Source organism: Pseudonocardia zijingensis (genome assembly GCF_042657305.1).
GTDB lineage: Bacteria > Actinomycetota > Actinomycetes > Mycobacteriales > Pseudonocardiaceae > Pseudonocardia > Pseudonocardia zijingensis.
Genome location: NZ_JBHSKO010000038.1, coordinates 1 through 55,168 on the forward strand (window position 1 = coordinate 1; position 55,168 = coordinate 55,168).

At 74.8% G+C, this 55,168-nt stretch carries 42 protein-coding genes; 17 read left to right on the plus strand and 25 right to left on the minus strand.

Going from position 1 to position 55,168, the window contains the following annotated elements; translation table 11 throughout:
• Positions 1-355 precede the first annotated feature (355 nt).
• A complete protein-coding gene (locus ACFPL3_RS39265; protein WP_343942676.1) occupies positions 356-1,861 on the minus strand; it encodes a GDSL-type esterase/lipase family protein in 1,506 nt (501 codons plus the stop codon).
• Between the two features lie 138 nt (positions 1,862-1,999).
• A complete protein-coding gene (locus ACFPL3_RS39270; protein ID WP_343942677.1) occupies positions 2,000-4,474 on the minus strand; it encodes a SpoIIE family protein phosphatase in 2,475 nt (824 codons plus the stop codon).
• Between ACFPL3_RS39270 and ACFPL3_RS39275 the strand changes: the two genes are divergently transcribed.
• Positions 4,358-8,902: a HAMP domain-containing protein gene (locus tag ACFPL3_RS39275; protein WP_343942678.1), complete on the plus strand. Its 4,545-nt coding sequence runs from the start codon at positions 4,358-4,360 to the stop codon at positions 8,900-8,902. The two genes, ACFPL3_RS39270 and ACFPL3_RS39275, sit on opposite strands and share 117 nt — an antisense overlap.
• On the plus strand, positions 8,899-9,441 hold the full coding sequence (locus ACFPL3_RS39280) for a response regulator (RefSeq protein WP_343942679.1): 543 nt from the start codon (positions 8,899-8,901) through the stop codon (positions 9,439-9,441). Before ACFPL3_RS39275 ends, ACFPL3_RS39280 begins: the two co-directional genes overlap by 4 nt.
• Before the next feature lie 123 nt (positions 9,442-9,564).
• Here ACFPL3_RS39280 and ACFPL3_RS39285 read toward each other — a convergent pair whose 3' ends face one another.
• A complete protein-coding gene (locus tag ACFPL3_RS39285) occupies positions 9,565-10,617 on the minus strand; it encodes an AbrB family transcriptional regulator (protein ID WP_343942680.1) in 1,053 nt (350 codons plus the stop codon).
• Between the two features lie 188 nt (positions 10,618-10,805).
• Here ACFPL3_RS39285 and ACFPL3_RS39290 point away from each other — a divergent pair, with 188 nt between their 5' ends.
• Positions 10,806-11,225, plus strand: a complete 420-nt coding sequence (locus ACFPL3_RS39290; protein WP_343942681.1) for an STAS domain-containing protein — start codon at positions 10,806-10,808, stop codon at positions 11,223-11,225.
• Here the strand turns inward: ACFPL3_RS39290 and ACFPL3_RS39295 are convergent.
• Positions 11,222-15,610: a SpoIIE family protein phosphatase gene (locus ACFPL3_RS39295; protein ID WP_379590752.1), complete on the minus strand. Its 4,389-nt coding sequence runs from the start codon at positions 15,608-15,610 to the stop codon at positions 11,222-11,224. The genes ACFPL3_RS39290 and ACFPL3_RS39295 overlap by 4 nt on opposite strands.
• A gap of 155 nt (positions 15,611-15,765) precedes the next feature.
• On the opposite strand from ACFPL3_RS39295, the gene ACFPL3_RS39300 reads away from it, so the two are divergent.
• Positions 15,766-16,941, plus strand: a complete 1,176-nt coding sequence (locus ACFPL3_RS39300) for a glycosyltransferase (protein ID WP_379590754.1) — start codon at positions 15,766-15,768, stop codon at positions 16,939-16,941.
• Positions 16,942-17,030: 89 nt separating this feature from the next.
• Here the strand turns inward: ACFPL3_RS39300 and surE are convergent, their stop codons facing one another.
• The 6 genes from surE to ACFPL3_RS39330 all read right to left on the minus strand — a co-directional run bounded on the left by surE (position 17,031) and on the right by ACFPL3_RS39330 (position 24,644).
• The gene (surE, locus tag ACFPL3_RS39305) at positions 17,031-17,813 is read right to left on the minus strand and encodes a 5'/3'-nucleotidase SurE (protein ID WP_379590756.1); all 783 of its coding nucleotides are present in this window, start codon (positions 17,811-17,813) and stop codon (positions 17,031-17,033) included.
• Positions 17,814-17,816: 3 nt separating this feature from the next.
• Complete coding sequence (locus ACFPL3_RS39310) at positions 17,817-18,773, minus strand: 1-phosphofructokinase family hexose kinase (RefSeq protein ID WP_343946038.1); 957 nt, start codon at positions 18,771-18,773, stop codon at positions 17,817-17,819.
• A 44-nt stretch (positions 18,774-18,817) separates the two neighbouring features.
• On the minus strand, positions 18,818-20,518 hold the full coding sequence (locus ACFPL3_RS39315) for a formate--tetrahydrofolate ligase (protein WP_343946039.1): 1,701 nt from the start codon (positions 20,516-20,518) through the stop codon (positions 18,818-18,820).
• Positions 20,519-20,630: 112 nt separating this feature from the next.
• Complete coding sequence (locus tag ACFPL3_RS39320) at positions 20,631-21,275, minus strand: hypothetical protein (RefSeq protein WP_343946040.1); 645 nt, start codon at positions 21,273-21,275, stop codon at positions 20,631-20,633.
• Positions 21,272-22,015 (minus strand): hypothetical protein, encoded by a 744-nt coding sequence (locus tag ACFPL3_RS39325; RefSeq protein ID WP_343946041.1) that lies wholly within the window; start codon positions 22,013-22,015, stop codon positions 21,272-21,274. The genes ACFPL3_RS39320 and ACFPL3_RS39325 overlap by 4 nt, the downstream gene beginning before the upstream one ends.
• A gap of 100 nt (positions 22,016-22,115) precedes the next feature.
• Positions 22,116-24,644 (minus strand): ATP-dependent Clp protease ATP-binding subunit, encoded by a 2,529-nt coding sequence (locus ACFPL3_RS39330; RefSeq protein ID WP_343946042.1) that lies wholly within the window; start codon positions 24,642-24,644, stop codon positions 22,116-22,118.
• Positions 24,645-24,815: 171 nt separating this feature from the next.
• Between ACFPL3_RS39330 and fabG the strand changes: the two genes are divergently transcribed.
• The 3 genes from fabG (at position 24,816) to ACFPL3_RS39345 (ending at position 28,021) form a co-directional block, all read left to right on the plus strand.
• Complete coding sequence (gene fabG / locus ACFPL3_RS39335) at positions 24,816-25,577, plus strand: 3-oxoacyl-ACP reductase FabG (RefSeq protein WP_343946043.1); 762 nt, start codon at positions 24,816-24,818, stop codon at positions 25,575-25,577.
• A 32-nt stretch (positions 25,578-25,609) separates the two neighbouring features.
• Positions 25,610-26,863: a DUF4032 domain-containing protein gene (locus ACFPL3_RS39340; RefSeq protein ID WP_343946044.1), complete on the plus strand. Its 1,254-nt coding sequence runs from the start codon at positions 25,610-25,612 to the stop codon at positions 26,861-26,863.
• Between the two features lie 306 nt (positions 26,864-27,169).
• Positions 27,170-28,021, plus strand: coding sequence for an SAM-dependent methyltransferase (locus ACFPL3_RS39345; protein WP_343946045.1), 852 nt, complete (start codon positions 27,170-27,172; stop codon positions 28,019-28,021).
• 147 nt (positions 28,022-28,168) lie between these two features.
• On the opposite strand, the gene ACFPL3_RS39350 is transcribed toward ACFPL3_RS39345, so the two are convergent.
• The 7 genes from ACFPL3_RS39350 to ACFPL3_RS39380 all read right to left on the minus strand — a co-directional run bounded on the left by ACFPL3_RS39350 (position 28,169) and on the right by ACFPL3_RS39380 (position 36,855).
• On the minus strand, positions 28,169-29,521 hold the full coding sequence (locus tag ACFPL3_RS39350; protein ID WP_343946046.1) for a hypothetical protein: 1,353 nt from the start codon (positions 29,519-29,521) through the stop codon (positions 28,169-28,171).
• Positions 29,522-29,602: 81 nt separating this feature from the next.
• The gene (gene cydC, locus ACFPL3_RS39355) at positions 29,603-31,333 is read right to left on the minus strand and encodes a thiol reductant ABC exporter subunit CydC (RefSeq protein ID WP_379590761.1); all 1,731 of its coding nucleotides are present in this window, start codon (positions 31,331-31,333) and stop codon (positions 29,603-29,605) included.
• The gene (gene cydD, locus ACFPL3_RS39360) at positions 31,326-33,020 is read right to left on the minus strand and encodes a thiol reductant ABC exporter subunit CydD (protein WP_343944448.1); all 1,695 of its coding nucleotides are present in this window, start codon (positions 33,018-33,020) and stop codon (positions 31,326-31,328) included. Before cydD ends, cydC begins: the two co-directional genes overlap by 8 nt.
• Positions 33,017-34,018: a cytochrome d ubiquinol oxidase subunit II gene (gene cydB, locus ACFPL3_RS39365; protein ID WP_379590763.1), complete on the minus strand. Its 1,002-nt coding sequence runs from the start codon at positions 34,016-34,018 to the stop codon at positions 33,017-33,019. Before cydB ends, cydD begins: the two co-directional genes overlap by 4 nt.
• Positions 34,019-34,049: 31 nt before the next feature.
• Positions 34,050-35,483, minus strand: coding sequence for a cytochrome ubiquinol oxidase subunit I (locus tag ACFPL3_RS39370; protein WP_343944446.1), 1,434 nt, complete (start codon positions 35,481-35,483; stop codon positions 34,050-34,052).
• A 110-nt stretch (positions 35,484-35,593) separates the two neighbouring features.
• A complete protein-coding gene (locus ACFPL3_RS39375; RefSeq protein WP_343944445.1) occupies positions 35,594-36,322 on the minus strand; it encodes an anti-sigma factor family protein in 729 nt (242 codons plus the stop codon).
• Positions 36,319-36,855: a sigma-70 family RNA polymerase sigma factor gene (locus ACFPL3_RS39380; protein WP_343944444.1), complete on the minus strand. Its 537-nt coding sequence runs from the start codon at positions 36,853-36,855 to the stop codon at positions 36,319-36,321. The genes ACFPL3_RS39375 and ACFPL3_RS39380 overlap by 4 nt, the downstream gene beginning before the upstream one ends.
• A gap of 195 nt (positions 36,856-37,050) precedes the next feature.
• Between ACFPL3_RS39380 and ACFPL3_RS39385 the strand changes: the two genes are divergently transcribed.
• From ACFPL3_RS39385 to ACFPL3_RS39420, 8 genes are all read left to right on the plus strand, one after another.
• Positions 37,051-37,734 carry a hypothetical protein gene (locus ACFPL3_RS39385; protein WP_343944443.1) on the plus strand — a complete coding sequence of 228 codons (684 nt, stop codon included), beginning with the start codon at positions 37,051-37,053 and terminating at the stop codon, positions 37,732-37,734.
• The gene (locus ACFPL3_RS39390) at positions 37,731-38,453 is read left to right on the plus strand and encodes a DUF6529 family protein (RefSeq protein ID WP_343944442.1); all 723 of its coding nucleotides are present in this window, start codon (positions 37,731-37,733) and stop codon (positions 38,451-38,453) included. The genes ACFPL3_RS39385 and ACFPL3_RS39390 overlap by 4 nt, the downstream gene beginning before the upstream one ends.
• Positions 38,454-38,463: 10 nt before the next feature.
• A complete protein-coding gene (locus ACFPL3_RS39395) occupies positions 38,464-38,922 on the plus strand; it encodes a Rieske (2Fe-2S) protein (protein ID WP_379590767.1) in 459 nt (152 codons plus the stop codon).
• A gap of 224 nt (positions 38,923-39,146) precedes the next feature.
• On the plus strand, positions 39,147-41,066 hold the full coding sequence (locus tag ACFPL3_RS39400) for a methylmalonyl-CoA mutase family protein (RefSeq protein WP_343943512.1): 1,920 nt from the start codon (positions 39,147-39,149) through the stop codon (positions 41,064-41,066).
• Positions 41,063-43,225, plus strand: a complete 2,163-nt coding sequence (scpA, locus tag ACFPL3_RS39405) for a methylmalonyl-CoA mutase (RefSeq protein ID WP_343943511.1) — start codon at positions 41,063-41,065, stop codon at positions 43,223-43,225. The genes ACFPL3_RS39400 and scpA overlap by 4 nt, the downstream gene beginning before the upstream one ends.
• Positions 43,222-44,220: a methylmalonyl Co-A mutase-associated GTPase MeaB gene (meaB, locus tag ACFPL3_RS39410; RefSeq protein ID WP_343943510.1), complete on the plus strand. Its 999-nt coding sequence runs from the start codon at positions 43,222-43,224 to the stop codon at positions 44,218-44,220. Before scpA ends, meaB begins: the two co-directional genes overlap by 4 nt.
• 408 nt (positions 44,221-44,628) lie before the next feature.
• Positions 44,629-45,432, plus strand: a complete 804-nt coding sequence (locus ACFPL3_RS39415; protein WP_343943509.1) for a metal-dependent hydrolase — start codon at positions 44,629-44,631, stop codon at positions 45,430-45,432.
• 33 nt (positions 45,433-45,465) lie between these two features.
• Positions 45,466-46,278 (plus strand): DUF1932 domain-containing protein, encoded by an 813-nt coding sequence (locus ACFPL3_RS39420; protein ID WP_343943508.1) that lies wholly within the window; start codon positions 45,466-45,468, stop codon positions 46,276-46,278.
• A gap of 113 nt (positions 46,279-46,391) precedes the next feature.
• Here ACFPL3_RS39420 and ACFPL3_RS39425 read toward each other — a convergent pair whose 3' ends face one another.
• Both ACFPL3_RS39425 and ACFPL3_RS39430 read right to left on the minus strand, forming a co-directional pair.
• Complete coding sequence (locus ACFPL3_RS39425; RefSeq protein WP_343943507.1) at positions 46,392-46,580, minus strand: hypothetical protein; 189 nt, start codon at positions 46,578-46,580, stop codon at positions 46,392-46,394.
• Between the two features lie 140 nt (positions 46,581-46,720).
• Positions 46,721-47,461, minus strand: a complete 741-nt coding sequence (locus tag ACFPL3_RS39430; protein ID WP_343943506.1) for a GntR family transcriptional regulator — start codon at positions 47,459-47,461, stop codon at positions 46,721-46,723.
• 118 nt (positions 47,462-47,579) lie between these two features.
• Here ACFPL3_RS39430 and ACFPL3_RS39435 point away from each other — a divergent pair, with 118 nt between their 5' ends.
• Positions 47,580-47,861 carry a DUF4326 domain-containing protein gene (locus ACFPL3_RS39435; RefSeq protein ID WP_343943505.1) on the plus strand — a complete coding sequence of 94 codons (282 nt, stop codon included), beginning with the start codon at positions 47,580-47,582 and terminating at the stop codon, positions 47,859-47,861.
• Between the two features lie 7 nt (positions 47,862-47,868).
• Here ACFPL3_RS39435 and ACFPL3_RS39440 read toward each other — a convergent pair whose 3' ends face one another.
• Genes ACFPL3_RS39440 through ACFPL3_RS39465 form a run of 6 tightly spaced genes read right to left on the minus strand, consistent with a single transcriptional unit; the run spans position 47,869 to position 53,677 of the window.
• Positions 47,869-48,594: a ferredoxin reductase gene (locus tag ACFPL3_RS39440; protein WP_343943504.1), complete on the minus strand. Its 726-nt coding sequence runs from the start codon at positions 48,592-48,594 to the stop codon at positions 47,869-47,871.
• 13 nt (positions 48,595-48,607) lie between these two features.
• The gene (locus tag ACFPL3_RS39445) at positions 48,608-49,216 is read right to left on the minus strand and encodes a sulfite oxidase-like oxidoreductase (RefSeq protein ID WP_343943503.1); all 609 of its coding nucleotides are present in this window, start codon (positions 49,214-49,216) and stop codon (positions 48,608-48,610) included.
• Positions 49,217-49,223: 7 nt separating this feature from the next.
• A complete protein-coding gene (locus ACFPL3_RS39450; protein WP_379590773.1) occupies positions 49,224-50,120 on the minus strand; it encodes a hypothetical protein in 897 nt (298 codons plus the stop codon).
• A 10-nt stretch (positions 50,121-50,130) separates the two neighbouring features.
• Positions 50,131-50,598 carry an NUDIX hydrolase gene (locus tag ACFPL3_RS39455; protein ID WP_343947149.1) on the minus strand — a complete coding sequence of 156 codons (468 nt, stop codon included), beginning with the start codon at positions 50,596-50,598 and terminating at the stop codon, positions 50,131-50,133.
• Between the two features lie 39 nt (positions 50,599-50,637).
• Positions 50,638-51,726, minus strand: coding sequence for a glycoside hydrolase family 172 protein (locus ACFPL3_RS39460; protein ID WP_343947150.1), 1,089 nt, complete (start codon positions 51,724-51,726; stop codon positions 50,638-50,640).
• A 55-nt stretch (positions 51,727-51,781) separates the two neighbouring features.
• Positions 51,782-53,677 (minus strand): FAD/NAD(P)-binding protein, encoded by a 1,896-nt coding sequence (locus ACFPL3_RS39465; RefSeq protein WP_343947151.1) that lies wholly within the window; start codon positions 53,675-53,677, stop codon positions 51,782-51,784.
• 264 nt (positions 53,678-53,941) lie between these two features.
• Between ACFPL3_RS39465 and ACFPL3_RS39470 the strand changes: the two genes are divergently transcribed.
• The gene (locus ACFPL3_RS39470) at positions 53,942-55,048 is read left to right on the plus strand and encodes an LLM class flavin-dependent oxidoreductase (protein ID WP_343947152.1); all 1,107 of its coding nucleotides are present in this window, start codon (positions 53,942-53,944) and stop codon (positions 55,046-55,048) included.
• Positions 55,049-55,168 lie beyond the last annotated feature (120 nt).

A 55,168-nucleotide genomic window follows, 5' to 3' on the forward strand; every position in this document is an offset into this window, starting at 1 on the left:
TGCCAGCTCAAACACTGGCGAGGACTGGCCACCCGCTATGACCGGCACGCCCGCAACTACCTCGGAGCGCTCCACCTCGCAGCCCTGCTCACCTGGCTTCCATGATCCACCAGACACTCCCTAGCCCTCCTGAACGAGCGATTCCGGACTCGATCGCCGCTCAGACGCTCCGTCGATGTGATTGCTGCGGGCGGCGGGCCGCGGACCGACCCATCGATCAAGGGGAAGAGGTCGCTAGATGATCTCCAAGGACGACCATTAGCCCTTGATCGGCGCTGCCGACGACCATTCGCCCTTGATCGCTGCGCGAAGCCCCGGGAGCCGCTCGCTACGGCCGGAGTTGTTCAGGACCCTTCTAGCCCTCCGAGGGCGGCGGCAGGATCTGGCGCGCCACCGAGGAGGCCATCCGCAGCGAGCCGATCCCGGTGGGGTGGAACGGGAACGGGTCGGTCATGCCCTGCAGGTCCGGCCCCAGCCCGTCGGTGCCCTTCTCGCAGAGCATGGCGAGCTTCGGGTCGGCCACGGCGAAGCCGTACTTCTGGGCGCCGGCGGTCAGCACGTCGTTGAGCTGCTTGTTCCGGTCGTTGAGCAGCTCGATCTTGACGGGGTCGAGGCCGGGGTAGCCCTCGGCGCGGGTGTCGGCGCAGTCGGCGTCGGGCGGGAAGGCGCCGTAGGAGGTCATGATGATCACCTGCGGGCTGCCGGGCAGCTCGTTGAGGTCGATGAGCAGGTCGCCGTACACGCGGTCGAACGCGGCGAGGCGGTAATCGAACTCGCCCTGGGTGAGCCGGTCGGAGCAGTCGGGGACGCCGTAGCAGTACTGCAGGAAGTCGATCCACCCCACGTCGTTGGGGCCGATCGCGACCACGACGAACCGCAGGTCCTGCACCTGCTTGAGCACACCGACCTGGGCGGGCACCGAGCGGCCCCCCGCGTCCTGGGGCCCGCGCAGCCCGCTGGTGATCGTGGCGCTCGGGCAGGCCAGGTTGAGCACCCGCGCCGGCAGCAGGTGGCCGATCTCGGCGGCGAGCGAGTCGGTGCTGCGCTGGCAGGCCACGTCGTCGGGGGTGCCGTCGGGCACGGGCGGGCCGCCGAGGCGCGCCGCCCGCGAGTCGCCGATGACGGCACCGTCGTAGCCGGTGATCTCCGGGCCGACCGCGTCGGGCGTGAGGTGGTAGGCGCCCACGAGCTGGGCGAGGGAGGTGACCCCGCGCAGGCCCTGCAGGGTGCCGCTGACGGCGAGCGCTCCCGAGCCCAGCCAGGCGAGGACGGACGTGACGAGGGCGATCACGGTCATCCGGCGGGCGGCGCGCACGCAGTAGGTGAAGATCTCGTGCAGCGGGGCGTGCTCGCCGTGGGCGCGGCTCTGGCGGCGCAGCACCACGAGGGTGCGGATGCCCGCGGCGCCACCCGCGGCGGCGAGGGTGAACGCGAGCAGGCCGAGCCCGCCCAGGACGTACCAGGTGAGGAACCCGCCGGTGACGGCCTTGAGCGCGGCGTCCTGGGCCTGGGGGCCCTCCACGGGGTCGAAAACGGCGGCGGCGGCCGCGTTGCGCTGCACCGGGCCCATCGTGAGCTCGGGGCGCAGCGGCCCGTAGATGTGCAGCTGGTCGACGTCGAGGGCGGTGTTCCCGACCTGGACGAGCCGGGCGGGCCCCGCCACGGACAGGTCCGGCGGGCGGGCGCCGACGGAGACGTGCTGGCCGAACACGACGAGGTCCTGTGCGGGGGTGAGGGCGACCGTGACCGGGATCCCGACGCCCAGGCAGAACAGGACGAGCACGATCGTCGGCCAGGAACGCAGCTCCCCGAGTACTGTCCGCCGGCTGCGCTGCGCGTCCAGTGCTCCACCTCCGTACACGAGCTGCGGTTCCCCGGGCGCATCCTCGAGCCGCTTCCACTATGCGTCGGCTCGGTCGCCGAGGGTACGACCGACCGGCGGATCCGGTGGGACTTCCGGCGTAGAGGGCGCGTACCGGGCGTGGTGTGCGGGGCGGTCTCAGGGAGCGGCGCGCACCGCGAGCAGGGCCACGTCGTCGTCGAGGGGTTCAGCGGAGAACCGCTCCACGGCGTCGCGCACGGCGCCCACGATCTGCACGGCCGGGCGGCCCGCCGCGCGGGCGGCCACCGTGAGCAGCCGTTCGGCGCCGAACTGCTCGCGGCCCCTGCGGCGCTCGGTGACGCCGTCGGTGTAGACCAGCAGCGTGTCGCCGGGCGCCACGCGGTGCTCGGTGCAGGTGAGGCGCACGGTGGGCACCAGCCCCACGGCCGTGCCGAACGTGCCGATGAGCTCGGCGGTGCCGTCGGCGCGCACGAGCACCGGCTGCACGTGTCCCGCGAGCACGAGCTGGACGTCGAGCCCCCCACGCCCGCCGCGGCGGTTGCGGCTCACCATCGCGGCGGCGAGCGTGCAGAACTGGAGCGGGTCGGCCGCCTCGATCATGACGTCGTTGAGCCGCTCGACGGCGCGGGGGAGCGAGCGGTCCTGGCGCACGAGCACGCGCAGCACGTCGCGCACCAGGCCGGTGCGGGCGGCGGCGCGCGCACCCTTGCCGCACACGTCGCCGATGGAGACGAGCCAGCTGGAGGGGTCGACGGTGAGCACGTCGTAGAAGTCGCCGCCGACGTCGCTGCCGGTGCTGGCGGGCAGGTACTCGGCGGCGAACTCGACGCCGGGCACCACCGGCAGCGCGCGGGGCAGCAGCGCCTGCTGCAGCGCCTGGGACACCGCGACGTGCGCGCCGGTGCTCTGGGCGTTGTGGATCGCCAGGGCGGCGCGGCGGGCGACGTCGCCCGCGAGCACGACGTCCTCGGGGCTGTGGGGCCGGTTGGCGGGCCTGCCGACCAGCAGCGTGCCCAGCGCGCGGCCGCGGGCCCGCAGCGGCAGCGCGATGCCGTCGGTCGGCACGGCGAACCGCACGGCCGACGACCCGTCGCGCACCACCTCGGCCAGCCGGGCGCGCAGCTCGGATGGCGGGCCGGGCTGCCCGTCGGGGTCGAGCACGGCGCGCAGCTCCGGCAGGGCGTCCTCGTCGGCGTGGGTGAGCGCGGCCAGACGCAGCCCCCCGGACGGCTCGACGAGGTGCACCGCGCACCAGCGGCCCAGCCGCGGCACCACGACCTGGGGCACGACGGCCACCGCGAGGTCGACGTCGAGCGACTGGCCGAGCAGCTCGCTGGTCTCGGCGAGGTAGGTCATCCAGGACCGCCTGCGCTGGTCCACGGCGCGCAGCCACTGCGACTCGACCGCCATGGCCACCCGGTAGGCGATCAGCTCGGTGAGGTCGCGGGTGCGTTCGGGGTCGGCGCCGCCGCCCGCGCGGTGGGTGACGCGCAGGACCCCGCGCAGGGGCGCCGTGGTGGGCAGCCGCACCTCGACGCGGCGGTCCGGGCCCGGTCCGACCCCGGAGATGATCTCGCTGCCGGTGGAGAGACCCGGGTCCGGGCTGCCGTCGCGGGTGATCTCCTTGGCGCCGGTGCCGTCGCCCTCGTCGACCTCGACGCTCACCGACTCGGCGTCGAGGAGCTCGCGCAGCCGCCGCACGAGCTCGGCCACCAGCTCGGCGGGCTCGAGCCGGTCGACCAGCCCCGGCGGCACGTGCAGCAGCCACCGGGCCTGCTCGGCGGTGGTCCAGACCCGCTCGGCGTCGGGCGGGGCGGGCGGCGCGGGCGTGGCCGCGGGCTGCTCGGCCCGGGCGAGCGAGAACCAGATGACGTGCCGGCCGTCGGCCTCGTGCCGGGTGCCCCACGTGGTGGACAGGCGCTGCACGAGCGCGAGACCGCGCCCGTGGCTCGCGGCGCGGCCGTAGCGCTGGCGCGGCTGGGCGAGGTGCAGCTCGAGCGGGCCCGGGCCCCGGTCGGTGACGGCCACCGTGAGCGCGGTGTCGGTGACGGTGAGGGCCACCTCGAACTCGGTGCCGGCGTGCATCACCGCGTTCTCGCAGAGCTCGCTGGCGAGCAGGATCGCGGTGTCGGCCATGTCGGGGTCGACACCTTTGCCTTCGTCCGGGGAGCCGTCGGGTACCTCCAGCTCGCGTAACGCTTCCTGGAGCATCCGTCGCGCTCGCCCTGCGGATCGCGGGTCCGGCGGCAACCTGGTCCGCCGCTCGAGCTGAACGGGCACGGCGTGCAGTCTGCCCTCTCGCCCTGCCGGCCGCCCACCGCACCGGTCGCACCGGCGGGTCCCGCGCGTCGCGCGGGTGCGCTCCGACCGGCCGGGTGCACCGGGGCGGGGTCGGATCGGGTCCGGATCCACTACTGTCGAGGGCTGCGGCGGCCGCGCCGGTGCCCCGACCCCAGTGGATACGGCGCGCGCCCGTGTCCGGTCGCCGGCCCGAGCAGTGGAGGGACGGCGGAGATGACCAGGACCCCGCGCCAGAGCACCGAGCCGGCGGGCGTTGCCCCGGCCGGTCGTGCGCAGGCGGCGGCCCAGGAGACCACCCCGGGGGCGGATCAGGAATCCGTTCTCCTGCACGAGATCGCCGACGTCCTGCACCAGGTGCGGCGCGGTCGTTTCGACGTGCGGCTACCGCGGCGCGACGGGTCCCCCGGCGAGCTGGTCGATCAGGTGAACGAGCTCGTGGCGCTCATGGAGCGCCGCAACCGCGACATCCTGCGGATCAGCCGCACGGTCGGGCGTGAGGGCCGGATGTCCGAGCGGCTCAACGAGGAGGCCTACGACGGCGGCTGGGCCCACGGCGTGCAGGCGGTCAACACGCTGATCGACGACCTGGTCACGCCCACGGCCGAGATCGCCCGCGTGATCGAGGCGGTTGCCGAGGGCGACCTGTCCCAGCACATGGCCCTCGAGATCGAGGGCAGGCCGCTGCGCGGTGAGTTCCGCCGGATCGGCCGCACGGTGAACACGATGGTCGACCAGCTGTCGAGCTTCGCCGACGAGGTCACGCGCGTGGCGCGCGAGGTGGGCACCGAGGGCATGCTGGGCGGGCAGGCCGACGTCCGCGGGGTCGCGGGCACGTGGCGCGCGCTCACCGACTCGGTGAACACGATGGCGAGCAACCTGACCAACCAGGTGCGCTCGATCTCCACGGCCGCCACGGCCATCGCGCAGGGCGACCTGTCGCGCAAGATCACGGTGAGCGCCCGGGGCGAGGTGGCCGAGCTCGCCGAGACGATCAACTCGCTCACCGACACGCTGCGCCTGTTCGCCGACGAGGTCACCCGCGTGGCGGTGGAGGTGGGCACCGAGGGCCGCCTCGGCGGCCAGGCGGCGGTGCCCAACGTCGCGGGCACGTGGAAGAACCTCACCGACGCCGTGAACCTGATGGCGGCCAACCTCACCGACCAGGTGCGCGGGATCGCCCAGGTGGCCACGGCGGTGGCGCAGGGCGACCTGAGCCAGAAGATCGCGGTCGACGCGCGGGGCGAGATCCTGGAGCTCAAGTCGACGGTGAACACGATGGTGGACCAGCTGTCGAGCTTCGCCGACGAGGTCACGCGTGTGGCGCGTGAGGTGGGCATCGAGGGCAAGCTGGGCGGCCAGGCGGCGGTGCCCAACGTGTCGGGCACCTGGCGCCACCTCACCGAGAACGTCAACGAGCTGGCGGGCAACCTCACCGCGCAGGTGCGCAACATCGCCCAGGTCACCACTGCGGTGGCGCGCGGTGACCTGAGCCAGAAGATCACGGTCGACGCGCGGGGCGAGATCCTGGAGCTCAAGTCGACGGTGAACACGATGGTGGACCAGCTCTCGTCGTTCGCCGACGAGGTCACTCGTGTGGCGCGTGAGGTGGGCACCGAGGGCAAGCTGGGTGGCCAGGCCACGGTGAAGGGCGTTGCCGGCACCTGGCGCGACCTCACCGACAACGTCAACTACATGGCCTCGAACCTCACCGGCCAGGTGCGCAACATCGCCCAGGTCACCACCGCCGTGGCGCGCGGCGACCTGTCGCAGAAGATCACCGTCGACGCGCAGGGCGAGATCCTCGAGCTCAAGTCGACGGTCAACACGATGGTCGACCAGCTCTCGTCGTTCGCCGACGAGGTCACGCGCGTGGCGCGCGAGGTGGGCACCGAGGGCAAGCTCGGTGGCCAGGCCGAGGTCAAGGGCGTCGCGGGCACGTGGCGCGACCTCACCGAGAACGTGAACCAGCTGGCGGGCAACCTCACCGCGCAGGTGCGCAACATCGCCCAGGTCACCACCGCCGTGGCCCAGGGCGACCTGAGCCAGAAGATCACGGTCGACGCGCGGGGCGAGATCCTGGAGCTCAAGTCGACGGTGAACACGATGGTGGACCAGCTCTCGTCGTTCGCCGACGAGGTCACTCGTGTGGCGCGCGAGGTGGGCACCGAGGGCAAGCTGGGTGGCCAGGCCACGGTGAAGGGCGTCGCGGGCACGTGGCGCGACCTCACCGAGAACGTGAACCAGCTGGCGGGCAACCTCACCGCGCAGGTGCGCAACATCGCCCAGGTCACCACGGCGGTGGCGCGCGGTGACCTGAGCCAGAAGATCACCGTGGACGCCCGCGGCGAGATCCTCGACCTCAAGCTCACCGTCAACACCATGGTCGACCAGCTCTCGTCGTTCGCCGACGAGGTGTCGCGCGTGGCCCGCGACGTGGGCACGGAGGGCAAGCTCGGCGTGCTGGCGCAGGTCCGGGGCGTGTCGGGCACGTGGCGCGACCTCACGGAGAACGTGAACCAGCTGGCCGCCACCCTCACCACCCAGCTGCGCGCGATCTCGGCCGTCTCCACCGCGGTGGCGAGCGGCGACCTCACGCAGCAGATCACGGTGGCGGCCCGCGGGGAGATCGCGGACCTCAAGGACACGATCAACCAGATGATCGCCACCTTGCGCGAGACCACCCAGCAGAACGCCGAGCAGGGCTGGCTCGACTCCAACCTGGTGCGCATCGGTGGGCTGCTGCAGGGCCAGCGCGACCTCAACGAGGTCTGCCAGATGATCATGAACGAGGTCGCGCCGCTGGTGAACGCCCAGGTCGGGGCGTTCTTCCTGGCGGCCGAGCCGTCGATCATCTCCGGTGGCGACCCGGACCGCTGGGTGATGACCGGGGGCTACGCCATGACGGCGGGCGACCCGCCGCTGTCGTTCGGGCCGGGGGAGGGGCTGGTCGGGCAGGCGGCCGCCACCCGCCAGGTCGTGCTCGTCGAGGGCGTGCCCGCCGACTACCTGCCGATCCGCTCGGCGGTCGGCTCCGCATCTCCGCGCACCGTCGTGGTGCTGCCGGTGCAGTTCGAGGACGAGTGCCTCGGCGTGATCGAGCTGGGCTCGGTGTCGACGTTCACCCCGCTGCACCTCACGTTCCTGGAGCGGCTCGTCGCCACGATCGGCGTCGCGATCACCACGATCCGGGCCAACCGGCGCACCGAGGAGCTGCTGTCGCAGTCCCAGGTGCTCGCCATGGAGCTGCAGGACCAGTCCGCCGAGCTGCAGCGGGCCAACTCGGAGCTGGAGGAGAAGGCCGAGCAGCTCTCGCAGCAGAACCGCAACGTCGAGATCAAGAACATGGAGATCGACGCCGCGCGGCGCGGGGTGGAGGAGAAGGCGCAGCAGCTGGCGCTGGCCAGCCAGTACAAGTCGGAGTTCCTGGCCAACATGAGCCACGAGCTGCGCACCCCGCTCAACTCGCTGCTGCTGCTGGCCCGGCTGCTGGCCGACAACCCGAACAACAACCTCACCGAGAAGCAGATCGAGTTCGCCAGCACGATCCACAGCGCGGGCTCGGACCTGCTGCGGCTGATCGACGACATCCTCGACCTGTCCAAGATCGAGGCGGGCCGGGTCGACGTCGACCCGGCGCCGGTGAACCTGTCGCAGGTGCTCTCGTCGGTGGAGCAGGCGTTCCGCCCGCAGGCCGAGGAGAAGGGCCTCGAGATGCGGGTCGACACGGGCGACGAGCTGCCGGACTCGATCGTCACCGACGACCAGCGGCTGCAGCAGGTGCTGCGCAACCTCCTGGCCAACGCCGTGAAGTTCACCGACTCCGGCCACGTCAGCCTCGGCGTCTCCGTGGTGCCCTCCGGCACGTTGCACGGGGTGCCCGCCCTCGACTCGGCGCGCACCGTGATCGCGTTCTCGGTCGGGGACACCGGGATCGGCATCCCGCAGGAGAAGCTGGAGATGATCTTCGAGGCGTTCCAGCAGGCCGACGGCACCACGAGCCGCAAGTACGGCGGCACCGGCCTGGGCCTGTCGATCTCCAAGGAGCTCGCGCGCATGCTGGGCGGCAAGATCGAGGTCAGCTCGCGGCCCGGCGAGGGCTCGGTGTTCACGCTCCTGCTGCCCGACGAGCTGCCCCCGGTCACGGCCGCGGCCGCCCGGATGACGCCCCGCCCGCCGATCCCCGCGCTCGCCCTCCCGGAGCCCACGCTCGAGCCACCGCGCCCGGCCGCGTCGGCCAACCCGATCCTGCGCACGGGCCCGGGCGGCCCCACCGGGGCGCGCCCCGCCCCGGAACTGGCGGGGGTCACCGTGCTGATCGTCGACGACGACGTGCGGAACGTCTTCGCGCTCACCAGCGCGCTCGAGTTGCACGGGCTCACGGTGATCTACGCCGACAACGGGGCGGAGGGGATCCGCCTGCTCACCGAGCACCCCGAGGTGGACGTGGTGCTGATGGACGCGATGATGCCCGACCTGGACGGCAACGAGACCACGCGGCGCATCCGCCAGCTGCCCCAGGGCCGCGACCTGCCGGTCGTGTTCCTCACCGCCAAGGCCATGCCGGGCGACCGCGAGTCGAGCCTCGCCGCCGGGGCCACCGACTACGTCACCAAACCCGTGGACCTCGACGAGCTGCTCGCGCTGATGGCCTCGTGGATCACCCCGCGCCGCGGCCGCGCGAGCACGTCGGGGGTGGCCGTCGGCGGCTTCGGCAACGGCGTCGGTGGCGGCATCCGGGCAGTCGGTGGTGGGCGGTGACCCGCCAGACACCGCGGGTGCTCGCGGTCGACGACCGGCGGGAGAACCTGCTCGCCCTGCAGGCCATCCTGGAGGGGCTGCCGATCGAGCTGGTGGCCGTCACGAGCGGCGAGGACGCGCTCAAGCGGCTGCTCGTCGAGGACTACGCGGTGATCCTGCTCGACGCGCACATGCCGGGCATGGACGGGTTCGAGACCGCGGGGCACGTCAAGCAGCGCGAACGCACCCGCCACATCCCGATCCTGTTCCTCACCGCGGTCGACTACGACCCGCACCTGGCCTTCCGCGGCTACCAGGCCGGGGCCGTGGACTACATCACCAAGCCGTTCGACCCCTGGGTGCTGCGGTCCAAGGTGGCCGTGTTCGTCGACCTGTGGAGCACCCACACCCAGCTCGCCGACCGGGCGGGGGAGGTGCTGGTGCTGCGGGGTGCCATCGACGAGGCGCTGGAGCTCCTCGACGGCGGCGATCCCGCCGACGTGGCGCGGGCACGTGCCCGGCTGGCCGCCGTGCGCGGCGCGCGGCTCGGCGCGGGCTGACCGGAACCCGGGGAATTGGCCGGGCCCCGGCCGGTCGGGGGGCGACCGGGGCCCGCGCTCGGATACCCGGCACCCGCCGCCGCACGCCGGGTCCCGCCGATCGGGTGATCCGATCTCGGGTGCTCAGCCGTCGGGCCGGGGCGCGAGCCGGGCGAGCGCCGGGGTCACGAGCAGCATGATGATCACCCGGAGCACCTGCACCGCCATCACGAAGGTGACGTCGGTGCCGGCCGAGACGGCGGTGGCCAGCACGGCGTAGACCCCGCCCGGGGTGGTGGCGAGGTAGCCCTCCAGCGCCGTGGCGCCGGTGAGGGCCGACAGCAGCAGCCCCAGACCGGCGCAGGTGAGGATGACCCCCGCGATGAGGGCGGCGGCCGGGAGGAGCGCGCCGAGCACGGTGCGCAGGCTCTCGCGGGTGAACCGGGCCCCGGCCTGCCAGCCGATCACCGCGTAGGCGAGCTCCACCAGGGGCGCGGGCGGCACGGCGCCGAACGACCAGCCGGCGAGGGTGAGGGCGATGGCCGCGGTCATCGGGCCGAGCAGCGCACCGGCGGGCACCCGCGCGGCGCGGGCCAGCGCGGTGCCTGCCACGGCGCAGACGACGAGGTGCACGAGGTCCACGGTGAGGGGCGCGGGCGCGGCCGCCTCGGGGCCGGAGCCCGCGGCCGCGCCGAACCCGACGGCGGCGACCACCGGCATCGTGGCCGTGACCATCCCGACGCGCAGGTACTGCACGACCGCCACCACGCGGTCGTCGCCGCCGAGGTCGCGGCTGACGGCCACCAGCCCGGACGCCCCGCCCGCGGTGAGCGCGAGCATGCCGGTGAGGGCCGAGACCCCGCGGCGCAGTCCGAGCAGGAGGCCCGCGGCCATGCTCACCGCGAGCGTCGCCACCGACACGAGCACCACCGGCACCCACTGCGTCGCCAGCCCGGCGAACGCGCCCGGCTGGGCCAGCACGCCGATCACCACGCCGATGACGGACTGGGCCGCCGTGTTGAGCGGCCGCGGCACGTCCACCCCGCACCCGCCCAGCGCGAGGGCCGTGGCCACGAGGAGCCCGGCGAAGAGCGCGGGAGAGGGAACGCCGAGCGGCGTCAGCGCCGCGGTGCCCCCGGCGGTGAGCGCGACCAGCAGGGACCAGCGCGCCCATCCGGGCGATCTCGGCGATCTCATCGCCCCCGATTCTCGGGCATGCGCCTGCGGTCACCCGCTGCCGGTGGATCCGGCCGAGCTCGACCCGTCCGGGTGCACAAGAGCCACTTGCGGGCCGGTCTGCACCGGTGCAGTGTGGACGGAGCGGGGCGGCCCCCGGGCACCCGCCCGGCCCCGCACCGCACCGGACCGAGTCGGAACGGAACGCGATGAGCAACGGAACCGAGCTCCCCGGCCGCCACGGCGACCCGCCGGGCGCGCCGCGCCCGGAGCTGCTGCGTGTCGAGGTCCACGAGTCGCGGCCCGGGGTCGTGGTCGTCTCACCCTTCGGTGAGGTCGACGTCTCCAGCGCCGACCTCCTGCGCGACGCCACCCACGAGGCCCTCACCACCGCAGGCCGGGGCGTGGTCGTCGACCTCGGCGGGGTCACCTTCTGCGGTTCCACCGGCCTGGTGGTGCTGATCGACGCGCAGCAGCGGGCCGACGAGGCGGGCGTGCGGTTCCGCACCGCCGCCGGCCCCCCGATCGTGCGGCGGGTCCTGGACATCACCCGGCTCGGGCCGGTGCTGCACCACAGCGACACGGTGGCCGAGGCCCTCGACGACCTCGTGACCGGCTCGAGCGTCTAGCGCGGCCGGTCGCCGGTGTCGCCTGCGTCGCCCGTGTCGACCACGTCGATCAGGGTGTCCACGCCGCTCAGGGCGAGGGCGCGGCGTACGACGTGGCCCGAGCGCACGCGTACCCGCAGGCGCCCGCCCGCGGCGCGGACGCGCCGGTCGGCCTCCACCAGCAGGGCCACGCCCGCGCTCGCGAGGTAGGTGGTCGCCCGCAGGTCCACCGTGACGATGCCGCCGGCGTCGGCGGACGCCAGCACCTCCTCGCGCACGCCCTGCACACCGGCGAGGTCGAGCTCCCCGCGGATCTCCACCGTGCCGCCCGCGACCCGCACGTCGGCCGGGCCCGGGGGCGGCGGCACGGCCGGGCGGCCACCCACCGGGCCGGTGGGGGCGGGTGCGCCCGTCGCGGGCAGCGTGAACCGCACGTCGGTGCCGTCGGGTCCGTGGTGCAGCCGCATCCGGCTGCTGACGTCGCGGATCAGCTCCAGGCCCCGGCCTCGGTAGCCCTTGTCCTCCGGGGCGGGGCGCCAGCTGCCCTCGTCGCGGACGTGCGCCTCGACGCCGCCGTCGGGGCCCTGCTCGAGCTCGACGGACATGGTGCCCGGCGCGCGGTCGCGGTAGGCGTGCTCCACGGCGTTGGCGGCGGCCTCCCCGACGGCGAGCTGCAGGTCGTAGACCGCGTCCTCGCCCACACCGCCCGCCTCCGCCCACGCGAGCACCGCGGCCCGCAGCTCGCGGAGCACGGGCGCCTGCGCGGGCAGCACCAGCCGCAACGGGGGCGGCACCAGCCGGGCCACGATGAGGGCGACGTCGTCGGCCGGGTCGGGCCCGCCGTTGCTGGGGCTCCCGGCCAGCGCCCCGGTGAGCAGGGCGTCGGTCAGGGTGTCGGGGGCGAGCCCGTGCCGATCGGCGGCGATGCCGGCGAGCCGCTCGATGCCGTCGTCGACGAGCTCGCCGCGCCGCTCCACGAGGCCGTCGGTGTAGAGCACGATGCTGTCGCCCGGCCGGATCGTGGCGCTGCCCGCCGTGAAGGGCGGCCGGGCGCGCACGCCCAGCACGGTGCCGGTGGCGTCGTCGAGGCGGCGGCAGCCGGTGGGCCCGGCCACGAGCGGTGGCGGGTGGCCTGCGCGGGCCCACACGAGGTCGCCGGTGCCCGGGTCGAGCACGAGGCAGGCCACTGTGCTGCCGGTGGCGCCGGGCACGCGGCCGGCGAACCGGTCGAGCCGTTCGAGGGCCTGCACCGGGCCGTGGCCCTCGAGCAGGTAGCCCGAGAGGGCGCTGCGCAGCTGGCCCATGATCGCGGCGGCGCGCGCGCCCTGGCCCACCACGTCGCCGACGGCGATCGCGACCCGCCCCTCGTCGAGCGGCAGCACGTCGTACCAGTCGCCGCCCGCCTGGCTCCCGCGGGCGCCGGGCAGGTAGCGGGAGGCCAGCAGGATCCGGTCCAGGTGCGGGAGCGTGGGTGGCAGGAGGCTCTTCTGGAGCGTCTCGGCGATCACCCGGCGCTCGTCGGCCGCGGCCGCCCGTTCGAACGCCGGCGCCGCCTGCGCGACGAGGGCGAGCACGAAGTCGCGTTCCTCGGCCGGGAAGCCGCGCTCGGTGGGGAAGGACAGGCCGATCGCCCCGACCACCCGGCCCACGGCGGCGAGCGGCAGCGCCGCGGCCGCGTGCCGGTCGGCGGCGCTCGCGCGGGCCGCCAGCTCCGGCCAGTCGCGCGCCCACTCCACCCGGTCGCGGATCCACACCGGTTCGCCGGTGCGCGCGGCGGCGGTGATCGGCACCGGGTCGTCGAGGCGCGCCGGTGCTGCCCCGCCGTTGTGCCCGCCGTTGTCCACCGGGTCGTAGCCCACCGCGTGCACCAGCCGCAGGCCCCGCTCGGGGTCGGCGAGGTAGACGCTCACCCCCGAGGCGCCGACGAAGTCGGGCAGGCGCCCGACGAGCAGCCGCGCGGCCTCCAGGACGCTGCCCGCGGACGCGAGGTCGGAGCTCACCTGCTGCAGCCGGCGTTCCCGCGTGCGCCCGCGGTCGGAGGTGAGCATCATCGACGCCCGCCTGCCCAGCTCGGCGGCCAGGTCGAGCTCGGTGCCGTCGTAGTAGCGGCCGGCGCCGAAGTTCACGAACGCGAGCACGCCCGCGAGCTCCCCGCCGACGACGAGCGGCACCACCAGCGCATTGCGCGCCCGGTGGGCGATCCGGGCCGTGGCGTCGGCCTCGCCGGCCAGCGCCACCCGCAGCAGCTCGTCGGTGACCGGGACGACCACGGGCACACCCGGTGCGAGTGCCTCGGCCACCGACGGGGGCAGGCGGACCCCGGGGGTGCGCAGCGCCCGGGCGACGGCGGCGTGGACGCGGTGCACCCCGGCGTCCACCGCCGCGCCGTGCAGCAGGCCGTCGTGCCCCACCAGCGCCACGACGCCCGCGTCGCCGAGGTCGTGCACCACGAGCCGCGCGAGGTCGCCCAGCCGGTCCTCGACGCTGCCGTCCTGCGTGACGAGCCGCCCCGTCTCGGCGAGGAGCGCCGCCGAGCGCTCGGCCCGCTTCTGCTCGGTGACGTCCACGGTGAGGCCCTGCGCGGCCACCGGTGTGCCGTCCGCGCCGGTGACCACGTGCACCACCTGGTGCAGCCACAGCACCCGGCCGTCGGTCGCAACGGCGCGATAGGTGAGGTCGTGGTCGACGCCCGCCGCGGTGCGGTCGCCGGTGAAGGCCAGCGCCTCGTCGCGGTCCTCGGGGTGGATCATCGCGGGCCAGAAGTCCGGGTCGTCGCGCCAGCGTGACGCCGGATGGCCGAGCAGCTCCTCGGCGCGGTCGGACACGAAGGTGAACCGCAGCCCGGTGGCGCCCGTGCCGTCGCCCGGCCGCCAGTCGGCCTCCCACACGATCGCCGCGAGCCCCTGCACCATGGCGCGCAGCCGCGCCGCCGCCGCCTCCGAGGCCTTCCGCGCGGCGTGCTCGGTGGCCACGTCGCGGCGGATCTGCTCGGCGCGCCGCTCCTCGGTGATGTCGGCGGTGGTGGCGAGGAAGCCGGTGACCGCGCCCGCCGGGTCGCGCAGCGGCCGCGCCGACGTGCGGACCTCGCGGACCGTGCCGTCGGCCGCGACGATGCGGTACGTGGAGTCCCAGACCGTGCCGTGGCGCACCGCGGCGGCCCACCCCGCCGCGGCGGCCTCCCGGTCGTCGGGGTGCACCTGGTCGGCCCAGCCCGCACCGGTGAGCTCGGCCGCGGGGCGGCCCCACAGCTGGGCGATCTGGTCGTTGACGAACGTGGTGGTGCCCCGCCGGTCGGCCACCCAGATCCCCACCGGCGCCTGGGTCACCAGCGTGCGGTAGCGCTCGCGTTCCTGGAACAGCGCGGTGCTGAGCGCGTCGTCGGACGTGGCGCGCCCGTCGCGGCGGGCGGTGTCGAGCACGTCGTCGAGCGCGCCCGCGTCGGCCAGGACCGTGGACACGTGGTTCTCGACGGCCCCGAGGAACGCGAGCTGGTCGTCGTCGAGCGGCCGGTACGGGTTGGTGCCGAGCACGAGCGCGCGCGCACCCAGCGGCACCACGACGGCGGCGTCCGGGGTGAGCGGTCCCAGCGGGTGGGCCGCGGCGAGGGCATCCGGCGCGCGCTCGCGCAGCCCGCGCACGACCACCCGCTCGCCGGTGCGCCACGCCTGCTCCGGTGCCGAGGCCCCACCGTCGGTCGCGGGCAACGGCGGCAGGCCGTCCTGGAGGCCGTACGCGGCCACCACCTCCAGCTCCCGCGCGTCGGCGCGGGCCGGCCGGCAGACGGCGGCGAACGGGATGTCGCGGGGGTTGCGGGCCAGCACGTCGAGGGCCGCCACGGTGACGTGCTCCACCGCATGGCCCGCCGGCGCGATCCGCACCGGCGACAGGTCACCGAGCGCGCGCAGCGTCTCCCTCCGCCGCTCGCCGATCACGCGCGCGGTGGTCTCGCTGGTGATCGTGAGCACGGCGAGCACCTCGCCGCCCTCGCCGCGGACGGGGGAGTGCCGCAGGTCCCAGTGCGTCTCCTCCGCGCCCTCCCCCCGGGCCAGGACCAGCGGCTGGGCGTCCACCGACACGCCCGTGCCGGTGGCGAGCACCTCGTCGAGTGCGGGGCCCACCACCGGCCACGCGGCGGAGAACGCGCGCGCACCGGGACGGCCCAGCGCGGCCGGGTGGGCGCGGCCTGCGAGCCGGGCGAAGGCGTCGTTGTAGAGCACGACGAGCTCGGGCCCGATCCAGAGCAGCATCGGCTGCGGCGACTCGAGCACGATGCCGGCGGTGGCCCGCACCGGGCCCGGCCACTGCGACGGCGGCCCGAGCGGGCCGCCGGACCACTCGTAGGCACCGATCAGCCTGCTCAGCTCGCCGTCCGCGGCGGGGAACGGCAGCGCGCTGGCGGCGGTCACCCGGGGATTCTAGGGTCCGCGCACGCGCCGCCGCCGGGCGAGCGATCGGCACGCCCGGGGGACCGATGCGTGGGGGCGCACGTTTCGATCGCGGCCGTTTCGCCGAATCAATGCGCATGGATGTCGTCAACCCCACGAGCAGGAGCTGATCCACGGTGCGCATCGCGATGGTGTCCGAGCACGCGAACCCACTCGTCGGATCGGGTGGTCAGGACGTGCACGTGGTCGAGCTGAGCAACGCGCTCGCCACCGCGGGGCACGAGGTCACGGTGTGGACCCGGCGTGACGAGGCCGAGCTGCGCGCCATGGTGCCCGTGGGCGCGGGCGTCGTCGTGCGCTGGATCGCGGGCGGGCAGGCGGGGGCGGGGGACGATCTCGTCACGCAGCTCCCCGCGCTCTCGAAGGCGCTCGACGAGGCCTGGACCGCCGAGCCGCCCGACGTCGTGCACGCCCACTTCTGGCTGTCCGGCATGGCCGCGCTCGCGGCCTCGGGCGGGCGGTTCCCGGTGGTGCAGACCTTCCACGCGCTGGGCAGCGTGCAGCGCAGGCACGAGGGCGCCGACGACCCGAGTCCGGCCGGGCGCGCCCGCGCCGAGCTCGCCGTGGCCCGCCAGGCCGACCGCGTGCTCGCCACCAGCACCGACGAGGCGTTCGAGCTCGCCCGCATGGGTGCGCCGCGGCGGCGGATGACCGTGGTCGCGCGGGGCGTCGACACGGTGCGGTTCGCGCCCGACGGCCCCGTCGCCCCCCGCGGCGGGCGGCCCCGCGTGGTGGCGCCCGCCGGCACGGGGCGCCGCACCGGCGTGGACGAGCTCGTCGAGGCGATGCGGCGGGTGCCCGCCGCGGAGCTCGTGGTGGTCGGCGGCGCCGACCCCGACGACGCGGACGCGGCCCGGGTGCGGGAGTGCGCCGCCCGCTGCGGCGTGGCCGACCGCGTCCACCTGACCGGCCCGGCCGACCGCGACGACGTGGCCGCCCTGCTGCGCTCGGCCGACGTCGTGGCCTGCGTGCCCTGGTACGAGGCGTGCGACGGCGTGGCGCTCGAGGCGATGGCGTGCGGGCGCCCGGTGGTGGGCAGCGACGTCGGCGGGATGCGCGACACCGTGGTCGACCAGGTCACCGGCGTGCTGGTGCCCCCGCGGCGGCCCGACGCCCTCGCCACGGCCCTGCGCGAGCTGCTCGGCTCCACCACGCTGGCCGCGGCGTACGGGATCGCGGGCCGCGATCGGGTGCTCGCCCGCTACGGCTGGGACCAGGTCGGCCCCGCCACCGAGCGGGTCTACACCGAGGTGGTGGCCGCCCGGTCCCGAGTCGCCACCGCCAATCCCTGACCCGACCCGGGAGTTCAGGAAAGCCACATTCAGGGCCGGAGAGGCCCTGAATGTGGCTTTCCTGCCCCGGCCGGCAGCCCGCATCCCGGTCAGGCCCGGCGGCGCTCCGACCGCGCCAGCCACTCCGGCACCAGGCGGTCCTCGGCCTCGGTGACGGGGCGCAGCGCCGTCAGCGTGGGGTGACCGGCGGCCAGGAGCGCGCCGTCGGTGCCCTCCTCCGGCCGGGTCCCCACCTCGATCTCGCCCAGGCGCAGCCCGCCGTCGCCCACCTCGTCGACGCGCGCCTGCACGGAGCCGAACGCGGCGAGGCGCGCGTGGCGCAGCTCCCGCTGCTCCGACGGCGGGCGGTCGGGAACGTTCAGCGAGAGCGCCGTGCCCGCCGGTGCGTCGAGCAGGAGCTCCAGCAAACGCGGGAAGAGCGCGTCGGCGGCGTCCCAGTGGCGCTCGCCCGTGGGGTGCAGGGCGACGTCGAGGCTGACCGCGAGCCCGCGCACGTCGTGCACGGCGGCGGTGAGCACGGCCCCCACCGTGCCCGAGTGCAGCACCGCGCGCCCCACGTTGGCGCCCCGGTTGACCCCCGAGAGCACGAGGTCGGGGGCCGGGTCCAGCCAGCCGGTGAGCGCGGCGACGACGATGTGCCCCGGCTGCGCCCGCACGGCCCAGGCCTGCACGCCGTCGAAGCCGGGCAGGTCCCTGCGTTCCACGAGCGTGCGCCCCTCGTCGCGCACGGCGGTGATCGCCGCGCTCGCCCCGCTCGACTGTTCCGCGGGCGCCGCCACCACGACGTCGAGCCCGGCCCCCGCGGCGAGGCGCGTGAGCGCGGCGAGGCCGGCGGAGTCGATGCCGTCGTCGTTGGTCACCAGCGCGCGCACCGCTCAGCCCTTCCACTCCACCAGCTCGACCCGCTCGGCGAGAGCCCGGATGGCCGCCTCGCCACCCGTGCCGAGCCCGCGGCGCACGACGTTGAGCGCGCCGCACGCCGCGCCGGTGCGCAGCGCCTCGCGGATCGGGTCGCCGCGCACGAGCGATGCGACCACCCCGGCCGTCATCGAGTCGCCCGCACCGCGGGTCTCCGCGGGCTCCAGCGGCGGGACGTGCAGCTCCAGGACCGCACCGTCGTCACCCGGCTCGGCGTCCGCGGGGAGCGCGAGCGCCGGTTCGGCCGCCCGGGAGACGATCACGGTGCCGGCCCCCTCCTCCCGCAGCCGCGTCATCGCGGCCACCAGGGTGGCCGGGTCGTCGCTGTCGGCCCGCTCGTCGGCGATGAGCTCCTCGTGGCTCACCTTCAGCACCGCGGGGCAGCCGGCGAGCACCGCGTCGAGCCGCTCCCCGGACAGGTCCGCGGCCACCCGGCACCCGTTCGCGCCCAGGTCGGTGGCCAGACGCCGGTACAGCGACGCCGGGATCACCTGGTCGGCGTTCGGCCCGGCGAGGATCGCGGTGCCGTGGCGCAGCCCCTCCTGCAGCACGAGCTCGTAGAGCTCGTCCTGCTCGTGACGGTCCAGGGGCCCGCCCGGCGCCTCCGCGACCGACTCGCGCTCCCCGTCGCGCCGGTCGTGCACGTAGCCGCCGTTGCGGGTCTGCACGCGCACGGTGCGCAGGTCGACGCCCTCGCCCTCCAGGAGGTGCCCGAGCACGTCACCCGGTTCGCCCCCGAGCGCGGCGCACAGCACCACGGGAACGCCGAGCGTCGAGATCATCCGGGTCTGCCACACCCCCTGCCCGCCTGCGTGGACGTGGATGTCGGGCCGGCCCGCCCGGTCCTCGATCGTGACGGTGAGCAGGGGCGAGGGGGCGAAGACGACGACGGCTGGGGTGTCAGCGGGGGACATGTCCGGTTCGTACCCGGTGCGGCCGTGAGTACGCCCGATCAGTGTCAGGAGAGGTTGACGATCTCCCCGTTGGCGTCCAGGTCGATGCGGTGGGCCGCCGGGCTGGCGCCGAGCCCCGGCATGGTGCGCATGTCGCCGCAGATCGGGTAGATGAACCCGGCGCCGACCGAGGCGCGCACCTCCCGCACCGGAAGGCGCCACCCGGTGGGCGCGCCCTTCAGCGAGGCGTCCGACGAGATCGACAGGTGGGTCTTCGCGATGCAGACCGGCAGGTTGCCGAACCCGTTGCGCTCGTAGGAGTCGAGCTGGCGCGCCGCGGCGAGGTCGTAGTCGACGCCGTCCGCGCCGTAGACCCGCCGGGCCACCGTCTCGATCTTCTCCCGCAGCGGGGCGTCGTCCGGGTAGAGGAACCGGAAGTCCGACGGCTCCTGCGCGGCCTCCGCCACCGCGTGCGCCAGGTCGACCGCCCCGCGCCCGCCGTCGGCGAAGTGCGTGCACACGGCCGAGCGGGCGCCGACCGACTCGGCGATCTCCGCGATCGCGGCGTGCTCGGAGGGGTGGTCGTCGGGGAACGCGTTGATGGCGACCACCGGCGACACCCCGTGCAGCCGGATGTTCTCGATCTGCTTGCGCAGGTTCGCCGCGCCCGCGTGCACGTCGTCGGGGTTCTCGGCCAGCAGCTCCGGGGGCAGCGGCTTGCCCGCGATGATCCGGAACCGTCCGGAGTGGGCCTTCAGCGCCCGCACGGTGGCCACCACGACGGCCGCGTCCGGGCGCAGCCCCGACGCCCGGCACTTGATGTTGAAGAACCGCTCGGCACCCATGTCGGCGCCGAACCCTGCCTCCGTGATGAGGAAGTCGCCCCCGTGGATGCCGATGAGGTCGGCCACCACCGACGAGTTGCCGTGCGCGATGTTGCCGAACGGGCCCGCGTGCACGAGCACCGGCGTGCCCTCCAGCGTCTGGAGCAGGTTGGGGCGCAGGGCGTCACGCATGATCACGGCCATCGTGCCGGCACCGCCGATGTCCTCGGCCGTGACCGGCTTGCCCGCGCCCGTGTACGCCACCACGATCCGGCCGAGCCGTTCCCGCAGCTCCGGCACCGACCGCGCGAGCGCGAAGATCGCCATCACCTCGGACGCCGCCGTGATGTCGAACCCGGTCTGGCGCGGCAGGCCGTCGCCCTTCGACCCGAGCCCCACCACGATGTTGCGCAGCACCCGGTCGTTCACGTCGAGCACCCGCCGCCAGGTGATGTTGTGCAGGTCGATGCCGAGCGCGTTGCCCTGGTGCAGGTGGTTGTCGAGGATCGCCGAGAGCATGTTGTGGGCGGCGGTGACGGCGTGGAAGTCGCCCGTGAGGTGCAGGTTGAGCGTCTCCATCGGCACCACCTGCGAGTAGCCCCCGCCTGCCGCGCCGCCCTTGATGCCGAACGTCGGGCCCATCGAGGGCTGGCGGACCGCGACCGTGGCCGTGCGGCCGATGTGGCGCATCGCCTGGCCCAGGCCCACGGTGGTGGTGGTCTTCCCCTCGCCGAGCGGGGTGGGGGTGACGGCGGAGACCAGCACGTACTTGGCGCGGGGACGGTCGGCGAGCTCGTCGATCGCGTCCAGTTCGACCTTGGCGACCTGCCTGCCGTACGGGGTGATCAGGTGCTCCCCGATCCCCATCTCGGCCGCCACGTCGACCAGCGGCCGCAGCGCGGCGCCCTTCGCGATCTCCAGATCCGACGGGAATGCCCCCATCGCGCCCCCTCACCCTCGTGGCCCCCGTGATCGGGGCCGCCGGCACACCGTGGCTCACGGTAACCGGCGAGTGGCCCCGATCACAGGGGGGAGAGTGGGGGTGGGGCTGGACTCAGAGCGCGAGCAGCCGGTCGAAGAAGCTGCGGTAGCGGCGCAGGGCCAGACGCAGGTCCTCCGTGGACGTCTCGTCGGCGTCCAGGCCCTGCTCGATGCTGCGACGCTGCTCGCGGAACAGCGTCTCCAGCTCGTCCAGCAGCTCGCCCACCAGCGCGTCGGCCTGGGCAACGGCGCCGCGCGGCTCGTCGACGAACGCGCCCTTCACCTCGTTCCACCGCGACTGGTACGACGCCGCGTGGTCGGCGGGGACGAGGCGCTCCGTGGCACCGTCGCCCGAGCCGGCGCCGGTGTGCGCCTGCGGCGTTCGCGGCCCGGGGCTCGGGTCCCCGCTCGGCGTCGGCTGCTCCGCCGCTGTGCCCTGGCGCGCCGGCGTCTGCTGCTGCCCAGGTGGCTGCTGCTGCCCCGGGGGCCGCTGCTCGACCGGTGAACGCTGCTCCGCGGGTGTGCGCTGCTCGGGCGGAGTGCTCGGCTGCTGCGGCGACTCCCACGGCCGGCCCCGCTCCTGCTGGATCCGCTCCTGCGGAGCCCCGGCGTGCCGGGCCCCGTCGAACTGGTCGGGTTGCTGCGGTCCGGGCCCGCGCTGGGTGGGTGCCGCGTGTTCCGGTGCCGCGTGGTCCGGCGCTGCCTGGTCGGGCCTCATCGGGTGGGCTCCTCGCTCGTCACGTGCTGGTCACCGCGGTGCGTGCCGTCGTACTGCCCGTGGTCGTGCTGCCCGTCTGCGTGGTGCCCGTCGGTGCGGTACCCGTCCACGGGCTGGTCGGCGTGCTGGTCGGTGTGGCGCTGCTCGGGGATCTGGTCGGTGTGGTGCTCAGCGGATCGCGACGAGGTGAGCAGGGCCTCCACGAGCGATCGGTAGGAGGTCACCGCGTGGCGCTGCTGCTCGGTGTCGACGTCGCCGCGGGCGGTGGCGTCGCGCACGGCGCGGGCGTCGCGGTAGCGCTGCACGATCTCCGGGTGCTCGACGGAGATGTCGGCGGCGCGGCGGTCGAAGTCGCTGTCGGTGTCGCCGTCGGTGTCGCCGACGGGGTAGCCGCGCGTGCGCATGATGTCGACGACCAGCAGGTCGGCGTCGTGCACGGCGCGGCGGGGGTCGTCGACGAACTCGCGCTGGATGCCCTCCCACGAGGCCGCGAACCGGTCGCGCTCCTCGGGGCGCAGGTCGCGGATGTCGAGCTTGCGGTGCCGCTTCTCGCGCTCGGCGAGGTCGGCCTCTGCGGCGCGCTTGTCGCCCGCGCGGTCGATGCTGCGGTCGTACTCGGGGCCGAAGCGCTCCTGGAGGCGCTCGCTGCGGCGGCGCCGCGCCAGGAGCATTCCGGCGGCGATGAGCGCCACCACCAGTACCGCGATGACGACGACGAGGACGATCACGGTGCTGTCCACCGCATCCACCTCCTCCGTTCGGGGTGAAGGGCCACTCGATCGAGTGACGTTGCCCGACGACTACCTCGAGAGGCGGCCCACAAACATCTGAGCTGCGGATTCAGCGCAGGGCGGCGGAGGTCTCGATTTCCAGCCGGCCGTCCACGTCGTCGACGTGCACCCGGGTGCCCGGCGGGAGTTCGCCTGCGAGCAGGAGGCCGGAGAGCTGGTTGTCGACCTCCCGCTGGATCGTGCGGCGCAGCGGGCGGGCGCCGAACTCCGGCTGGTGGCCGAGCTCGGCGATGCGGCGCACGGCGGCGGGGGTGAACTCGACGGTGACGTCCTGGGCGGCCAGTCGGCTGCGGGTGTCCTCGAGCAGCAGGTCGGTGATGGTGGCGAGCTGGTCGGTGTCGAGCCTGCGGAAGACGATGATCTCGTCGATGCGGTTGAGGAACTCCGGGCGGAACACCTCGCGCAGCCGCGGCATGATCTTGTCGCGCAGCTCGGCGGAGTCGGCGTCGGCGTCGGCGTCGCGGTTGCTGCCGAACCCGAGCGTGGTGCCCCGGTTGGCGATCAGCTCCGACCCGACGTTGCTGGTCATGATCACGACGGTGTTGCGGAAGTCGACCGTGCGGCCCTGGCCGTCGGTGAGGCGGCCGTCGTCGAGCACCTGCAGCAGCACGTTGAACACGTCCGGGTGGGCCTTCTCGATCTCGTCGAGCAGCAGCACCGAGTACGGGCGCCTGCGCACGGCCTCGGTGAGCTGCCCCGCCTCGCCGTAGCCGACGTAGCCGGGGGGCGCGCCGACCATGCGGGCCACGGTGTGCCGCTCGCCGTACTCGCTCATGTCGAGGCGCACCATGCGGTCCTCGTCGCCGAACAGCGCCACCGCGAGCGCGCGGGCCAGCTCGGTCTTGCCCACGCCGGTCGGGCCGAGGAACAGGAAGCTGCCCACCGGGCGGTCCTCGTCGCCGAGACCGGCCCGCGAGCGGCGGATCGCCTCGGCCACCGCGGACACCGCCTCGTCCTGGCCGACGACCCGCTGGTGCAGCTCCTCCTCGAGGCGCAGCAGCCGGTCGCGTTCGGCCTCGGTGAGCTGGGCGACGGGCACGCCGGTGGAGCGCGAGACCACGTCGGCGATGTCGGCCACCCCGACCTCGGGCACGCCACCGTCGCCCGGTCCGGTCTCGGAGAGCTTGCGGCGCAGGTCCGCCATCTCGTCGCGCAGTTCGGAGGCGCGCTCGTACTGCTCGTCGGCGACGGCCTGGTCCTTGTCGCGTGCGAGCTGGTCGAACCGCTGCTCGAGCCCGCGCCGGTCGGTGGAGGGGGTGCGGGTGCGCAGCCGCACCCGCGCGCCCGCCTGGTCCACCAGGTCGATGGCCTTGTCGGGCAGGAACCGGTCGGTGATGTAGCGGTCGGAGAGCTCCACGGCGGCCCGCAGCGCGTCCTCGGTGTAGCGCACCTGGTGGTGGGCCTCGTAGCGGTCGCGCAGGCCGTGCAGGATCTCGACGGCGTCCTCGCACGAGGGCTCGGGCACCAGCACCGGCTGGAACCGGCGCGCGAGCGCGGCGTCGGACTCGATGTGCCTGCGGTACTCGTCCAGCGTGGTCGCGCCGATCACGTGCAGCTCGCCGCGGGCGAGGGCGGGCTTGAGCATGTTGCCGGCGTCCATCGCGCCGCCGCCGGTGTCGCCGCCACCGCCGCCGCCCGCGCCGACCATGGTGTGCAGCTCGTCGATGAACACGATCAGCTGGTCGCGGTTGGTGCGGATCTCCTCGATGAGCGTGCGCAGCCGCTCCTCGAAGTCGCCGCGGTAGCGCGTGCCGGCCACCACGCCGGACAGCTGCAGCTCCACGACCCGGCGCCCGGCGAGCGTGTCGGGCACGTCGCCGTCGACGATCCGCTGCGCGATCCCCTCGACGATCGCGGTCTTGCCGACACCGGCCTCCCCGATGAGCACGGGGTTGTTCTTGGTGCGCCGCGAGAGCACCTCGATCGTCTGCTCGATCTCGTCGGCCCGCCCGACCACCGGGTCGAGGCGGCCCTCGCGCGCTGCGGCCGTGAGGTCCTGCCCGAACTGGTCCAGCGTCGGGGTCGCGACGGCCGCCCCGGAAGCGCCGGGCGCCGCCGGTCCGCGCCCGCCCGGGCGGGCCGGGCTCTGGGCGCCGGGGCCGAAACTGGCCTCCGCCAGCAGGCGCCCCGCCGCCGACTCCTCGTTCGCGGCGATCGCGAGCAGCACGTGCTCGGGTCCGATGTAGGTCGATCCCAGCGAGCGCGACACCTGGTGGCCGTCCAGCAGCGCCCGCTTCGCGGCCGGGGTGAGCGCCGGGGCGCGGCCGGTCGGCTCGGACCGCGTGAGCCGCTCGTCGAGCATGCGGGCGATGCGGTCGGGGTCGGCGCCCGCCCGCTCGAGCCAGTGCCGCGTGGGCTCGAGCCGGGTGGAGGCCAGCAGCAGGTGCTGGGCGTCGAGGTCGGGGTCGCCGCGGTCGATGGCCAGCTGCGCGGCCGTCGCGACGAGCTCGCGCGCACCGGCGCTCATCAGCCGGGTCAGGTCGATCCGCCGGGCCGGGCCGCGCGCGCCGGGCCCGAAGAACCGGGCCAGGAAGTCGTCGAACGAGCCGGGGTCACCCGACCCGAGGAAGCCGGTCATGAGCACATCTCCTCGAGGCGTTCCGATCGGGGGGTCCTGGGGGCGTTCCCGGGGCACCGGATCCGAAACGGGCGGCACGCGACGTCGATCACTCGCCGGTTGGCGCGACCGCGCGCCGTGACCGAGACTCGCGGGGGTCGACGACGACCCCGGACGGACGGAGAGCACGACATGACCGAGAGCCCGCAGCGCGTGGCGATCGTGACGGGAGCGGCACGCGGGATCGGTGCCGCCACCGCCCGGCGGCTGGCCGCCGACGGCCTCGCCGTGGCGGTCGTCGACCTCGAGGAGTCGGCGGCGAAGGGCACGGTCGAGGCCATCGAGTCCGCCGGTGGGCGGGCGATGGCCGTCGGCGCGGACGTCGCCGACTCGGCGCGGGTCGAGGACGCCGTGGGCCGCGTGGCCGCCGAGCTGGGCCCGCCGGTCGTGCTGGTGAACAACGCCGGCGTCACCCGTGACAACCTGCTGTTCAAGATGTCCGAGCTCGACTGGGACACGGTGATGGGCGTGCACCTGCGCGGCTCGTTCCTCATGACGCGCGCCGTGCAGAAGTACATGGTCGAGCACCGGTTCGGGCGCATCGTCAACCTCTCCAGCACCTCGGCGCTGGGCAACCGCGGGCAGGCCAACTACTCCACGGCCAAGGCCGGGTTGCAGGGCTTCACCAAGACCCTCGCGATCGAGCTGGGCAAGTTCGGGATCACCGCCAACTGCATCGCGCCCGGGTTCATCGTGAGCGACATGACGAAGGCCACCGCGGAGCGCATCGGGCAGGACTGGGACACCTACGTCGCCGCCCGGGCCGCGGAGATCCCGGTGGCGCGGGCCGGGGAGCCCGACGACATCGCGAACGCCGTGTCGTTCTTCGTGAGCGGGAGCTCCGGGTTCGTCAACGGGCAGGTGCTCTACGTCGCGGGCGGCCCGAAGTCCTGACCGGCGCCGCGGGAGATCCGCATACTGGGTGCGTGCGCTTCATCTTCCGACCGCCGGCCGAGCACGCCGCCGGGCTGCTGTCGCTGCCGTGGGAGAAGCCGCTCGAGGAGTGGGACGACGAGCGGCTCCTCGAGGTGGCCCACCGCGGCATCTCCCGGCACGTCGTGCGCTTCGTCGAGGCCGACGGCCACGTCTACGCGCTGAAGGAGATCGACGAGCGCCTCGCCCGCCGCGAGTACCGGCTGCTGGGCCGGCTGGAGTCGATGGGCATGCCCGCGGTGTCGGTGCTCGGCGTGTGCGTCGAGCGGCCCCCGGCCGCCGGGGACACGGCGGACACCCCGCAGGACGCCGTGCTGGTCACCCGGTTCCTGGACTACTCGATGTCCTACCGGTACGTGTTCTCCCACGGCCACACCCAGCGCCCCACCCTGCAGCTGATCGACGCGATGGTGGAGCTGCTGGTGCGGCTGCACCTCGCGGGGCTGTTCTGGGGTGACTGCTCGCTGTCCAACACCCTGTTCCGTCCCGACGCGGGCAGCATCGCCGCCTACCTGGTGGACGCCGAGACCGCGGAGCTGCACCCCACGCTCTCGCCGGGGCAGCGCAGCTTCGACATCGACTACGCCGCCGAGCGCGTCGGCGGGGAGCTGTTCGACCTGCAGGCGGGCGGCCTGCTGCCCGACGACGTCGACCCGGTCGAGATCGCCGCCGAGCTGCCGCGCCGCTACCACGCCCTGTGGGACGAGCTCACCCGCGAGGAGCTGCTGCGCCCCGACGAGCAGCGCTACCGCGTGGCCGCCCGGGTGGACCGGATCAACGAGCTCGGCTTCGACGTCGACGAGATCGAGCTGACCACCACCGACGCCGGTGTCCGGTTGCGCGTGCGCACCCAGGTCGCCGAGACCGGCAGGCACCGCAACAAGCTCTACGCCCTCACCGGGCTGGAGGTCACCGAGAACCAGGCGCGCAGGCTGCTCAACGACCTCACCAGCTACCGCGGCTACCTCGAGCAGAAGGAGGGGCGCGCCGTCCCCGAGACCGTGGCCGGGCACCGGTGGCGCGCCGAGGTCTACGACCGCGTGATGGCCCGCATCCCCGAGGAGCTCGCCGACCGCATGGCGCCCGCGGAGGTGTTCCACGAGATCCTGGAGCACCGCTGGTTCCTGTCCGAGCGGGCGGGCAAGGACGTCGGCACCACCGCGGCGGCCAAGTCGTACATCGACGCGATCCTGCGGCACACCCCGAGCACCCTCACCCTGCCCGGCGGCGACCCGCTCCCGCGGTAGCTGCCGGCACACCTGTCGTCGGCATGGCCCTTCGGGGCCTGCCTGGCACACCGGTCGTGGTGCCGGCACACCGACTGCAGTCGGTGTGCGGGCAACGGAGGTGGTGTGCGAGCCGGTGTCGGCCCGGGGGAGGCTCGGTCCGACACCGGCACACCGGTGCACCCGGGTGGAGACCGCTGCCGGTGTGCGAGACCACCGGCGGGAGGAGGCCCAGGTGGCGGCCGGGACGCGGTCGGCGCGGTCACCGAGGCCCGCTTCCGCAGGTGGGGATGACCGCGCTCACCCGCGACCGCTACGGTACGGGGCGTGACGTCCGGCACCCCTTTCGATCCCGACGAGCCGCCCGTGCCGCCGTCGCGGCGGATCGACACCGTGGAGCCGAACCTCGCGCGCGTCTACGACGCCTTCCTCGCGGGCAAGGACAACTACGCCGCCGACCGCGCCGTCGTCGACGAGATCCGGTCGCTCACGCCCGAGTTCACCCGGGTGGTGCAGGAGGAGCGGGCGTGGCTGGGCCGGGTCACCCGGTTCCTGGTGAAGTCGGCGCACGTCGAGCAGATCCTGCACGTCGGGGCCGGCCTGCCCACGGTGGACAACACCCACGAGGCCGCCCAGCGGTTCAACTCCGACACGCGCGTCATCTACGTCGCCGACGACCCGGTGGTGCTCGCGCACGGCCGCGCGATCCTGGAGGAGAACGACCTCACGCACCTGGTCGACGCCCGCTTCGACCGCCCGGAGGAGGTGCTCGGCCACGAGACGGTCACCAAGTACCTCGATCCGGACGGGCCGGTGGCGCTGATCCACAGCCGCACGCTGCACCACGTTCCCGGTGAGCAGGGTCCGCACGAGCTGGTGCGCCGCTACCTCGACCTGCTCCCGTCCGGCTCCTACCTGGTGGTCTCGCACTTCTGCGACCCGGAGGACGAGGGTCAGGGCAGCCAGCTCGCCCGGCTGGTGGAGGGCGTGTTCGGCCGCAGCGGCCTCGGGCCGGTGGCGTTCCGCCCGCGCAGCGAGATCGAGGCGTTCTTCGAGGGGCTCGACCTCGTCGAGCCGGGCGTCACCCGGCTGCGCGACTGGTGGCCCGACGGGCCGCTGATGGCCTCGGCCGGCAGGGAGGACGGGATGATCGTCGGCGGGGTGGCCCGCAAGCCCTGAGCATGAACGTCGCGAGATCGTCCTGATCGCCCCCGCCGGGGCACCCCGCCGCATCTCGGATGGATCTCCCGCTCCGAGATCGGCGTTTCCGCCCTGCGAAGGGCGGTGCGGCGGATCTCGGAACGATCTCGGCCGCGGTGCGCCCGCTCAGGACGCGCGCGGCACCACGGTGATCGACCAGGGCCCGATCGGCTCGGCGCCCGAGCCCACGTCGACGGCGTCGCCGCTCGCGTTGACGACCACCGCGCCGTCGGGTGCGCGCAGGACGATGATCGGGGACTCGGGGGAGCGCCCGATCTCGACGTCCCCCTTCGCCAGCCGCGGCACGAGCCACTGCCAGGCCTCGGTGAGCGGGGTGGGGCGGCCGCCGTCGTCCTGGGAGCTGTCGGTCCACAGCGACGCGTAGTGCAGGCTGGGGTCGCCCTGCGGTCCCCACAGCAGCGCACCGGACACGCCGGAGCGCGCGTACGCCGCCACCGCCGCGAGCGTCGCGGTGGCGCTCGCCGGGCTCTCCGCGCCGGGCTGCGCGTCCTCCGGGACGTCGGGGTAGAACTCGGCCCACCAGATGGGCAGGTCGCTGCGCTGTCGCAACCAGGCGTCCAGGTCGGCGAACTTCTGGGCGCCGTCGACGACGGGCGGGATCGTGTCGTTCCTGGTCTTGGTGGAGGCGTCGACCGCGAGGAAGTCGGCGCCGACGTTGTGCTGCAGCCAGTGGTCGACCACGTCGAGGCTGCGCTGGTCCGCCGCCCCCCACGGCCCGCGGACCTCGGTGGACGCGTCGGTGCTGCCCTCGTCGAGGCTGATGAGCACCACGTAGGGGCCGCCGACCTGGACGTCGGGGCGCACGGCCTTCACCGCGGTGTAGACCTGGTTGTAGAACTCGGTGTAGCCCTCGTAGTCCCAGCGGTTCGCCGCGCTGTTGTAGAAGCCCTTGAGCTCGTTCCACACCAGCACGCGCTCCACCTGGGGGTAGCGCTTCACCGCCTCGGCGGCGAGGTTCGCGTAGTCGCCGAAGTGCTCGGGCAGCGGCTCGTCCTCGAGGGTGGACCAGTCGGTCTCGCCCTCCTCGCCGCCCTTCATCCAGTCGGGGGCGCAGCACAGGGTGAGCATCGCCTTACCACCGGTCTCCTCGGTGAGCTCCATGCGCTCGTCGAGCGAGTCCCAGTCGTACTCGCCGGGTTCGGGCTCCGGGTTGTCGGTGCCGAAGCCCATGAGGTGGTGGTTCTGCCAGATCGCGCTGCCGTCCTCGAGGATCTCCGTGCCCCGCTCGGTGGCCTCGTCGGGGTGGTGGGAGTCCAGGCTGTTCTGGGTGTGGGTCACCCCGAGCTCCAGCGGCGCCTGCTGCTGCTCCCAGGTGAAACCGGGGTCGGCCTCGATCGCCTGCAGCGCCTGCTCCGACACCGACGTCGGGCCGGACGGGCCGGTGCTGCAGGCCGCCAGCCCCAGGATCGCGGCGAGCGCTGCGCCGAGCACCGGGACGCGGGGACGGGGAGAACGCACGTCGGGGAACCTCGCTGTCGACGATCGTTGTCAGCAACCGGTGGGAACGCGCCGCACCCTACCGCCGGGCCGCGATCGGGCTCAGGCGGCGCCGGTCGCGCTCCGCAACCAGCCCGGACGCTCCCGCAGCTGCGCGGGCGTGCCCCGCTGCGCGACCCGGCCGTCCACCAGCACCACCACCTCGTCCATCCGGTCGAGGGCGGCCAGGTCGTGGGTGATGAGCACCAGCGACCGGCCCTCCGTCGCGCGCAGCAGGTCGTCGAGCACCGCGTCGCGGGTGTCCGGGTCGAGGTGGGTGGTCGGCTCGTCGAGCACGAGCAGCGTGCCGGTGCGCCCGGTCGCGGGCACCAGCAGCGCACGGGCGAGCGCGAGCCGCTGGCGCATCCCGCCCGACAGGCGCGCCCCGTGGGTGCCCACCTCGGTGTCGAGCAGCGCGGGGTCGAGGCCGACCCGCGCCAGCACGGCCCGCAGCTGCGCGTCGTCGGCGTCGGGGCGGGCCAGGAGCAGGTTGGCCCGCACGGTGCCGGTGAACAGGTGCGGGTCCTGGGGCATCCCGGTCACGCGGGTGCGCACGGTGTCGGCGGGCAGGGCCGTGACGTCGTCCCCGTCGAGGTGCACGGTGCCCGCGTCGGGGTCGCGGAAGCGGAAGAGGACGGCGGCGAGCGTGGTCTTGCCCGACCCGCTGGGGCCCACCACCGCGACCCGCCTTCCCGGCGGCACGTCGAGGTCGACGCCGTCGAGCGCCCACGGCTCGCCGGGGCCGTAGCGCACCCGCAGCCCGCGGACGCGCAGCCCGTCCGGCGCCGGGGCCGGTGCGGCCGTGGACCGGCGGATGAGCGCGGGCGGGGTGTCGAGCACGTCGAACAGCCGGGCGCCCGCCGCGCGCACCGCGCCGAGGCGGGCGGCGGCCCCGGGCAGCGGCGCGACGATCTCGAAAGCGGCGAGCGCGGTGAGCACCAGCACCGCGAGGGGCACGGGCGCGAGCTCACCGTCGTGCACCGCGGCCACGCCGCAGAGCAGGGTGGCCCACAGGGTGAGGCCCGCCACCAGCGCGGACGCGCCCGCGCCGAGACCCGACAGCGCCGCGTCGCGCCGCTCCGCCGCGGTGAGCTCGGTGTCGGCCGCCTCGACCCGGGCGAGCGCGGCGGGCATGGCGCCGTAGGCGACCAGGTCGGGCGCGCCGTGCAGGGCGTCGACCAGCGCCGTGGACAGGGCCGCGCGGCCCGTGGCGCGCCGCCTACCCGGGCCGCGTCCGGCGGCCGCGGCGGCGAGCGGGACGGCCACGCCGCCCAGCACGAGGCCCGCGGCGAGCAGCAGCCCGGCGGGCGCGAACAGCGCCGTGCTCACCACCACGACGCCCGCGCCGGTGACCAGCGCCGCCAGCGGCGGGGTCAGGCCGCGCACGAGCAGGTCCTGCGTGGAGTCGGTGTCGCTGACGAGCCGGCTCACGAGGTCGCCCACGCGGAACCGGTGCACCGGCTCGCTGCCTGCGAGCCGCTCGTACACGCGGGCCCGGGCGTCGGCGAGCGTCCGCAGCGCGGCGTCGTGGGTGACGAGCCGCTCCAGGTAGCGCGCCACCCCGCGCGTCACGCCCAGTGCCCGCGTCGCGACGACGGCCACGGAGAGCGCCGTGAGCGGCGGCGACGTGGCGGCGGTGGCGATGAGCCACGAGGCGACCACGAGCAGGGCCACCCCGGACGCGGTGGCCGTGGCCCCGGCGAGCACCCCGAGCGCGAACCGGGCGCCGCGCGGGCGGGCGAGCGCCACCATGCGCACGAGCGGGTCGCGGGACCGGGTGGTGTTCTCAGCCATGGCCCGCTCCGGTGAGCACCGGCCCGGTGACGCGCCCGGCGTCGAGGTGCACGACCTCGTCGGCCAGGTCGGCCCACCCGTCGTCGTGGGCGACGATCACGCCGGTCCGCCCCTCCAGCAGGCGGGCCACGCCGGCGCGAACCGCAGCCGCGTGCTCCGGGTCGAGGTGCGCGGTGGGCTCGTCGAGCAGCACGATCGGGGCGTCGAGCACCTCCTGGCGCAGGAAAGCCCGCGCGAGCGCGATGCGCTGGCGCTGCCCGGCCGACAGCCGGTGGCCGCGTTCGCCCAGCGCGGTGGCGTAGCCGTCGGGCAGCGCGGCGATCACCTCCTCGGCCTCCGCGCGGCGCGCCGCCCGGCGCACGGCCTCGTCGGGCGCGTCCGGCAGGCCGAGGCGGATGTTGCCGGCCACGGAGTCGTCGAACAGGTACGGGTGCTGGGGCAGCCACGCGATCCGCTGCCGCCAGAGGTCCGGGTCGGTCCGCGCGAGATCGATCTCCGTCCCGTCAGCCGCGGTGACGAGCACGCGACCCGCCGTCGGCTCGGCGAAGCGCAGGAGCAGGGCCAGGAGGCTGGTCTTGCCCGCTCCGCTGCGCCCGGTGACGAGCGTGATGGCGCCCGGGCGCAGCGCGAGGTCCACGCCGTCGAGGGCAGGTGCGTCGCGTCCGGGGTGGACGAGGCCCACGCCCGCGAATCGCACGTGCGGGCGCGGCGCCGGCCGCACGGGGGTGGACGGGGCCACGGCCGGGCCCGGCCGCTCGAGGACCGCGAACACGCGCTCGGCCGCCGTGACCCCCTCCATGCTCGCGTGGAACCGCGCGCCGACCTCGCGCAGCGGCAGGTAGGCCTCCGGGGCGAGGACGAGCACGAGCAGCGCCGTCTCCAGGTCCAGCCGCCCGTAGAGCAGCCGCAGCCCGACCTCCACGGCCACCAGCGCCACGGCGAGGGTCGCGAGCAGCTCGAGCACGAACGCCGACAGGAACGCCACGCGCAGCGTGCGCATCGTCGCCTCGCGGTGGGCGTCGGTCACGCGCCGGATGAGCGCGGCCTCGGCCTTGGCGCGGCGGAACACCGCGAGCGTGGGCAGGCCCTCCACGACGTCGAGGAAATGGCCGCCGAGGCGCTGCAGCAGGTGCCACTGCCGTCGCGTGCGGTCCTGGGTGTGCATGCCCACGAGTGCCATGAACAGCGGGATCAGCGGCAGTGTCAGCGCGATGACCAGCCCGGAGATCCAGTCGGCCCGGAACACGACCACGAGGACGGCCAGGGGCACGAGCGCGGCGAGCACGAGCTGGGGCAGGTAGCGGGCGACGTAGTCGTCGAGGGCGTCCAGGCCGCGGGTGGCGAGCGTGGCGAGCTCCCCGGCGTCCGTGGTGGCGGGGTCGGCGGCCGCCACGTGCCGCACCAGGCGCAGCCGCAGGTCGGACTTCACCCGGGCGGCGCTGCGCAGGGCGGCGGTCTCCGCGCCGTAGGAGAGTGCGGCGCGGGCGAGCGCGACGGCCCCGACCGCGGCCACGGTGGCACCGAGCGCTCCTGCACCGCCCGCGCTCGCCCCGGCGATCGCGTGCGCCACCAACCAGGCCTGCAGCAGGATCAGCGCGGTGGCGGCGAACCCGCACGCCACGGTGACGGCCAGGTGCGTCCGCACCGCGGCGGTGGAGCGCACCAGGCGCGGGTCGAGGGGTTTCACGAGACGTGCGCCCGCGTGACCCGCCGCCGGAACACCCAGTAGCTCCACGACTGGTAGAGCACCACCAGCGGCAGGAACAGCGCGCCGACCCAGGAGAGGATCCCGAGCGTGTAGGGCGCCGACGCCGCGCTCGCCACGGTCAGGTCGAAGGCCGGGTCGAGCAGCGAGGGCAGCACGGCCGGGAACAGCGCGGCGAACACCACGGCCGAGGTGGCCGCCACCGCGACCGCCGTGGCGGCGAACGCCCAGCCCTCGCGGCCGCGGGCCACCAGCGCCGCCCCGGCGAGCAGCGCGCCGAGGGCGCAGGCGGCCAACGCGGCCGTGGCGGGCGACCCGTGGTCGGCCTGGGTCCACATGAGGAAGGCGAAGAGCGCAGCTCCCGCCACCGGCGCGGCGGTGCGCGCCGCCGCCAGCGCCCGCCGCCGGACCGGGCCGTCGGTCTTGAGCGCGAGGAACACCGCGCCGTGCAGGACGAACAGCGCCAGCGTGGTCATGCCGCCCACCAGCGCGTACGGGTTGAGCAGGTCGACCAGACCGGAGCGCACCACCCCGTCGGCGTCCAGCTCCACCCCGCGCACGACGTTGGCGAACACCAGACCCCACACGAACGCGGGCACCGCGCTGCCGAACACGATCGCGGCGTCCCAGCGGGCCCGCCAGCGCGCGTCGTCGCGCTTGCCGCGGTACTCGAACGCCACCCCGCGCCCGATCAGCGCCACGAGGACGAGCAGGACGGGCAGGTAGAACCCGCTGAAGGTGGCGGCGTACCAGGCCGGGAACGCGGCGAACATCGCGCCGACCGCGGTGATCAGCCAGACCTCGTTGCCGTCCCACACCGGGCCGATCGCGTTGATCACCACCCGGCGGTCGGCCTCCGCCGCGCGCCCGCGGCCGAGCACCGGCAGCAGCATGCCGACGCCGAAGTCGAAGCCCTCCAGCACGAAGTAGCCGGTCCACAGCACCGCGATCGCCACGAACCAGACGGTGGGCAGGTCCACGATCATTCCTTCCTGGGCCGACCAGGGCCGGCTAGTAGACGAACGCGGGGATCGACGCGGGCTCGGGCTCACCCTGGCGCGGGTAGGGCATGACGTGGCCCGGCCCGGCCGCCACGTAGCGCAGCAGCAGCCGCACCTCCACCACCGCGAGCACCCCGTAGAGCACGGTGAAGACGGTGAGCGAGGTGGCGACCTCCGCCAGGCTCACGCCCGGGGAGACGCTCGCCGCCGTGAGCAGCTGCCCGACCACCGTCCAGGGCTGGCGGCCCATCTCGGTGAGGACCCAGCCGAAGATGTTCGCGGCCAGTGCGGCGGGCAGGGCGGCGATCGCCACCCGGTACATCCAGCGCTGCCGCGGCAGCGCGCCGCGCCGGGTGAGCCACAGGCCGAGCACCCCGACGCCGACCCCGGCCAGGCCCAGGCCGATCATCAGCCGGAACGACCAGTAGAGGACGGGGATGTTGGGCGTGTAGTCGCCCGGCCCGAACTGCGCCGCGAAGCGCTGCTGCAGGTCGTTGATGCCCTCGACCTCGCCGGCCGGGGAGCCGGTGGCGAGGAAGCTCAGCACGTAGGGCACCTCGACGTCGACGATGTTGCGCCCCACGCCGACCTCGCCGATCTCGTGGTCGCCGATCGCGAACAGCGAGAACCCGGCGGCGCCCTCGGTGTCCCAGATCGCCTCGGCGGCGGCGAGCTTCATCGGCTCGTACTCGGCCATGAGCTTGGCCTGGTGGTCGCCGGAGAGCGCGACCACGGCCCCCGCGATCGCGGTGGTGACCAGCCCGGCGCGCAGCGTGCGGCGGAACATGCCGGGCTCGTCGGGGTGCGGTGCCTTGTCGCGGTGCAGCAGCTTGTACGCGCTGACCGCCACGACGAACAGCCCGGCCACCACGAACGACGCGCTGACCACGTGCAGGTAGGTCGAGAGCGCCTGCGGGTTGGTGAGCACCGCGCCGATGTCGGTGAGGTACGCGCGGCCCGTCGCGGGGTCGACCGCGAAGCCGACCGGGTGCCGCATCCAGGCGTTGGCGGCGAGGATGAAGAACGCCGACAGGTTCGAGCCGATCGCCGCGGCCCAGATCGTGGCCAGGTGCACCCGGCGGGGGAGCCGGTCCCACCCGAAGATCCACAGCCCGATGAACGTGGACTCGAGGAAGAACGCGAGCAGCGCCTCCATCGCCAGCGGCGCCCCGAAGACGTCCCCGACGAACGTCGAGTAGGCGCTCCAGTTCATCCCGAACTGGAACTCCTGCACGATCCCGGTCACCACGCCCATGGCGAAGTTGATCAGGAAGAGCTTGCCGAAGAAGCGGGTGGCGCGCAGGTACTCGGCCCGCCCGGTGCGGTGCCACGCCGTCTGCAGCGCGGCCACCACGACCGACAGCCCGATCGTCAGCGGGACGAACAGGAAGTGGTAGACGGTCGTGATCCCGAACTGCCAGCGCGCCAGGTCCAGTGCATCCACCCCGTGCCTCCCTGAACTTCTACGGCCTGTAGTAGTTCTACCGCATGTAGAAGATCAGGTGTGGGGTGGGTGGCGTAGATCGCGCCGTGCGGCGTCGGACCCGCGCGGTGTCAGACTCTGGCGGTGGCGAACTCCTTGCCCTCGTCGTTCTCGACGACCACCTCGGAGACCTGGTCGAGGGGCACGAGCGCCGACCCGTCGAGGGTGACCCCGTCGCGCCACCCGGTCTGGGGCACCAGCCAGCTGCCTGCGATCTCGCGCGTGCCGTCACGGGCCACCACCACGATGTAGCAGCGCTCGCCGCCCGGGATCCCCTTCACGGTGGTCGTGAGCCGCACCCAGCCCGTCGCCGGGGTGAGCGTGGCGGTCATCGCGACGCCGGGGGCGCCGCTGCCGGTGAGCTGCACCGCGCCCGGCGCGGCGACCACGGCCGGGGGCTCGGGCGGGGGTGGCGCGGTCTCGCGCCCGATCAGCACCCCGCCACCGAGGAACACCGCCACCGCGGCCGCGGCCGTGCCGGCGAGCAGGAACCGCCGCCTGCGGCGCCGGGCCGCGGCCTCGGACCGCACCTGCCGCACGGTGCGCTGCAACATCAGGTCGGCGTCGGGCGGTCCCTCGAGGAACGCCTCCGGTGGCACGTCGTCGAGCAACTGGACCATCCCACGCAGTTCCTCCCACTCGCGCCGGCACGCCGGGCACCCCGCGAGGTGCTCCTCCACGGCACGCGACTGCGCCGGGTCGAGCAGGCCCAGGGCGTGGGCCCCGAGCTCCTCGGGGTCGTGCGCCTCGCCGTCGTGCGGATCCATCCAGTCGCCGTTGCCTGCCCGGTGGCGGTTCATGCCGGCACCTCCCGCCCCGCGCTCTCGGCCGTCGCGGCGAGCGCCTGGCGCAGCGCCCGCAACGCGTAGTACGAGCGCGACTTGACCGTGCCGGCGGGGATGCCGAGCGCGGTGGCCGCCTCGCCGAGGCTGCGGCCCTTGAAGTAGATCTGGTCGAGCACACCCCGGTGGTCCTCGGAGAGCTCGTCGAGCGCCGCCATCACGGTCACCGAGGCCACCACGCTGTCGGCGTGGTCGCGCACCACCGGTGGCGCGTCCGGGTTCTCCGCCACCTCCTGCGGCCGGGCCGCGCGGGCCCGGTACCGGTCGGTGACGAGGTTGCGCACCACCGTCAGCAGCCAGCCCCGCGCGGAGCCCTTGCCGTTGGTCAGGACGTCCGGATGTCGCCAGGCGCGGATGAGTGTCTCCTGCACGATGTCCTCCGCAGCGGCACGGTCGCCGGTCAGCCGGGTGGCGTAGGCGAGCAGGGCTCGCCCGTGCTCCGAGTAGACGGCGTGCACAAGTGCCTCGTCACGATCACGGGCGGGCGGCATGGTCGGTGGGCTCCCGGGGGCGTGAGGTCGGGGGCGGAACCCTAGTCGAGCGGCTCCCACCACCGACACGTCGCATCGGGGCATCCGGTTCACCGCGGATCCACCGGAATTCCGGCTGAACCGGTTGCGCCCGCGATCCGTGTGGGAAGAAGCGCGCCCGGACCGACCGGGCCCCGACGACACCGGGGGAGTGCCGTGGCCAGGTTCGCACCGCTGATCACACTCGGCACGGTGGCCGCACTCGGCGGCGGGCTGCTGCTGCTCAACACCACGATCGCCGGTCCGCCGACGGTCACCACCGGCACGGCGGTGGCCGCCGCCGCACCGGAGACGGCCGTCCCGCCCGCGGTCCCACTCGCCGAGGCGCCACCACCCGCGGCGGCTCCCGCGGTGGCCGAGGCCGCCTACACCGGCCGCTCGGCGGGCAACGAGGTCACCGTCGCCGTCGCGGTCAAGGACGGGAAGGCCGTGGCGTACGTGTGCGACGGCAAGAAGATCGAGGCGTGGTACGAGGGCACGCTGACCGGCGCCGACCTGTCGTTGTCGGCGGCGGGCGGCGCCCCCGGGATCACCGCCACCGTCACCGACGCGGCCACCCTCGGCACGGTCACCGTCGGGGACGAGGAATTGCCGTTCGCCGCCCAGCAGGTCACCGCGCCCGCCGGGTTGTACGAGGGCCGCGCCTCCGTGAAGGGCGTCCTCACCCGGATCGGCTGGATCGTCGACGAGGACGGCGACGTCACCGGCGTCGCCAACTCCGGCGGCACCCGCCGGGCCGCGCCCGACCTGGACCCCACCGACCTCACGGGCACGCGGATCGGCGGCGTGCCGGTCACGGTCACGCCCCTCGACGGCTCCGGGCCGGTGATCGGGCGATGAGCCGGCCCGCCCACGAGGTGACCGACCCGGAGATCCCGGTCCAGCGGGTCACGGCGCAGGACTGGGGCACGCAGATGCCCGGCCCGCACTCCGGGCCGCACCGGGAACGCGTGATCCCGCGCGCGGAGGGCTACCCGGCCGCGGGGCCACCGCACCGGCGTGCGGCGCAGCGGTCCGGCGGCGGCGCGCTGCTCGTCGCGGTGGCCGTGGGCGCCCTGGTGGCGGTGGGCCTCGGCGCGTACGGGCGGCTGCACGAGCCGGCGTCGGTCGCGCTGAACATCGCCGGCTTCTCCTCCGGGCTCGCCGCGAAGGCGTGGCTGGCGAGCGGTGCGTTCCTGCTGGCGCTGGTGCAGCTGTGGTCGGCCTCCGCCCTGTACGGGCGGGTGGGGCGGCGGTGGCGCGCCGCGGGCGGCGCCCCGGACTGGGTGACCGGTCTGCACCGCTGGTCGGGCCGGGCGGCCGTGCTGCTCACCGTGCCGGTGGCGGTGCACTGCCTCTACGCGTTCGGCTACGAGGACTCCACCCCGCGGGTGCTGGTGCACTCGGTGGCAGGCTGCTTCCTCTACGGCGTGTTCGTCACGAAGATGCTGGTGCTGCAACAGCCCCGCAGCCCCCGGTGGAGCCTGCCGCTGTTCGGCGGCCTGCTGTTCACCGCCCTCACCGCGGTGTGGGCCAGCTCGGCCGGCTGGTTCTTCTCGACGTCCGGACTCACCTTCTGAAAGGACCCCCGTGCACCCTGCACATCCGACCTCGGTCACGCGACGGATGTTCGTCGCCGGCACGTGCGGCGCGGCGTGCACCGCCGCGCTGAGCGCCTGCAGCACCTACCCCGTCGGGCCGGCGGCCCCCGCCTCGAGCCCGGCGCCGGACGCGCCGGCCCAGGGCGGCCCGGCGCAGGGCGGCGCGTCGCTGGTCGCCGCGTCCGACGTGCCGGTGGGCGGCGGCACCGTGTTCGCCGAGCAGGACGTCGTGGTCACGCAGCCGACCGCGGGCGAGTTCCGCGCCTTCTCCGCCACCTGCACGCACCAGGGCTGCCCCGTCACCGAGGTGGCGGACGGCACGATCAACTGCAACTGCCACGGCAGCAAGTTCGCCGTGGAGGACGGCAAGGTGGTCGACGGCCCGGCGGACAGCCCGTTGCCCGAGCGCGCGATCGAGGTGGACGGCGAGGAGATCCGGCTCGCCTAGCCGCCCCCACCCCGCCCCCTCCCGAAGTTCAGGAAAGCCACATTCAGGGCCGCAGCGGCCCTGAATGTGGCTTTCCTGCCCTCCCCCCGCCTTCCCCCGGGGGAGGCACCGGCCGTGCCTCGGATCACTCCGTCGCGACCGGGTCACCGCCCGTGTCCCGACCTACACTCCGGACGGTCGGGCCCGGCGGCGGGGTTGCTGCCCGGGGTGGCGGAAGGTGCTGCATGAACACGGCCCCCAGCGGTACGGCTCAGGTCGACGGTGACGCGCTCGACGCGCAGGCGCCCGCCGAGCCGGAGGAGCTCGCGCTCGCGGCGGAGTTCCCGGCGGCGGAGCGGCAGGACTGGCTCGCGCTCGTCGACCAGGTGGTGCGCAAGGCCCGGCGGATCCCGGAGGGCGCGCAGGCGGGTGCCGGGTTCGAGGCGCTGACCCGCCGCACGTTCGACGGCATCGTGGTGCGGCCGCTGTACACCGCCGAGGACGCCCCCGATCCGGAGTCGGCGGGGGTGCCCGGTGCGGCCCCGTACGTGCGGGGTGGGCAGGCGAACGGGCCCGCTCCCGACGGGTGGGACGTCCGGCAGCGGCACGCCGACCCGGATCCGGCCTCGGCGCGCGCCGCGGTGCTGGCCGACCTCGAGAACGGCGTCTCCTCCCTCTGGCTGGCCGTCGGCGCGGGCGGCACGGCCGTGGCGGATCTGGGTGCGGTGCTGGAGGGGGTGCGGCTCGACCTCGCGCCGGTCGTCCTCGACGCGTCCGGCGACGCCGCCGACACCGAGCTCGCCGCGGCGGAGGCGTTCCTGGACCTGGGCGGCGAGCGGGCCGAGCTGCTCGGCACGCTCGGCCTCGACCCGGTGGGGCGCCGCGCCCGTACCGGGACCGGGCCCGCGCCCGACGTCGTCGTCCCGGTCGCGACCCGGGTGGCCGAGCGGTTCCCGCGGGTGCGGGTCGTGGTGGTGGACGCGCTCCCGGTGCACGGCGCGGGCGCGTCCGACGCGCAGGAGCTGGGCTACTCGCTCGCGGCCGGGGTGGCGTACCTGCGCGCGCTCACCGGCGCCGGCCTCGACCTGGCCACGGCCGCGGCCCTGCTGGAGTTCCGGTACGCGGCCACCACGGAGCAGTTCCCGACGATCGCGAAGCTGCGGACCGCGCGGCTGCTGTGGTCGCGGGTCACGCAGGCGTGCGGGCAGGCGTTGCCGCAGTTCCAGCACGCCGCCGCCGCACCCGTGATGCTGACGCGCCGCGACGTGCACGGGAACATGCTGCGCGGCACGGTGGCCGGGTTCGCGGCCGGGGTCGGCGGTGCCGACGCGGTCACGGTGGCGCCGTTCGACGCGGCGCTGGGCGCCCCGGAGGCGTTCTCGCGGCGGATCGCCCGCAACACGCAGGCGTTGCTGGTGAAGGAGGCGCACCTCGCGCGGGTGGTCGACCCGGCGGGCGGCGCGTGGTTCGTGGAGTCGCTCACCCGGGAGCTGGCCGCGGCGGCCTGGGCGTTCTTCCAGGAGATCGAGGCCGCGGGCGGCGTGGTGGCCGCGCTGGACGCGGGCCTGGTGGCCGAGCGGGTGGCGGCCGTGCGCGAGCGGCGTGCGGAGGCGGCGGCCCGGCGCACCGCCCCGATCGTCGGGGTGAGCGAGTACGCCGACCTCACCGAGCCCCGGGCACGGGCGGAGGTGGTCGAGCCACCGGAGCCGGGCCCTGGCGGGCTGCCGCGCTTCCGGCCCGCCGAGCCGTACGAGGCCTTCCGCGACCGTTCCGACGCCCTGCTCGAGAAGACGGGTGCCCGGCCGCGCGCGTTCCTCGCCACCCTGGGCCCGCTGTCGGCTCACACCGCGCGGGCGGGTTTCGCGCGCAACCTGCTGCAGGCCGGCGGGATCGAGACGCCGGAGGCGGGGCCCACCGAATCCGCGGACGACGTGGTGGCGGCGTTCCGGGAGGCGGGTACCCCGGTGGCGGTGCTGTGCGCCACCGACGCCCTGTACGCCGAGCGGGCCGAGGAGACGGCGGCCGCGCTGCGGGCGGCGGGCGCGCGGCTCGTGCTGCTGGCGGGCCGGGCGCAGGTGCCGGGGGTGGACGGGCACCTGGCCGCGGGCTGCGACGCGCTCGCGGTCATCGAGTCGGTCCACGCGGCGCAGGAGGTGCAGGCATGATCCCCGACTTCACGAGCGTCCCGCTGGAGGACGCCGGCGCCCCGGCCGCGGAGTGGGCGGGTGACGTGCCGGTGTGGGAGTCGCCCGAGGGCATCGGCGTGAAGCCGCTGTACACGGCGGCCGACCTGGCCGGGGTCGACTTCCTGCACACGTACCCGGGCATCGCGCCCTACCTGCGCGGCCCGTACCCCACGATGTACACCACCCAGCCCTGGACGTTGCGCCAGTACGCCGGGTTCTCCACCGCGGCGCAGTCGAACGCGTTCTACCGGCGCAACCTGGCGGCGGGGCAGAAGGGCCTGTCGATCGCCTTCGACCTCGCCACCCACCGCGGCTACGACTCCGACCACCCGCGGGTGGCGGGCGACGTCGGCATGGCGGGCGTGGCGATCGACTCGATCTACGACATGCGCGAGCTGTTCGACGGCATCCCGCTGGGCGAGATGTCGGTGTCGATGACGATGAACGGGGCCGTGCTGCCCGTCCTCGCGCTCTACGTCGTGGCGGCCGAGGAGCAGGGGGTGCCGCACGAGCGGCTCACGGGGACCATCCAGAACGACATCCTCAAGGAGTTCATGGTCCGCAACACCTACATCTACCCGCCGCAGCCGTCGATGCAGATCATCTCGGACATCTTCTCCTACACCTCGCGGGAGATGCCGAAGTTCAACTCGATCTCCATCTCGGGCTACCACATCCAGGAGGCCGGGGCCACGGCCGACCTGGAGCTGGCCTACACCCTCGCCGACGGTGTGGAGTACCTGCGGGCGGGCCGCGACGCCGGGCTGGACGTCGACCGGTTCGCGCCGCGCCTGAGCTTCTTCTTCGGCATCGGGATGAACTTCTTCATGGAGGTCGCGAAGCTGCGCGCGGCCCGGCTGCTGTGGGCGAAGCTCGTGAAGCAGTTCGACCCGCAGAACCCGAAGTCGCTGTCGCTGCGCACGCACTGCCAGACCTCGGGCTGGTCGCTCACCGCGCAGGACGTCTACAACAACGTGATCCGCACCTGCGTGGAGGCGATGGCCGCCACCCAGGGCCACACGCAGTCGCTGCACACCAACGCGCTGGACGAGGCGCTCGCTCTGCCCACCGACTTCTCGGCACGCATCGCGCGCAACACGCAACTGCTGCTGCAGCAGGAGTCGGGTACCACCCGGGTGATCGACCCGTGGGGTGGCAGCTTCTACGTCGAGCGGCTGACCTACGACCTCGCCCGGCGGGCGTGGGCGCACATCGAGGAGGTCGAGCGCGCCGGCGGGATGGCGAGTGCGATCGACGCCGGCATCCCCAAGCTGCGCGTGGAGGAGGCCGCCGCCCGCACCCAGGCGCGCATCGACTCCGGGCGCCAGCCGGTGATCGGCGTCAACACCTACCGGGTGGACGACGACGAGGACATCGAGGTGCTCAAGGTCGACAACGCCGGGGTGCGCCGCGAGCAGCTGGAGAAGCTGCGCCGCCTGCGCGCCGAGCGCGACGACCGCGAGGTGGACGCCGCGCTGTCGGCGCTGACGTCGGCCGCGGCGGCGATCGCGGAGGGCTCGCCGCGCTCGGACGAGCAGAACCTGCTCGCGTTGTCGGTGGCGGCGGCGCGGGCCAAGGCCACCGTGGGCGAGATGTCCGACGCGCTGGAGAAGGTCTTCTCGCGCCACGCCGGCCAGATCCGCATCATCTCCGGTGTGTACGCGCACGAGGCCGGGAGCAGCCCGGCGATCGACCGGGCCCGCGAGCTGGTGGAGGAGTTCGCCGTCCAGGAGGGGCGCCAGCCGCGCATCCTGGTGGCGAAGGTGGGCCAGGACGGCCACGACCGGGGCCAGAAGGTGATCGCCACCGCGTTCGCCGACCTCGGCTTCGACGTCGACGTCGGCCCGCTGTTCTCCACGCCCGCCGAGGTCGCGCGCCAGGCCGTCGACGCCGACGTGCACGTCGTGGGCGTCAGCTCGCTCGCGGCGGGTCACCTGACGCTCGTGCCGGAGCTGCGTGCCGAGCTCGCGAAGCTCGGCCGGGAGGACATCACGATCGTGGTGGGCGGGGTGATCCCGCCCGCCGACCACGCGGCGCTGCGCGAGGCGGGCGCCGCCGCGGTGTTCGGGCCGGGCACCGTGATCGCCGAGGCGGCGGTGGACCTGCTCGGCACCCTCACCGCGAAGCTGCACCGGTGACGCGTGAGGTCGACGTCCCGGCACTGGTCAAGGGCGTGCTGGAGGGCTCGCGACCGGTGCTGGCCCGGGCGGTCACGCTCGTCGAGTCGCACCGCGCCGACCACCGGGAGGCGGCGCAGCAGCTGCTGATGGAGCTGCTCCCGCACGCCGGGGGCGCCCGCCGGGTCGGGATCAGCGGGGTGCCCGGGGTGGGGAAGTCCACGTTCATCGAGGCGCTGGGAACCCGGCTCACCGCGGCGGGCCATCGGGTGGCCGTGCTCGCGGTCGACCCGTCGTCCACCCGGACGAAGGGCTCCATCCTGGGCGACAAGACCCGCATGGCCCGCCTCGCGAACGACGACAACGCGTTCGTGCGGCCCTCGCCGAGCGCGGGCACGCTCGGCGGCGTCGCCCGCGCCACCCGCGAGACGATCGTGCTGATGGAGGCCGCGGGCTACGACGTGGTGCTGGTCGAGACGGTGGGCGTCGGGCAGTCCGAGGTGGCCGTGGCGGCGATGGTCGACACGTTCCTTCTGCTCACGATCGCCCGTACCGGCGACTCCCTGCAGGGGATCAAGAAGGGCATCCTGGAGCTCGCCGACGTCGTGGCCGTCAACAAGGCCGACGGCCCCCACGAGGCCGACGCCCGCGCCGCGGCCCGCGAGCTGCGCGGCGCCCTGCGCATGCTCACCCCGGCGAGCCCTGCGCTGGCGGCGACCGGGTGGACCACCCCGGTGCTCACCTGCAGCGCGCAGACCGGCGCCGGCATGGACGAGGTGTGGGCCGCCGTGCAGGACCACCGTGCCGCGCTCGAGGCCGCGGGGGAGCTGGAGCGCCGCCGCGCCGACCAGCAGGTCGAGTGGATGTGGCGGGTGGTCCGCGACCGCCTGCTCGACCGGCTGCAGTCCGACCCCGGGGTGCGCGCGGCGCTGCCCGACGTCGAGCGCGCGGTCCGCGACGGCGAGCTCACTCCCACCCTGGCCGCCGAGCAGCTGCTGGACCGGCTCGGCGGCTGACCGGCCTGCCCTCAGGCGAGGCGGGCGCCGGGTCAGTGGCAGCCGCCCGCCGCATGCCCCGAGCCGGACGAGGACGGCCGTGACCCCGACGGTGGAGTGGTGTGCTGCTCACGGGGATCGACACCGCAGAGCCGGACCGAGAAGCACACGGCCGCAGCTGCGACGACCGTCAGGTTCCGATGACCACCAGGAGCGGGCGACGGCCAGTGCGAGCCGTACCTCATTGCTGTGGTGCGAGCAGTAGTGTGCTGCTCGCGGAGCGAGCCGAGGTGCCGGGGCGGTGCAACCGACTGCTCCCCGGACCGACATCCCGCGGGTCCCGCGATGAGGCGCACGCCACGCCGGATGGAGGTGTGGGACCGGCGCGCCCGCCCGGGGAGAGGGCCCCGATCGGGTTAACGTCGCGGTGTGCTCGGGGTCAGTCACGCGCTGTCGGGAGCGGCCCTCGGGCTCGCGGTCGCGGGGTTCGTGCCCCAGTTGCTGGGCGAGAGCCCGGACGCCGGAACCGTGCTGACGTTCACCGCCGTGTGCGCGGGGGCGGCGCTGCTGCCCGACCTCGACCACCCGTCCTCCACGGCCTCCCGGCGGTTCGCGGTGGCGTCCTGGGTGGCGAGCCACGCGGTGCGGCCGCTGTCGCGCGTGGTGTACGACCTGACGCGCGGGCGCCGCGACACGGGGCGCGGCTCCCACCGCGGGCTGACCCACACCGTGATCGGTGCGGTGCTGCTGGGGATGGCGCTGAACCTGGCCTCCGCCCGGTTCGGCACGCCGGTGCTGGTCGGAACGCTGTTCGTGTGCATCGCGCTGGCCATCAAGGGGCTCGACGCGATCGTGCCCGGGCCGCCGTCGCTGGTGATCGCGGCGGGTCTGACCTACGCGATCGAGGAGATGGTGCCCGGCGGCACAGCGGGCACCGCGGGCTGGCTCGGCACGGCGGTCGCCATGGGCATGGTGGTGCACTCGCTCGGTGACGCGATCACCGAGTCCGGCGCTCCGCTGCTGTGGCCGCTGCAGATCCGCAAGCGGCGCTGGTACCCGGTGGGCAGCCCGCGCCCGCTGCGGTTCCGCACCGGCGGCCCCGTCGAGGCGTGGCTGGTGGCACCCGCCCTCACGGTGGGGGTCTTCCTGCTCACCGCGTTCGTGGTGCCGGGGGTGGCGCCGTGGCTGCTGCAGGTGCGCGACCACGTGGAGCGGTTGGTCGCGGGCGGCTGAGGGGCCGGACGGGGCGCGGACGATGATGCACGGGTGGACTCACCCCTCCCGAACCGGCCGGTGGTCGGGATCCTGCACCCCGGCGCGATGGGCGCGGCGCTCGGCTCGGCTCTGAAGGCGCGGGCGGGCGCCGTGATCTGGGCGGCGGCCGGGCGCAGCCACGCCACCGCCAAGCGCGCCGAGCTCGCCGACCTCGTCGCTGTGCCCGACGTCGCCGAGCTGGCCCGCCGCGCGCACGTGGTCGTGTCGATCTGCCCGCCGCACGCGGCCCGCGCGGTGGCCGAGGAGGTGGCGGCCGCGGTGGCGGACCGGCCCGACCCGCCGCTCTACGTCGACGCCAACGCGGTGGCGCCGGCCACGGTGCGCGAGATCGGCACGCTGTTCGCCGCGGGGCGCGTGGTGGACGGGGCGGTGATCGGCCGCCCGGCCTGGGAGCCGGGGCACACCGTCCTGTGGCTGTCGGGCCCGGCGGCGGCAGCGGTGGCCGCGTTGTTCGACGGGTCCCCATTCGCGGCGCGGGAGCTGGGCCCCGATCTCGGCGCGGCCAGCGCGCTGAAGGCGTGCTACGCGCTGCAGACCAAGGCACTGCCCGCGGTGTGGGCGGCCCTCGCGGACGCGGCCGACGCCTACGGCGTGCGGGACGCACTGGGCGAGCAGCTGGCGCGCGACGGCGTCGACCTCGCGGCGCAGGTCGCCGCGCTGCGCAGGCGGGCCGACGGGAAGGCGTGGCGCTGGGCGGGGGAGATGGACGAGGCGGCGGCCGCGCTCGCGGCGGTGGGTGTGCCCGACGGGTTCTCCCGGGCCGCGGCGCAGGTGTACCGGCGCATCGCCGACGGCCCCACCTGATCCGTCCCCCGACCCCTGCGTCCCTCGACGCAGACCGCCGCCGCACCGGAGGGGGTGGGAGCGGCGGCGGTCAGCCCGGGGCGATCGGACCCCGAGTCCGGGTGCCGGCCGGATCAGTCGTCGGAGTCGCTGCCGTCGGAGTCGCTGCTGGCGGAATCGGAGTGGCTCACCACCCAGCCGCGGTTGCCGGGTGATCCGTCGGCGTCGGAGGTACCGGCGAGCGCGGCGGGCGCGAGCAGCGCCAGCACCGCACCGATCACCGCGCTGACCAGGGCCGTTGCCACGAGACGCGTGCGTCGCATGGGCACAGCTTGGCCGCCCTGGCGGGCTGCGTCGCGGCCGTGGGGCCAATTCCACCCGAAGGGGTCCCTCCAGGGACGAGATCGGGTGACGTCGCGACGGACCGTGCTCGCCGGCGTCGCCCGACCCGGCGGCGCGGCCGTCAGCGCCCCGTGAGGTCCACCTCGAACGAGTACCGCGACGCCCGGTAGAGGTGATCGCCGAACTCGACGACCATCCCGCGGTCGTCGAAGGCCGTGCGGCGCATGGTGAGCAGCGGGGCGCCGCGCGGCTCGTCGAGCAGTTCGGCCTCGGCGGCCGTGGCCCGGCGGGCACCGATGCTCTGCCGCGCGGAGGCGAGCGCGACCCCGGCCTCGCGCAGCAGCTCGTAGAGCCCGCGCCGTTCCAGGACCTCCGGCTCGAACGGCACGAGGTCGGCGCGCAGGTGGTTGCGCAGGATCGCGAGGGGTTCCCCCGCCGTGCGGCGCAACCGTTCCAGCGCGATCACGGAGGTACCCTCCGGCACCTCGAGCGCCGCGGCCACCACCCCGGTGGCGGCCTCCACGGTGTGGGAGAGCACGGTGGTGGTGGGGCGGCGGCCCGCGCTGCTGAGGTCGTCGAACAGGCTCGTGAGGCCGACGGGGCGGCGGACCCGGGCCCGGGCGACGTGGGTGCCGACGCCGCGCTTGCGCACCAGCAGCCCCTTGTCCACGAGGTACTGGATGGCCTGCCGCATGGTGGGGCGTGACAGCCCGAGCTCCTCGGCGAGCGCGATCTCGTTGTCCAGGCGGGAACCGGGTGGCAGGCTTCCGGACTCGATCGCCTCTTCCAGCTGCCGCGCCACCTGGAAGTACAGCGGCACCGGGCTGGCGCGGTCCACCAGGACCTGCGGGCGGTCCGGCATCGCGACCTCCTGTCCGTGCGGCGCCATTGGTCCTGACAACCTAACGATCGCGTCGGCTCCGCCGCCACCGGCGTCGGCACCGGAATCGGGATCGGGATCGGCGAGGGGAGCGTGGACGATGACCGGGCGGGTGCACTGGCAGGCACGCAGGCCCGGGTGGCACAAGCCGCCCGGCACCGTCTACGTCGGCCGCCCTTCGCGCTGGGGCAACCCGTTCGACCACCGGCGCTCCGGGGGCGGGCGGGCCCGCGTGGTGACGGCCTACCGGTCGTGGCTGCGCCGCCACCCCGAGGTGGTCGAGGCTGCCCGCGCGGAGCTCGCGGGGCGCCCGCTGGGCTGCTGGTGCCCGCCCGGCGAGCCCTGCCACGCCGACGTGCTCCTCGAGGTGGCGGGCGGGTAGCCGGCCCTCACGCCGACGGGCCGAACCGCTCCACGCGGATGTTCTCCACCGGCACGCCCGCCTCGACGAGCACGGCCGTGGCGGCGTCGGCGAAGCCGGAGGAGCCGCAGACGTAGGCGGTCTCCCCGCCCTGCACCAGCGGGGCCACGTCGGTGAGCGCGATGCGGCCCGCGGCGCGCCCGGCTTCGGGCGGGGCCTGCCGGGTGTAGATCACCCTGGTCTCGGGGCCGGGCAGCTCGTCGGCGTAGTAGAGGTCCTCGGGCGAGCGGACGGACACGACCATCCGCACGAGGTCCGGGCGGCCGATCCTGCGGGCGTGGCGCAGCATCGCCATCAGCGGCACCACCCCCGACCCGCCGCCCACGAGCAGGGCGGGCCCGCTCGCGTCCCAGCCGAAGTAGCCGATCGGGCCGCGCACCTCCAGCTCGTCACCGGGCACGACGACCTCGTGGAGGAACTCCGAGACCTCGCCGTCGTCGAGCCGCTCGACGGTGAGCTCGATCTCCCCGGTGTCGTCGGGGGCCGACGCCACGGAGTAGTCGCGCGAGGCGGTGTAGCCGTCGGGCGCGGTGAGCCGCACGACGTAGTACTGCCCCGGCAGGTGCGGGCGCGGCTCGGGCAGGGCGAGCCGGAAGGTGCGGGCGCGCGGAGTCTCGTCGCGCACGGAGAGGACCTTGGCGCTCTGCCAGCGCAGGGTGCGGCGGTGGGTGGTGCCGCCCGGGGTGAGCGTCATGGGGCGCCCGCCGTCAGTCGCCCTGGTAGCGCTGCTCGGCCCAGGGGTCGCCGCGGTCGTGGTAGCCGTTGCGTTCCCAGAAGCCGGGCTCGTCGTGGTCCATCAGGCGCAGCCCCGACACCCACTTCGCGCTCTTCCAGAAGTACAGGTGCGGCACCAGCAGCCGGGCCGGGCCGCCGTGGATCGTGCTGAGCGGCTTGCCGTCGGCCTCCCAGACCACCCACGCCTTGCCGCCGGTGATGTCGGCGAGCGGCAGGTTGGTGGTGTAGCCCGTGTGCGAGACGGCCATGACGTGCGTGGCGGCGGGCAGGGGCTTCGCGGCGTCCAGCAGCGTGTCGACCGAGACGCCGTCGAAGGTCATGCCGAGCTTGGACCACGTGGTGACGCAGTGGATGTCGCCCTCGTAGCGGGAGCGGGGGAGCGCGTGGATCTCGTCCCAGGTCCAGGTGACGGTGTTCTCGGCGAGACCCTCGATGGTGAACGTCCAGCGCTCGGCGGGGATGTCCGGCGTGGCCTCGGCGTGCAGCACGGGCCACTCGTCGCGCGCGTCGTACTGCCCGGGAGGCAGGCGCGGGTCGCGTTCGCGCCGCTTGCCGACGAAACCTCGGGTGATACCGGCCATGCTCTGCTCAACCCTTCTGCCACGGGTTCATTCCGGATCCGCTCCGCCGGGCGCCGAGCCAGCCCAGCAGCGCGGCGAGGACGTCCTCGGCCACCGCGCCCGGCCGGTCGGACCCGAGCCGCCGCTGCGCCAGCGCCCGCAGCCGCACGCCCAGCACGGCGGTGCCGATCGCGGCGCCCGCGCCGAGCAGCCCGGGAAGCGTCGGGTCGTGGCCGTCGCGCCGGGCGATCGCCGCCGCCGAGGTGGCGCCCGCGGCCGCCCGGGGGATCAGCCCGAGCGGCGCGAGGCGGCTCGGCACGTCCGGGAGCTGGTCGGCCACCAGTTCGCCCGCCGCGGCCAGGCTCGACAGCGTGGTGGCGGTGCGGCCGCCGAGCCGGGAGGCCACCGGCCCCGCGTCATCGGGCCGGGAGGTGAGCGCCACGGCGGCGACCCCGGTGGCGCTGCGCGACCCGCTGGCCGCGCCGAGTGCGGCGGCCCGCAGCAGCGCCGCGGGGCTCGCCTGCGGCACCGGTTCGCGGCCCTCCGCCATCCGGGACACCGACACGAGGGTGGAGTGCGTCGTGAACCCGTAGACGAGGGGCGGCACGAGCGCGGCGAGCCGGTCGCGGCCGGCGCCGCGCGGGTCGAGCGCCCGCAGCACGGCCGCCGGGCCCGCGCTCGCCGCGAAGGCGGCCAGGCCGAGCAGCGGGCCGCTCACCGCAGCGGGCGGGCGCACGCCTGCGGCCCGCAGCACCCCGCCGAGCGCGCCGACGCCCAGCCCGGCTGCGGTGGCCGCGAGCAGCTCGGAGCGCCCGCGAGCCCGCGTCCCCGCGGAGCCGTCGAGGTAGCCGGTGGCGAGGTGGGCGCCCGCGCCCGCGGCGCCGGCGGCGCCGCCGCGCAGGACTCCGGAGAGCAGGGTTCGCATGTGTCCTCCGCTACCCGGCGATCAGGGCGGGCAACCGCTCCAGCAGCGGGACCTGCCCTTTCGTGATCTTCCGCTTGGCGTCCTCGAGCCCGAACCACGCGGCGCGGTCGATCTCCGGGAACTCCTGGATGCGCCCCGACCGCGGCGGCCACTCCATCGTGAACGTGCCCGGCACGATGTGGTCGGCGTCGAAGTCGGCGGCGAGGGCGAACGCGGTGATCCGCTTGCCGCCCGACAGCTTCACCTCCCCGAGCGGCACGAGCGGGCCGTCCGGCAAAGGTGCGCCGAGCTCCTCGGCGAACTCGCGGGCCGCGGCGTCGCGCGGGTCCTCGTCGGGCCCGTGCTCGCCCTTCGGGATCGACCACGCGCCGTCGTCCTTGCGCGCCCAGAACGGACCGCCCATGTGCCCGAGCAGCACCTCGGTGCCCCCGGGCCCCGGCCGGTGCAGCACCACTCCCGCGCTCCGCGTCGCTGCCACGCGGGGAAGTGTGGCAGAGCGCCGCGGCCCACGGTCGGGTCAGCAGACCTCGAGGTCGTCGGCGTCCGGGACCGGCGGTCGGCGGGTGGAGGTGCGGTCGAGGTAGAACCAGGCCACGGAGGCGATGTCGTCCTGCAGCTGCAGGTAGCGGTGCCCCGAGCGCCACCCGAGTGCCTGGACGTCCACCCGCAGGGCGCGCTCGAAGCGGATGGGGTCGGGCAGGTGCCAGCGGTACATGCCGAAGCGCTGCTGGCTGCGGTAGCAGCCGTCGGGCCGCAGGATCTGGTGCAGGCCCAGGTAGGGCGTGGTGTAGGAGGTGTAGCCGCTGCCGGGGACGTCGAAGTTCCACGCGCCGCCGAAGTAGTCCTCGGTGCCGGTGCCGCAGATGGTGGGCAGCTCGTCGTCGTCGTCGAGGTAGAACTTGACCTCGCCCTCGCCCCACCAGCCGGTCGAGTTCGTGGCCCAGGCGAGGTAGGTGCCGACGTAGTGGCCGCGGCCGGTGACGCCGTCGAGCAGGGTGTGGGTCTCGCCCTTGGTGAGCGGGTTGTCGCGGCGCCACTGGGCGTGCAGGTATCCGGCCTCCTCGGGCACGGGGGCGAGCGCGTAGGTGATCTGGAAGTAGACGATTGCCTGCTCGGCGCCGGTGTTCTCCAGCGTGATCCGTGCGCCGGAGCGGAAGGGCATCTGCCAGTAGCAGTTGAACCCTCCGTGTGGGTTCACCGCCACGACCTGGGACGACAGCTGGGCGAACTCGCCCCACCCCTGCCCGAAGAAGTCGCCGAGCGGCACCTCGACGGCGGGCTCGTCGTCGCCGTCCCAGTGCATGCGCAGCAGCAGGCTGCGCCAGTGCGACGGGTGCGTGGTGATCCAGATGTGCTGCACGACCCCGGGGCCGTCGATCTCGGCGAGCCGGGCGGTGGTGCCGGCCGGGACCTCGATCGAGGGGGACACCTTCCACCCGCGGCCGAGGTCGCGTGCGGCGGTGGCGCCCGTGCCCTCGGTGGCCCCGCCTCCCGCCCCGGGCGCGCCGGTGGGGTTCTCCGGGCTGATCGACCGCGTCGCCGCGGTGCTGATCAGAGCGGTGCTGAGCAGCGCGGCACTGGGCAGGGGTGTCTCGGGGTTCGCCATTGTCCCTCCGGCACGGAGCGGTGAAATCGATTCCACGGGCCACCGTAGCCGATGATCAGGCGGCGGCCGCCCGGGCGCCGGGGAGGCTGTGCAGCACGGCGCGGGCGACGGCGTCGTTGTAGCGCAGGCTCTGCGCGTTCATACCCGGCCGGGTGAACGCGCCCGCGACCTTGACCGACGTGTGCGGGCCCACCGCGAACCGCCGCGGGTGCACGGCCCCCGTGGCGTCGACGAGCGCCCCGTCGGCGGGCCGCACGCGGATCAGGCCGGTGTTGCGCAGCACGGTGCCGTCGGGCTCGCGCAGCACCTCCTCGCTCACGGCACCGCGCGCGAGCAGCGACGCGAGCAGCGGGTCGGTGGTACGGGCCGCGCTCGGGTCCGGGAGCCGGGCATCGACGAGCACGTGCGCGGTGACCGGTGGGGCGTCCACCACGCTCGCGCTCCCGGCCCGGAACGCGCCGTCGGCGACGTCGACCCACATGCCTTCGCCGAGGAACGCGACGTACCCGGCGCGCGAGAGGGCGAGCAGCTCGCGCACCCGGAAGCCGGGCGGGCCGCTGGCCGCGGCGTTGAAGAAGCTCTGCCACCAGCGCAGATCCGCCGCCCGCGACCGCGCCGAGAGCACCCCGGACCCGGCGAGGCGGGTGACCTCGCCGTAGACCGACAGCATCGCGACGAACGCCCCGAGATGGGGGGTGTGCGCCGGGTCCACGTGCTGGCGCAGGTCCTCGGCGATCCGCTCGCGCACGAGCGGCTGCAGCGCCGCGAGGTCGGGCGCGCGCACGCCGTCGAGGGGCCGGTCGAGTGCGGTCAGGTCGATGCGGTCCACCGGGTCGGGCACCGCGGCGGCCAGGAGGTCGTGCATCGCGGTGGAGTCCCAGCCGAGCTCGGCGAAGCGCTCGGCGAACCGCGGCCAGTCCAGGCGGACGCGGCCGGGGTGGCCGAGGAACAGCTCGTGGTACCAGCCCCAGGCGATCTCCTTGGCCATCAGCGGCCAGGCCTGGGCACCAAGCTCGACCGGCCCGCCGGAGGCGATCAGCGGGTCGACGGCGGGCGGCCCGAAGAACCGCGGCAGCGGCGGGCGGCCCGCCCGCAGCCGGTAGTGCGGCTTGGCGTGGTAGGGCATCCCCCGCGGCGACCCGGCCACCAGCCGCGGTTCGGCCCCCGAGGGCACGTACCGCAGGTCGTCGCCGTCGGGCTCGAACCGGCCGCCGCGCCCCTCGAACAGCAGCACGACGAGGTCGATGAACGCCAGGCCCAGGCCGCGCACGAGCACGGTGGCGCCCGCGGGCACCACCGACAGGTCCGAGTCGGTGGTCTGCTCCGGCGGCAGGTAGGTGAGCCCGTCGGCCGCGGCGCGCTCGGCGAGCCCGCGCTCGTCGTCGGTGGGGGTGGCGTCGAGGTGGCCGGAGGCGAGCACGACGGCGTCGACGCGCAGCGCGCCGCCCTTCTCCAGGCGCACGACCTGCACGTCGCCGTCGTCGGCGAGGTCCACGGCGCGGGTGCGGTGCAGCTGCACCCGCATGCCCGCCGGCAGCCGGGTCACGACCTCGCGCAGCACCCACGACAGGTAGGCGCTCTGCAGCCTGCGGCTCGGGAAGGTCTCCGCGGTGACCGCGCGCAGCTCGGCGGCGAGCTCCGGCCCGAGCGCGTCCGGATCGCCGTTCGCGCGCAGCTCCTGCGCCCACTCCCAGAACGAGGGGCCCGGCCGGACCGGCCCGTCGCACACCACCGAGTCGTCGGTGAACATCGTGACGTCGGCGGCCATCGAGTTCATGGCCAGCAGCGGCGACTGCGCGTGGCGCCAGATCCGGCCCGAACCAGGTGGATAGGGGTCGATCAGGTGCACGGTGAGCCCGTCGGGCCCGATCTCGGGCGCGCTGGCCGCGAGCCGCTCGAGGACCCCGACGCCGCGCGGACCCGCACCGACGATCGCGATCGCTCTGCTCACAGGGTTTCCTCCGGGCGATGGGCGGCCGCGCCCGATCGCGCGGACGGCGGGCGGCGCCGCCGGCTCCCCGAGCGTATGTCGGTCCCGCGGCATCGGCCAGCGCGCTCGAGCGTTGACGACGGCAGCCCCGGGTGTTGTGGTGGAGGCGTGGCCATCCGCGTCCCGCTGGTGATCCGCCGCCACGTCGACCTCGGTCGGGTGTGGTCGGCGGCGTGTCCGGGTTCCTGAACCCGCCACCCCACCACCGGACGACAGGAGCACGACATGCCCGTGGAGTTCCTCGGCATGGGAGCCACCAACGACGGCACCGAGACGCACCCGCGATCGGGCCCGGCGTTCGACCCGGAGTACACCGTGGCGCTGGCCCGCGCCCACGAGGAGACCGGTTGGGACCGGGTGCTCACCGCGTACGGCAGCGGCAGCTCCGACCCGGCCCAGGCGGCAGCGCTGATCGCCTGCCGCACCGAGCGGCTGCAGGTGCTCGTGGCGCACCGGCCCAACGTCTCCTACCCCACGTTCGCGGCGAAGACCATCGCCACGCTGGACGCGATCAGCGGCGGCCGCACCACCGTGCACGTCATCACCGGCGGCAACGACCACGAGCAGCAGCGCGAGGGCGACACGCTGCCCAAGGACCGCCGCTACGACCGCACCCGCGAGGCCATCCAGATCTTCAAGAAGGCCTGGACGGCGCGCGAGCCGTTCGACTTCCACGGCGAGCACTACGACTTCACCGACTTCGTGCTCGACGTCGAGCCCGTGCAGAAGCCGCGCCCGCGGATCTCCTTCGGCGGGTCGTCGGCCGCCGCGTACCGGGTGGGCGCGGAGGAGGCCGACATCTACGCGCTGTGGGGCGAGCCGCTCGCGGGCACGGCGGAGCAGATCCGCACGATCACCGAGCTGGCCGCGGCGGCGGGCCGCCCGGCGCCCACGTTCCAGGTGGCGTTCCGGCCGATCCTGGGCCGCACGGAGGAGGAGGCCTGGGAGAAGGCCTACGCCACCGTGGCGGCGATCCAGGACCGGACGAAGGGCGGCGCCCAGCTCACCCGCCGCCACAAGCTCACCGACCCGGAGAACGCCGGGTCGCAGCGCCTGCTGGCCGTGGCCCAGCAGGGGGAGCGCCACGACCGGGCGCTGTGGACGGTCACGGCGCAGGCCACCGGCGGAGCAGGCAACTCCACGGCGCTGGTGGGCACCCCGGAGACCGTCGCCGCCGCGCTGATGGACTACTACGACCTCGGCGTGCGGATCCTGTCGGCCCGCGGCTACGACCTGCTGGACGACGCGCGGGAGTTCGGCCGCGAGGTGATCCCGCTCGTGCGCGCCGAGGTGGCCAGGCGCGACGCGCAGCGAGCGGTGGTACCCGCCTGAGCAGCCTATGAGGACGAGGTCAAGTCCAGTCTTGGTGTGGTGAGGGCGTGGGGGGTCACCGCGGTGGCGTGTGCCGCCGTGGTTGATCGTGTTTGTGGTGGTCGTTGACGTGGGCGGGGT

Coding starts and splice junctions, on each gene's coding strand:
- ACFPL3_RS39275 (WP_343942678.1), top strand. CDS start 4,358: ATGACCAGGACCCCGCGCCAGAGCACCGAGCCGGCGGGCGTTGCCCCG.
- ACFPL3_RS39285 (WP_343942680.1), bottom strand. CDS start 10,617: ATGAGATCGCCGAGATCGCCCGGATGGGCGCGCTGGTCCCTGCTGGTC.
- ACFPL3_RS39290 (WP_343942681.1), top strand. CDS start 10,806: ATGAGCAACGGAACCGAGCTCCCCGGCCGCCACGGCGACCCGCCGGGC.
- ACFPL3_RS39310 (WP_343946038.1), bottom strand. CDS start 18,773: ATGTCCCCCGCTGACACCCCAGCCGTCGTCGTCTTCGCCCCCTCGCCC.
- ACFPL3_RS39315 (WP_343946039.1), bottom strand. CDS start 20,518: ATGGGGGCATTCCCGTCGGATCTGGAGATCGCGAAGGGCGCCGCGCTG.
- ACFPL3_RS39320 (WP_343946040.1), bottom strand. CDS start 21,275: ATGAGGCCCGACCAGGCAGCGCCGGACCACGCGGCACCGGAACACGCG.
- ACFPL3_RS39330 (WP_343946042.1), bottom strand. CDS start 24,644: ATGACCGGCTTCCTCGGGTCGGGTGACCCCGGCTCGTTCGACGACTTC.
- fabG (WP_343946043.1), top strand. CDS start 24,816: ATGACCGAGAGCCCGCAGCGCGTGGCGATCGTGACGGGAGCGGCACGC.
- cydC (WP_379590761.1), bottom strand. CDS start 31,333: ATGGCTGAGAACACCACCCGGTCCCGCGACCCGCTCGTGCGCATGGTG.
- ACFPL3_RS39375 (WP_343944445.1), bottom strand. CDS start 36,322: ATGAACCGCCACCGGGCAGGCAACGGCGACTGGATGGATCCGCACGAC.
- ACFPL3_RS39380 (WP_343944444.1), bottom strand. CDS start 36,855: ATGCCGCCCGCCCGTGATCGTGACGAGGCACTTGTGCACGCCGTCTAC.
- ACFPL3_RS39390 (WP_343944442.1), top strand. CDS start 37,731: ATGAGCCGGCCCGCCCACGAGGTGACCGACCCGGAGATCCCGGTCCAG.
- ACFPL3_RS39400 (WP_343943512.1), top strand. CDS start 39,147: ATGAACACGGCCCCCAGCGGTACGGCTCAGGTCGACGGTGACGCGCTC.
- scpA (WP_343943511.1), top strand. CDS start 41,063: ATGATCCCCGACTTCACGAGCGTCCCGCTGGAGGACGCCGGCGCCCCG.
- ACFPL3_RS39425 (WP_343943507.1), bottom strand. CDS start 46,580: ATGCGACGCACGCGTCTCGTGGCAACGGCCCTGGTCAGCGCGGTGATC.
- ACFPL3_RS39430 (WP_343943506.1), bottom strand. CDS start 47,461: ATGCCGGACCGCCCGCAGGTCCTGGTGGACCGCGCCAGCCCGGTGCCG.
- ACFPL3_RS39435 (WP_343943505.1), top strand. CDS start 47,580: ATGACCGGGCGGGTGCACTGGCAGGCACGCAGGCCCGGGTGGCACAAG.
- ACFPL3_RS39440 (WP_343943504.1), bottom strand. CDS start 48,594: ATGACGCTCACCCCGGGCGGCACCACCCACCGCCGCACCCTGCGCTGG.
- ACFPL3_RS39445 (WP_343943503.1), bottom strand. CDS start 49,216: ATGGCCGGTATCACCCGAGGTTTCGTCGGCAAGCGGCGCGAACGCGAC.
- ACFPL3_RS39450 (WP_379590773.1), bottom strand. CDS start 50,120: ATGCGAACCCTGCTCTCCGGAGTCCTGCGCGGCGGCGCCGCCGGCGCC.
- ACFPL3_RS39460 (WP_343947150.1), bottom strand. CDS start 51,726: ATGGCGAACCCCGAGACACCCCTGCCCAGTGCCGCGCTGCTCAGCACC.
- ACFPL3_RS39470 (WP_343947152.1), top strand. CDS start 53,942: ATGCCCGTGGAGTTCCTCGGCATGGGAGCCACCAACGACGGCACCGAG.